General features: G+C 53.7%; 52 protein-coding genes and 1 pseudogene (1 of these 53 cut by a window edge). 21 read left to right on the top strand and 32 right to left on the bottom strand.

Features of this window, described 5'->3' with window-relative positions; translation table 11 throughout:
* The 4 genes from B4N58_RS04975 to B4N58_RS04965 all read right to left on the bottom strand — a co-directional run.
* Positions 1-12 carry part of the coding region annotated (locus B4N58_RS04975) for a hypothetical protein (protein ID WP_291746481.1) on the bottom strand (this coding region is incomplete at its 3' end). Its footprint begins 520 nt before the window's first position, so 12 of the 532 annotated nt are shown.
* A 12-nt stretch (positions 13-24) separates the two neighbouring features.
* A complete protein-coding gene (locus B4N58_RS15650; RefSeq protein ID WP_363308865.1) occupies positions 25-516 on the bottom strand; it encodes a DUF2971 domain-containing protein in 492 nt (163 codons plus the stop codon).
* A gap of 154 nt (positions 517-670) precedes the next feature.
* Positions 671-1,435 carry a TIR domain-containing protein gene (locus B4N58_RS04970; RefSeq protein ID WP_291746479.1) on the bottom strand — a complete coding sequence of 255 codons (765 nt, stop codon included), beginning with the start codon at positions 1,433-1,435 and terminating at the stop codon, positions 671-673.
* A 201-nt stretch (positions 1,436-1,636) separates the two neighbouring features.
* Positions 1,637-2,023: a hypothetical protein gene (locus tag B4N58_RS04965; protein ID WP_291746477.1), complete on the bottom strand. Its 387-nt coding sequence runs from the start codon at positions 2,021-2,023 to the stop codon at positions 1,637-1,639.
* A 196-nt stretch (positions 2,024-2,219) separates the two neighbouring features.
* On the opposite strand from B4N58_RS04965, the pseudogene B4N58_RS04960 reads away from it, so the two are divergent.
* Positions 2,220-3,234 (top strand): annotated as a pseudogene (locus tag B4N58_RS04960) (integron integrase).
* A 272-nt stretch (positions 3,235-3,506) separates the two neighbouring features.
* On the opposite strand, the gene B4N58_RS04955 reads toward B4N58_RS04960, so the two are convergent.
* Positions 3,507-4,421 carry a metal-dependent hydrolase gene (locus B4N58_RS04955; protein ID WP_291746474.1) on the bottom strand — a complete coding sequence of 305 codons (915 nt, stop codon included), beginning with the start codon at positions 4,419-4,421 and terminating at the stop codon, positions 3,507-3,509.
* A gap of 292 nt (positions 4,422-4,713) precedes the next feature.
* Here B4N58_RS04955 and B4N58_RS04950 point away from each other — a divergent pair, with 292 nt between their 5' ends.
* Complete coding sequence (locus tag B4N58_RS04950) at positions 4,714-5,574, top strand: pirin family protein (RefSeq protein WP_291746470.1); 861 nt, start codon at positions 4,714-4,716, stop codon at positions 5,572-5,574.
* A gap of 58 nt (positions 5,575-5,632) precedes the next feature.
* On the opposite strand, the gene B4N58_RS04945 is transcribed toward B4N58_RS04950, so the two are convergent.
* Positions 5,633-7,141: a hypothetical protein gene (locus B4N58_RS04945; protein ID WP_291746468.1), complete on the bottom strand. Its 1,509-nt coding sequence runs from the start codon at positions 7,139-7,141 to the stop codon at positions 5,633-5,635.
* 176 nt (positions 7,142-7,317) lie between these two features.
* Positions 7,318-9,009, bottom strand: coding sequence for an AMP-binding protein (locus B4N58_RS04940; RefSeq protein ID WP_291746465.1), 1,692 nt, complete (start codon positions 9,007-9,009; stop codon positions 7,318-7,320).
* A gap of 173 nt (positions 9,010-9,182) precedes the next feature.
* Here B4N58_RS04940 and B4N58_RS04935 point away from each other — a divergent pair, with 173 nt between their 5' ends.
* A complete protein-coding gene (locus tag B4N58_RS04935; RefSeq protein ID WP_291746463.1) occupies positions 9,183-9,446 on the top strand; it encodes a hypothetical protein in 264 nt (87 codons plus the stop codon).
* A gap of 20 nt (positions 9,447-9,466) precedes the next feature.
* On the opposite strand, the gene B4N58_RS04930 is transcribed toward B4N58_RS04935, so the two are convergent.
* The 7 genes from B4N58_RS04930 to B4N58_RS04900 all read right to left on the bottom strand — a co-directional run bounded on the left by B4N58_RS04930 (position 9,467) and on the right by B4N58_RS04900 (position 18,064).
* Positions 9,467-10,762: a thiolase family protein gene (locus B4N58_RS04930; RefSeq protein ID WP_291746460.1), complete on the bottom strand. Its 1,296-nt coding sequence runs from the start codon at positions 10,760-10,762 to the stop codon at positions 9,467-9,469.
* Positions 10,759-11,640 (bottom strand): MaoC family dehydratase, encoded by an 882-nt coding sequence (locus tag B4N58_RS04925; RefSeq protein ID WP_291746457.1) that lies wholly within the window; start codon positions 11,638-11,640, stop codon positions 10,759-10,761. Before B4N58_RS04925 ends, B4N58_RS04930 begins: the two co-directional genes overlap by 4 nt.
* A 21-nt stretch (positions 11,641-11,661) precedes the next feature.
* Positions 11,662-12,804 carry an acyl-CoA dehydrogenase family protein gene (locus B4N58_RS04920; RefSeq protein ID WP_008252120.1) on the bottom strand — a complete coding sequence of 381 codons (1,143 nt, stop codon included), beginning with the start codon at positions 12,802-12,804 and terminating at the stop codon, positions 11,662-11,664.
* Between the two features lie 9 nt (positions 12,805-12,813).
* Positions 12,814-13,785 carry an alpha/beta hydrolase fold domain-containing protein gene (locus B4N58_RS04915; RefSeq protein WP_291746454.1) on the bottom strand — a complete coding sequence of 324 codons (972 nt, stop codon included), beginning with the start codon at positions 13,783-13,785 and terminating at the stop codon, positions 12,814-12,816.
* An 87-nt stretch (positions 13,786-13,872) separates the two neighbouring features.
* Complete coding sequence (locus B4N58_RS04910; protein WP_291746451.1) at positions 13,873-14,901, bottom strand: AraC family transcriptional regulator; 1,029 nt, start codon at positions 14,899-14,901, stop codon at positions 13,873-13,875.
* Positions 14,898-16,937 carry an NADPH-dependent 2,4-dienoyl-CoA reductase gene (locus tag B4N58_RS04905; RefSeq protein ID WP_291746448.1) on the bottom strand — a complete coding sequence of 680 codons (2,040 nt, stop codon included), beginning with the start codon at positions 16,935-16,937 and terminating at the stop codon, positions 14,898-14,900. The genes B4N58_RS04910 and B4N58_RS04905 overlap by 4 nt, the downstream gene beginning before the upstream one ends.
* Positions 16,938-17,029: 92 nt before the next feature.
* Positions 17,030-18,064 (bottom strand): helix-turn-helix domain-containing protein, encoded by a 1,035-nt coding sequence (locus tag B4N58_RS04900; RefSeq protein ID WP_291746446.1) that lies wholly within the window; start codon positions 18,062-18,064, stop codon positions 17,030-17,032.
* A gap of 133 nt (positions 18,065-18,197) precedes the next feature.
* Between B4N58_RS04900 and B4N58_RS04895 the strand changes: the two genes are divergently transcribed.
* Positions 18,198-19,358: an alkane 1-monooxygenase gene (locus B4N58_RS04895; RefSeq protein ID WP_291746442.1), complete on the top strand. Its 1,161-nt coding sequence runs from the start codon at positions 18,198-18,200 to the stop codon at positions 19,356-19,358.
* Positions 19,359-19,392: 34 nt separating this feature from the next.
* On the opposite strand, the gene B4N58_RS04890 is transcribed toward B4N58_RS04895, so the two are convergent.
* The 5 genes from B4N58_RS04890 to B4N58_RS04870 all read right to left on the bottom strand — a co-directional run bounded on the left by B4N58_RS04890 (position 19,393) and on the right by B4N58_RS04870 (position 25,550).
* Complete coding sequence (locus tag B4N58_RS04890) at positions 19,393-19,830, bottom strand: acyl-CoA thioesterase (protein WP_291746440.1); 438 nt, start codon at positions 19,828-19,830, stop codon at positions 19,393-19,395.
* Positions 19,831-19,833: 3 nt separating this feature from the next.
* Positions 19,834-21,513: a GMC family oxidoreductase gene (locus B4N58_RS04885; protein ID WP_291746437.1), complete on the bottom strand. Its 1,680-nt coding sequence runs from the start codon at positions 21,511-21,513 to the stop codon at positions 19,834-19,836.
* Positions 21,514-21,631: 118 nt separating this feature from the next.
* A complete protein-coding gene (locus B4N58_RS04880; protein ID WP_291746434.1) occupies positions 21,632-22,720 on the bottom strand; it encodes an NAD(P)H-dependent flavin oxidoreductase in 1,089 nt (362 codons plus the stop codon).
* Between the two features lie 100 nt (positions 22,721-22,820).
* On the bottom strand, positions 22,821-24,308 hold the full coding sequence (locus B4N58_RS04875; RefSeq protein ID WP_291746432.1) for a hypothetical protein: 1,488 nt from the start codon (positions 24,306-24,308) through the stop codon (positions 22,821-22,823).
* Between the two features lie 15 nt (positions 24,309-24,323).
* Entirely contained in the window at positions 24,324-25,550 is a 1,227-nt protein-coding gene (locus tag B4N58_RS04870; RefSeq protein WP_291746429.1) for a hypothetical protein, read from the bottom strand.
* A gap of 271 nt (positions 25,551-25,821) precedes the next feature.
* Here B4N58_RS04870 and B4N58_RS04865 point away from each other — a divergent pair, with 271 nt between their 5' ends.
* Entirely contained in the window at positions 25,822-26,133 is a 312-nt protein-coding gene (locus tag B4N58_RS04865; RefSeq protein WP_008252136.1) for a pyrimidine/purine nucleoside phosphorylase, read from the top strand.
* Here B4N58_RS04865 and B4N58_RS04860 read toward each other — a convergent pair whose 3' ends face one another.
* The gene (locus tag B4N58_RS04860) at positions 26,134-27,189 is read right to left on the bottom strand and encodes a hypothetical protein (protein WP_291746425.1); all 1,056 of its coding nucleotides are present in this window, start codon (positions 27,187-27,189) and stop codon (positions 26,134-26,136) included. It lies immediately after the preceding gene.
* An 85-nt stretch (positions 27,190-27,274) separates the two neighbouring features.
* On the opposite strand from B4N58_RS04860, the gene B4N58_RS04855 reads away from it, so the two are divergent.
* From B4N58_RS04855 to B4N58_RS04845, 3 genes are read left to right on the top strand one after another with little or no spacing between them, the layout of a single operon-like run.
* Positions 27,275-27,907, top strand: coding sequence for a TetR/AcrR family transcriptional regulator (locus tag B4N58_RS04855; protein WP_008252141.1), 633 nt, complete (start codon positions 27,275-27,277; stop codon positions 27,905-27,907).
* A complete protein-coding gene (locus B4N58_RS04850; RefSeq protein ID WP_291746422.1) occupies positions 27,904-28,560 on the top strand; it encodes a DUF6989 domain-containing protein in 657 nt (218 codons plus the stop codon). Before B4N58_RS04855 ends, B4N58_RS04850 begins: the two co-directional genes overlap by 4 nt.
* Before the next feature lie 3 nt (positions 28,561-28,563).
* Positions 28,564-29,886, top strand: coding sequence for an NADH:flavin oxidoreductase/NADH oxidase family protein (locus B4N58_RS04845; RefSeq protein WP_291746420.1), 1,323 nt, complete (start codon positions 28,564-28,566; stop codon positions 29,884-29,886).
* Here B4N58_RS04845 and B4N58_RS04840 read toward each other — a convergent pair.
* The 5 genes from B4N58_RS04840 to B4N58_RS04820 form a co-directional block, all read right to left on the bottom strand.
* Entirely contained in the window at positions 29,883-31,139 is a 1,257-nt protein-coding gene (locus tag B4N58_RS04840; RefSeq protein ID WP_156799698.1) for a GDSL-type esterase/lipase family protein, read from the bottom strand. The genes B4N58_RS04845 and B4N58_RS04840 overlap by 4 nt on opposite strands.
* 130 nt (positions 31,140-31,269) lie before the next feature.
* Positions 31,270-32,049: a nitroreductase family protein gene (locus B4N58_RS04835; protein WP_291746415.1), complete on the bottom strand. Its 780-nt coding sequence runs from the start codon at positions 32,047-32,049 to the stop codon at positions 31,270-31,272.
* Positions 32,046-35,156 (bottom strand): efflux RND transporter permease subunit, encoded by a 3,111-nt coding sequence (locus B4N58_RS04830; RefSeq protein WP_291746412.1) that lies wholly within the window; start codon positions 35,154-35,156, stop codon positions 32,046-32,048. Before B4N58_RS04830 ends, B4N58_RS04835 begins: the two co-directional genes overlap by 4 nt.
* The gene (locus tag B4N58_RS04825) at positions 35,153-36,262 is read right to left on the bottom strand and encodes an efflux RND transporter periplasmic adaptor subunit (protein WP_291746409.1); all 1,110 of its coding nucleotides are present in this window, start codon (positions 36,260-36,262) and stop codon (positions 35,153-35,155) included. The genes B4N58_RS04830 and B4N58_RS04825 overlap by 4 nt, the downstream gene beginning before the upstream one ends.
* Positions 36,259-36,906, bottom strand: coding sequence for a CerR family C-terminal domain-containing protein (locus B4N58_RS04820; RefSeq protein ID WP_008252165.1), 648 nt, complete (start codon positions 36,904-36,906; stop codon positions 36,259-36,261). The genes B4N58_RS04825 and B4N58_RS04820 overlap by 4 nt, the downstream gene beginning before the upstream one ends.
* Before the next feature lie 173 nt (positions 36,907-37,079).
* On the opposite strand from B4N58_RS04820, the gene B4N58_RS04815 reads away from it, so the two are divergent.
* The 4 genes from B4N58_RS04815 to B4N58_RS04800 all read left to right on the top strand — a co-directional run bounded on the left by B4N58_RS04815 (position 37,080) and on the right by B4N58_RS04800 (position 41,072).
* A complete protein-coding gene (locus tag B4N58_RS04815; RefSeq protein WP_156799699.1) occupies positions 37,080-37,496 on the top strand; it encodes a hypothetical protein in 417 nt (138 codons plus the stop codon).
* A gap of 1 nt (position 37,497) precedes the next feature.
* Positions 37,498-38,667 (top strand): hydroxymethylglutaryl-CoA reductase, encoded by a 1,170-nt coding sequence (locus B4N58_RS04810; protein ID WP_291746404.1) that lies wholly within the window; start codon positions 37,498-37,500, stop codon positions 38,665-38,667.
* Between the two features lie 94 nt (positions 38,668-38,761).
* The gene (locus tag B4N58_RS04805) at positions 38,762-39,892 is read left to right on the top strand and encodes a ferredoxin reductase (protein ID WP_291746401.1); all 1,131 of its coding nucleotides are present in this window, start codon (positions 38,762-38,764) and stop codon (positions 39,890-39,892) included.
* Positions 39,893-39,917: 25 nt separating this feature from the next.
* Positions 39,918-41,072: a fatty acid desaturase family protein gene (locus tag B4N58_RS04800; protein WP_291746399.1), complete on the top strand. Its 1,155-nt coding sequence runs from the start codon at positions 39,918-39,920 to the stop codon at positions 41,070-41,072.
* Positions 41,073-41,074: 2 nt separating this feature from the next.
* Here B4N58_RS04800 and B4N58_RS04795 read toward each other — a convergent pair whose 3' ends face one another.
* Positions 41,075-41,677 carry a LysE family translocator gene (locus B4N58_RS04795; RefSeq protein WP_291746396.1) on the bottom strand — a complete coding sequence of 201 codons (603 nt, stop codon included), beginning with the start codon at positions 41,675-41,677 and terminating at the stop codon, positions 41,075-41,077.
* A 154-nt stretch (positions 41,678-41,831) separates the two neighbouring features.
* On the opposite strand from B4N58_RS04795, the gene B4N58_RS04790 reads away from it, so the two are divergent.
* Both B4N58_RS04790 and B4N58_RS04785 read left to right on the top strand, forming a co-directional pair.
* Entirely contained in the window at positions 41,832-42,989 is a 1,158-nt protein-coding gene (locus B4N58_RS04790; RefSeq protein WP_291746393.1) for a YbfB/YjiJ family MFS transporter, read from the top strand.
* 3 nt (positions 42,990-42,992) lie between these two features.
* Positions 42,993-44,435, top strand: a complete 1,443-nt coding sequence (locus tag B4N58_RS04785) for a PLP-dependent aminotransferase family protein (protein WP_291746390.1) — start codon at positions 42,993-42,995, stop codon at positions 44,433-44,435.
* Here the strand turns inward: B4N58_RS04785 and B4N58_RS04780 are convergent.
* A complete protein-coding gene (locus B4N58_RS04780; RefSeq protein ID WP_291746387.1) occupies positions 44,421-45,980 on the bottom strand; it encodes a carbon-nitrogen hydrolase family protein in 1,560 nt (519 codons plus the stop codon). The genes B4N58_RS04785 and B4N58_RS04780 overlap by 15 nt on opposite strands.
* Before the next feature lie 150 nt (positions 45,981-46,130).
* Between B4N58_RS04780 and B4N58_RS04775 the strand changes: the two genes are divergently transcribed.
* From B4N58_RS04775 to B4N58_RS04745, 7 genes are all read left to right on the top strand, one after another.
* Positions 46,131-47,609, top strand: coding sequence for a SulP family inorganic anion transporter (locus tag B4N58_RS04775; protein WP_291746385.1), 1,479 nt, complete (start codon positions 46,131-46,133; stop codon positions 47,607-47,609).
* A gap of 62 nt (positions 47,610-47,671) precedes the next feature.
* Complete coding sequence (locus B4N58_RS04770) at positions 47,672-48,118, top strand: Lrp/AsnC family transcriptional regulator (RefSeq protein ID WP_171099909.1); 447 nt, start codon at positions 47,672-47,674, stop codon at positions 48,116-48,118.
* A gap of 365 nt (positions 48,119-48,483) precedes the next feature.
* Positions 48,484-49,575, top strand: a complete 1,092-nt coding sequence (locus tag B4N58_RS04765) for a TRAP transporter substrate-binding protein (protein ID WP_291746383.1) — start codon at positions 48,484-48,486, stop codon at positions 49,573-49,575.
* Between the two features lie 15 nt (positions 49,576-49,590).
* Positions 49,591-50,094, top strand: a complete 504-nt coding sequence (locus B4N58_RS04760) for a TRAP transporter small permease subunit (RefSeq protein WP_008252177.1) — start codon at positions 49,591-49,593, stop codon at positions 50,092-50,094.
* Positions 50,094-51,416 (top strand): TRAP transporter large permease, encoded by a 1,323-nt coding sequence (locus tag B4N58_RS04755; protein ID WP_291746378.1) that lies wholly within the window; start codon positions 50,094-50,096, stop codon positions 51,414-51,416. The genes B4N58_RS04760 and B4N58_RS04755 overlap by 1 nt, the downstream gene beginning before the upstream one ends.
* 18 nt (positions 51,417-51,434) lie before the next feature.
* Positions 51,435-52,271 carry a sulfite exporter TauE/SafE family protein gene (locus B4N58_RS04750; protein ID WP_291746376.1) on the top strand — a complete coding sequence of 279 codons (837 nt, stop codon included), beginning with the start codon at positions 51,435-51,437 and terminating at the stop codon, positions 52,269-52,271.
* 25 nt (positions 52,272-52,296) lie between these two features.
* Entirely contained in the window at positions 52,297-53,889 is a 1,593-nt protein-coding gene (locus B4N58_RS04745) for a gamma-glutamyltransferase family protein (RefSeq protein ID WP_291746374.1), read from the top strand.
* Between the two features lie 7 nt (positions 53,890-53,896).
* Here the strand turns inward: B4N58_RS04745 and B4N58_RS04740 are convergent, their stop codons facing one another.
* The 5 genes from B4N58_RS04740 to B4N58_RS04720 form a co-directional block, all read right to left on the bottom strand.
* Complete coding sequence (locus B4N58_RS04740) at positions 53,897-54,814, bottom strand: hypothetical protein (protein ID WP_291746371.1); 918 nt, start codon at positions 54,812-54,814, stop codon at positions 53,897-53,899.
* A 3-nt stretch (positions 54,815-54,817) separates the two neighbouring features.
* On the bottom strand, positions 54,818-55,555 hold the full coding sequence (locus B4N58_RS04735) for a phosphonate ABC transporter ATP-binding protein (protein ID WP_291746369.1): 738 nt from the start codon (positions 55,553-55,555) through the stop codon (positions 54,818-54,820).
* A complete protein-coding gene (gene phnE, locus B4N58_RS04730; protein ID WP_291746366.1) occupies positions 55,552-56,433 on the bottom strand; it encodes a phosphonate ABC transporter, permease protein PhnE in 882 nt (293 codons plus the stop codon). The genes B4N58_RS04735 and phnE overlap by 4 nt, the downstream gene beginning before the upstream one ends.
* 18 nt (positions 56,434-56,451) lie before the next feature.
* Entirely contained in the window at positions 56,452-57,318 is an 867-nt protein-coding gene (locus tag B4N58_RS04725) for a phosphate/phosphite/phosphonate ABC transporter substrate-binding protein (RefSeq protein ID WP_291746364.1), read from the bottom strand.
* A gap of 137 nt (positions 57,319-57,455) precedes the next feature.
* A partial coding sequence (locus tag B4N58_RS04720) for a rhodanese-like domain-containing protein (RefSeq protein WP_291746361.1) occupies positions 57,456-57,671 on the bottom strand: 216 nt, incomplete at its 5' end.

The raw sequence follows: 57,671 nt of genomic DNA, 5'->3' as shown, positions 1-57,671 counted from the left end.
CGTGGACTTCACTCCTAAGATCCTCTAAAGGAGTGTTATTGGAGTGGTAGCACCTATAAGATGCTCAGAACTGAGCGTTGGCTCCGTGTCGCTGTACTGCACGTCAAAGCAATAGTGCAAGTTCGGTTCGAACTCAATGAGTTTCTCGATGTCGTAGCCAATGCAGAAGCCGCAATGAGAACCTCCGTAGTGAGCCCAAATGAGCTCATTCAGGGGGTTGTAGCTGAGCGAGAAGACTCCGCTCTTATCGACGAAGCTCAAGAGGTCGTTCGCGGCCTCTGAAACTGTATCAAACGAGCCTGCAAAACCAGGCGAAAATCCGGCCGCCACTTGCCGGATCAGTAAGAGCTGGCGATCTAGCGAAGACCGATCGAACCGACCCTCGAAGGGGTCGTTTAGGCTCCCTCGCGATGCTGCATAAAACGTAGCATCGCGCAATGCCCCGAGGTCTCTCTGGAGCGTTTGTGGATCGCCGCTTCGGTACTTAAATGCGAGGCGATTGGGTGAGGATTTCATGATGTATAACGCCCAAGGTAAGCGGCACCGGAGCACCGAATGTGCATAGGGGACCAACAAGGTCCATTAAAATGCCGAAGGCATGGCCCTTGTTGGCGTCCGCTTGACCGACCAGTTAGGTTTTGCACCGGCGGCATAAAAATACTAATTTGCTTTAACTGGCGGGGCCAGACTCGACAATTCTCTTCAGCTCTGAAAACTCTACGCCTTGCTTGGCGAGCCAAATGGACGCTTGTAGCCCAACGCGCGTACCCATCGCCATACCCTTGGGTTCGAAGTTGATTAGGCGAATAACTTCAGGGTCTTGTGTAAATTGACGGAAGGCATGATCAACCTCTGCGGGAACCAAGACTTCAACTTCTTTTCCTTGGAATATGTTTGAAAACTCTGGATTCCATTGCTGAATTTGGGCAAACCAGTGCCTGACGGCGCGTTCTCTTCGATTTGTCTCAGTAATTTCTCGGTACTTATTTATGTCGCTCGCATAATTCTTTTGAGGCTTCTGGCACCCGATAGCAGTACTTATTTGGCCATATAGATGCTCTAGATGCATTTCATCCAAGAGGTCTAGTGCCTGAAAATGAGAAAGCGGAACGGGTAACTGATCCTTCCGCAGGCCTGAGTGGCAAACGGAAATGGTCGGAATGCCTCTAATCCATCCGGCACCGAATTCGGTGTAGATCCAGGGTCGATTTAACGCGACCGGGGAAAGTAGACCAATAAAAATGACAGCATCACTGAGCTTATCCTTGATGACTTGCATCCACTCTTTCCCGCCTTGCAGGCTGTCAAGATTGGATGAAACAAAGAGCTGACAAAGCCCTAAGAAGCTGTTTTCTACATCATTCTTAAATAGATTTACGACTTCAGAGTCGACAGCTGCGTGACTCACAAAAATGATTGGCTTTTGCTGTTCCATTTTCCCTCCTTGGCTGAGTAGATTAGGCGGCTGCTAAGCGAAAACTAACGCCCAGGTTAATCGGCAAAAATGCGAAGCATTTTTGTCCGTGTTGAACCTATGGTTAGGCCGCTGCACGAAGGCACAACGTTGCCCACGCTACTCGACGAACCCAGGCCAGGTTTAGTGCAATGGAGCCGAATCATGTAGAGATCCCTCGGATTAAAGAACTTTTGCGAACGCCAAGCTTAACTGTTGAAGCATTTCAAACATCGGGGTTGCTAGTACGCGCCGTTTATGCAGATACTCCATTGCCTCCTGAAGTTCTACTTCAGTCGCAAAGCATGCAAACGGTTGACTTGCAAAGTGGTGCACAACCTCATTTCTGTGCATGACGATCTGAGTCCAAGTTGCGTCTAACAGGTCACGCTGCTCTGTATTGATGCGATCCTTGAGTCGCTGCATCAACGGCCCCATTGTTTCCTTTGAGTCAAGGAATACTCTCCAGTTGGCTGTGCCTTCATTCTCGGCGTGTGTCTCTGTACCGGGGACGACCATGTGTGGAAGCAGAAACTTTAGTCTGATCTCAATAGATTGATAGATGTACAAGCAACGTCCAAGTTCGGCGAATAGGCGGTCGGATTGTTCCGACGTTGGTTTCCATGTCTCGGTCATACTTTAATAGGCCTAACTAGTTTTATCGAACAATAACGGCGATATCCATTTATTCGAACATCACCCCTGAGGGCACCTCAGCAGAGTGAGCCCTTTGTACAGCTTAGCGACTGACAAATATACTGTACAAATGAACAGTATAACCAAAACCCAAAACTCGCCACGTTTACTTGACCAATTGCGCACTGCGATTCGGTACAAACACTATTCCTATGCAACCGAAAAAGCCTATGTGTACTGGGTTCGGTTTTACATTCGCTTCCACAACTTGCAACACCCAGCTCAAATGTCAGCACCGCATGTTGAGGCATTCTTGCAGTACCTAAGCATTAAAAGAAAAGTCTCAGCATCAACACACAAACAGGCATGGTCCGCATTACTTTTTCTGTATCGCGAAGTTCTAAAGCAAAACCTGCCATGGCTGGAGCAAGTGGGTCGTCCAACTACTTCCAAGCGTTTGCCTGTGGTCCTCACCCGTCAAGAAGCCGCCTCTGCCTTTAGTAATCTCGAAGGAGTCCATTTATTGGTCGCCAAGCTGCTGTATGCACTGTGGTATGCGAATTATGGAAGCGCTTCGCCTGCGTACAAAAGACATTGATTTTGAGCACAACTGCATCATCATCCGATGCGGTAAAGGAGACAAAGACAGAGTCGTTATGCTTCCGGCTTCACTTGCTGACTCTTTGAAAAATCAGCTGCAATATGCAAATGTTGTATGGAAGGGTGACAGAGCCAATTTGCTACCCGGTGTGGAGCTTCCTAATGCACTAGAGGTCAAATATCCCCGTGCTCCCGAGAGCTGGGCATGGTTCTGGGTATTCCCTCAAGAGAGAACTTCCAATTGTCCAGTGAGCGGCATTCACCGCAGGCATCATTTATATCCACAAACTTTCAGACGAGACTTCAAGCGCGCACTTGAAAGTGCTGCCATTCACAAACCGGCATCACCTCACACACTGCGGCATAGTTTCGCAACGCATCTTCTTCAATCCGGTGCTGATGTTCGAACTGTTCAAACATTGCTGGGTCATAACGACCTAAACACAACGATGATTTACACACATGTGGCAAATTGTGTCGGTGGAGTGGCCAGTCCTTTAGACTCACTTTCCTGCAGCACCATAGCTACCGCGGGCCAATACTAAAGCCCACTCTTATTGCGCGAAGTTTTATGAATTGTCTTGAAAAGTAAAATAATCCTGCATCAACATCAAGCATTTCTATTTCCCCACCCTGCTGCTTAATAAATAATCAATCTCTAGAACCAGTGCCCAGCCTTGTTATCAGCCACACAGCAAAAAATACCACCCCTCATTTGCAGGGCGGTGTCACTGAACTAAAAAACTCGCGGAAATAAAAAAACCAGACCACCCCGCTACGAATGGTCCGGTTTTCAACAAAAAGTATTTGCTGTTTTTTATGCGGCCACAGGTGCCTTGGTCACAGCTTTGCTCATACGTGCACGCACTGCTTTTTTCACTTCGGGGTTGGGGTTGCGCATGGCTTGGTTGACCTTCTCCACGAAAGCGTCGATCTCTTTCATGAAGTGGCTGTTGTCATGGTCCCAGGGGTGGAAGTCGGCGCGGAAGTAGTCGAAGAAATCGCTCATGGCGTTGCGGAAAATGCCTTCCTTGCCCAGCAACATTTTGGCAACGGCTTTGTAGCCTTGCAGGTGCTTGCCCTTGGTGTTGGGGTCGGCGAATACCAGGCGTGCGTGGAAGTACATAATGACGGGCCAGAAAATAACGGTGGCCAGTACCATGCCGAAGCGGCGAATGAAGCGGTTGTACACGTTGTCGGGAATCACGGTGTTCCACACGTCGTAGGCCACGGCTTTGTGCTCGGTTTCTTCGTATGCGTGCCACTGCCACATTTGCTTGAAACCTTCGTCTGATTTCTCGCCGGTTACTTTTGGATCTTTCAACACAGCGTCGGCCATGATGGCGGTGTAATGTTCCAGCGCAATGGTGCTAGCCAAGGATAATTTTTTGCCGAGTCCTTTTTGCAAACCACCCAACAGTTTCCACAGCATTTTGTCCAGCTTCAAAGCGGGCACACCACTGCGGTCCATCATCTCGTTGTATTCCTCGTGCTCGCGGCTGTGCAGCGCTTCCTGGCCGATGAATGCGGTGATGGCTTGTTTCAGTTCGGGGTCGGTCACCTGGTCTTTGTAGGCGCGCACGGAGTCCATGAACAAACGCTCGCCTGCGGGGAACGACACCGACAGTGCGTTGAAGAAATGGGTGACGTGCTCACCGGCTTCGTGCCAGTTGTTGATGCGGGACTCGTCGAGGTTGATCTTGACGTCACGGCGCACTGGAATGACTTTCATGGTGTACTCCTTTGGTTGCAACTATTTTTATGCTTTGGTACTAACGATTACATTGCTCAATGTATCAATCATTCTCGTCATTAACAACTGTAAACGTTAGAAAAACACTCTAAATTTCAAACGAGCGTTTGTTTTTAGAAACAGGGCAAACCCTTGATTCAATTGCATTAATTATTTTGCATTGCAATATGAAATTCGCTGGAATTTACGGAAGTGTTTGTTCCACAAAGGCTTCTTGACCTTGTGGTGTGCGGTAAAATCGAAGGATTGACCAGTTCATTGAGAGGTATTTATGAACGCTCCACAATCAATTTCTGTACAACAGCCGCGCACCGTGGAACACATTGTGGTGGGGCAAGCCACCAGCGATGGCGCAGGTGTAAAGCTAACCCGCGTAATTACGCAAAACCTGCAGCGCAGGCTAGACCCATTTCTAATGCTGGACAACTTCGGCAGCGACAACCCCAACGATTACATTGCAGGCTTTCCGAACCACCCGCACCGTGGGTTTGAAACCATCACGTACATGATTGCGGGGCGCATGTTGCACGAGGACAGCAAGGGCAACAAGGGCTTGCTGGAAAACGGTGGCGTACAGTGGATGACGGCCGGGCGCGGTGTGTTTCACAGTGAAATTCCGCAACAGGAAGAAGGCGTGATGGAAGGCTTTCAGCTGTGGTTGAACCTGCCCGCGAAAGACAAAATGTGCACGCCCTGGTATCGGGATTTCAAGAACAACGACCTGCCCCAGTTTAAAACCGCCGATGGTGTTGCGGTTACCGTGATTGCAGGCAACAGCTATGGCGTAGAAGGTGCGGTAAGCCGCGAAGGCACACAGCCTTTGTATCTGGACTTGCATTTGCCTGCGGGTTCGCGTTTTGTACAAGAACTGCCTGCGCAACACAATGCGGTGGTGTTTGTTTACCGAGGCGAAGTGAAAGTGGGCGGCCAAGTGGTGGGCGACAAACGCATGGCGATTTTGAAGAACGAAGGCGATGGCGTGGTGATAGAAGCCAGCGCCGATGCCAAGGCCCTGCTGATTGCGGGCAAGCCACTGAATGAGCCGATTGCGCAATACGGCCCGTTTGTGATGAACACCGAACAGGAAATTCGGCAGGCCCTGCAAGATTTTCGGGAAGGCACGCTGGCGTAAAAAAAGCCCGGAAGAATCCGGGCTTTTTTGTTTCAACTACTTTGGCACATCAAACGAATTATCTCGCTTCAACAGCCTCGGCAGGGGCAGCTTGCTCAAAGGCACCCACACGTTCGCTCAAAGACAGGATTCGATAGATCTCGTAGGTTTCCTGTTCATTGCTGGTGTCGCCCTCGGTCAAGATGCGCTTGGTGTCGTTCAAGGTTGCAGCGGCCACGGTGACGAAGTCGCCATCGGCCACAGCAGGATCGGGTGCTGAGACGTCACTCACCGAATCAAGCAACACATTGGTGAAGGTCAACCGGCCATTCGCCAATGTGTAGTCAGCTACGATTACACCGTTGGCCTCTTCACCGTTGTCCACCGCGGGCAGATCGGTGAACACCAACATCACGCGTGAATTGGACAGGAAGTAGTAAAACACCGAGGCGACATCTTCACCGAAATCAACGCTGCCGTTCTGAGCTGGCGCGGCGATGGTGGTGGGTCCACCGGTTGACAATTCGGGTGGAAGTACCTCGTACCAAGATCCAATCAAGCTGTCTTTCACGTTGTTGAAGCGCTCGAAGGTAGCAACAATTGTGGTGCCCTGCTCGACCAAGGTCAGCACCAGTTGATTGCCGTCGAGGGCAACTTTTGAAGAAAACAGGAATGGATCGCTTTCACTCGAAGAGTTGTTGGTACCGGGTGGGCTTGTGAAATCGGGAACCAAAGCGCGCGGCAAGCTGGTGAACTGAAATTCAGCAGTGTCGCTGTTGTAGTTGGTCGTACCCACACCAACAAACGAGAAATCTGGTTCAGTGTCACTCAATTCAAATTCAGAGAATACGAAAGAGTTGACCACACCATCGCTCGCTGCATTTGTGTTGCCCACATCAAAGCTCAACAACACTTGGTAATCTGCGCTGCTTGCGATAGTTTCTTCACCATCCATCGCGCTGACCAGACGCCAATTGCCTTGCAGCTCGTTTCTGTAGAAGCGAAGCATGGCTTCCTCAGAATCAACAATCATCGGCTCGCTACCCTCTGGGTATGCGCCGTCGATCGCTGTCTGGAACGCCATCTGGAAGTCCATTGGTTCCATTTCCAGACTGGTCAATAGATCCGCAGCGTTGGCGAACTCGATGTTGTCAGGAATGGTCACTGAGCCATTCTCAGGCAGGCCATCACTGTCTATGGTTTGGAAAAACGTGGTGAGGTTGGCCAAAATATTGGCTTGCGTTGTTGCATCGCCATCAGCCAGCTCTTCAGCAATTGTTTGGGGTGTAATGCGTGCACCACCGGGTACTGCAATTTCCAGCCCTGCAATATTGAAGGTAACTGTGTCACCTGCCTGGAAGTTAAACATGCCACCGTTCATGGTGGTGCCTGTCAACCCGCTTGGTGTTGCGGTGTAGGGAACGCCATCAATAGGAGAGTTGGTAAGCTGGCCTGAAGTGGTGGTACCGCCACCGCCGCCTGCTCCACCTCCACCTGCTGCTGGCGCAGTGCCATCACCGCCACCGCCGCAGCCCGCTAAAATAGCCAAGCTTAAAATGCTGGCGCCAAAAAAACGATTAAAACCCATAAAACACCCCTTTTGAGTAGGCTAATTGTTTCAACTTATTAATCAGATAGTTAACACACCGTTAATTAGTGCGAACGGGTATTAACCACTGAAGAATATAGAAGCCAATTACTGCCTACCACCCACTCAAATTGGGGCCTGTAAAAATACTGACTTACTGCTTATTTACTGCTTATTTACTGCTCAATCACCACTGGCTTTTTAAGCGCAACCCAGCCTTCGGCCTTGGGCAAATAATGCTGTTCAATCACGTTGCGCTTGATCTTCATGGTGGGGGTCAGAAAGCCGTTTTCCATGCTCCACAGATCTTTTACCACCACAATGCAGCTCAACTTTTCATGGGCTTCAAGCTGACCATTCACATGGTTTAGCAGCTCGGTCATTTCGCTTTCAACCCGAGCCGCTTCGTTGGGGTTTTGCTCCACTTGTTTGTGTTCCTCAAGGGGCAACATGACCAGCGCAAACGGCTGTGAAAACGAGGGGCCTGTTACACACACAGCCTCGATCAATTCATGGCCGTTCAAGCGGTTTTCAATCGGCACAGGCGCAATGTATTTGCCCTTGCTGGTTTTGAACAATTCTTTCACGCGGCCGGTAATTTTCAAGCGGCCTTGCTCGTCGATCACGCCCATATCGCCGGTTTTCAAAAAGCCGTCGGCGGTGTAAGACTCTGCAGTCAGTTCGGGGTTTTTGTAATAGCCCATCATGTTGCAGGGGCTTTTAACCAGCACCTCACCTACTTCGGAAATTTTGCATTCCACGCCGGGGTAGGTGTTGCCCACATAGCCCACGCGCACTTTGCCGGGCAGGCTGCAATGGGAATACGCGAAGTTCTCGCTCATGGCGTAGCCTTCGAGCAAATCAAGCCCCAGGTTGCGGTACCAAGACATCAGGGCCGGGGCCAAGGGTGCAGAACCGCTCAGCGCCATGCGCACTTCTGACAGGCCCAGTTTTTTCAGCAAAAACTTTTTGAACAAACCGGAAAGAATGGGGATGCGGAAAATAATGTGCTGCACACCCAGCGGAATTTTTCCGCAAATGCCGTTGTAAAACTTGGTCCACAAACGCGGTACCGAGAAAAACAGGGTTGGCCGTGCGCGTTGCAAGTCTTGAATAAAACTGTCGAGCCCGAACGAGAAGTACACATGAAAGCCATAGAACAGCGAGCCGGTTTCGAGAATGGCGCGTTCTGCGGCGTGGGCCAGCGGCAGGTAGGAAATCATGCGGTCGGTGTTGCTGAAGCTCATCACCTGCGAGGTGCCGCGCAGTGCGCTGATCATGGCGTTGAACGAGATCATCACGCCCTTGGGCTTGCCGGTACTGCCCGAGGTGTACAGCATGGTGGCCATTTCATCTTTGCTGCGCTTGACCGGCTTTTGCGTGGGCGCAGTGGCGGCCACAATATCGTCCCATTTTTTGGCGTGCTTTAATTCAGGCGCCAAGGGCAAAGTGATGGTAGGCATGCTGGTGGGAATACCCTTCTCGACCACGCGCCACAGCTCGTCCATCTTGCCGATGAAAATCATTTTTGAGTCGCTGTTGTCGAGCACGTATTCAGCAGTTTCAGCGTTCAGTGTGGGGTACAAGGGAATGGACACATGCCCTGCCCGCCAAATGGCCAGGTCGGCCATGATCCAGTGTGCGCTGTTCTTGCCCAAAATACCGATATGGGTTTTTTCGGGCAGGTTGAGCGACTGCAAATAAGCCGCCATGCGGTTGACTTGATCAGCCACTTGAGCCCAGGTGTAGTCCACTGTTTTCTCGGCCGAGAAAGGCTGTGTGAAATAAACCTTGTTGGGTTGTGTGGCTGCCCAATGGTCCAGGCAATCCAGCAGGGTTTCAAATTTTTCGTACTGCGCTGCGCTCATTTGTTTGTCTCCCGAGTTTTTTCTGTTCTTTTAAGTTGATACAAGAATATCAGCACGCTGGCTGCTTCATGGAAATTTCACATTCATTTTGTCAACCTGCCAAGGTCACCAAGAGTTAAACGATGACATTGCTTCAAAAAAGTCCTACAGCCTATTTTCATCAGGAGTACTCAATGAAAACGCTTATTTCCATCATCGCTTTGGGCACCACGCTTGCGTTTTCCCAATTGGCCCAGGCTGGCGATGATTACCGCCGCAGTCATGGCCCCACCATCGACATCAACATCCTGATTCCGTCAGCCTATGCCGCCCTTGGTTTCGACGGTTACGACGATCGCCGGGTTTGGGGCGACGACGACGATTGGGACGACCGCGATGATGACGATGACGACGACGATTGGGATGACCGCGACGATGACGACGACGACGATGATTGATTTACGTCATCGTTAATACGCTAGTTCAAAGCCCCCTTGTTTTCCAGCAGTATGGCGGCGCCCAAGCCGCCACCTGCACAGCTGGACACCACGGCGTAACGCTTGTTCTCCACCCGCAACCTGCGGGCTGCGGTGGTGAGTAAGCGAATGCCTGTGGCCGCAAACGGATTGCCCAGGGAAAGCGAACCACCCCAAGTGTTCAGTTTGTTCATGGGCAATTCGCCGGGAACCGCACCGCCATAGTACTCACCCGCAAATTCGCTACGCTGCATGCAAGCGATGTTCACCAACACTTGGGCTGCAAAAGCCTCGTGCAGTTCCCACACGTCGATGTCGGCCATGCTCAACTTGTTTCTGGCCAACAAGGCAGGAATGGACACGGCTGGCCCCAACAACATTTCTTCTTCCAGGTTTTTCACAGCGGCCAGTTGATAATCCACCACCTCGGCCAGGGGCTGTAAACCCATGTCGTTTGCGGCTTCCAGGCTGGTGACCAGCAAGGCGGCTGAACCATCGGTAAAACGCGATGAACCTGCGGCGGTGATGACACCGTCCTTTCGGAAAATGGTGCGCATGGTGCTTAGCTTTTGGATATTACTGTCCTTGCGGGGTGTGTTGTCCAATGTAATGGGGTGTTTGAAACCGGGCACCTGAACCGGAATAATGGTGCCCTCGAAGTGGCCTTGGTTCAGTGCCTCAATGGCCAACTGGTGGCTGCGCACGGTGAAAGCATCGCAGTCTTCACGGCTTACCTTGAACTTTTGCACCATTTGTTCGGCGCACACGCCCATGGTTTTGCGAGTGGTGAAGTCGGTGCCGGTGGGCATCTCGGGTTTCAAGTCGGCTGGGCGAAGGCTGGCCAAGTTTTTCAGTATGTTTTTTGCAGAAGAATCTTGCCGCACCTTCATGGCTGCGCGCCGAATTTTTTGGGAGTAACGAATGGGAATATCGGAAAAGCTTTCCACACCCGCTGCAATGCCCACGTCGATTCGGCCCAAGGCGATCATGTCGCACAAATTGGCAAAGCCCACGCTGGCCGACAAACCGGCCATGGAGGTGGTGTAAGCGGGAATGGTGGCGGGCAAGCCAGCACTCAACATGCTTTCACGCGCCACGTTCGAGGTTTCAATTTCATGCAACACGGTGCCCATGGTCACCATGTTCACGCGGTTTGCATCAACACCAGTCTTGTTGACCAAACCGGCAATGGCTTTGCCACCCAATTCATAGGTCATAAGCTGCGAATATGCACCACCTGAATCCAGAAAAGGTGTGCGCACGCCATCGACAATTACGGCTTTTCGAATCGACTTCATTTGAAGCGCCCCACCATGTGCAAGGTGCCATCAGCGGAGGCCAAACGCAGCTGTGTGTAACCTTCAGAATCCTTCTTGGTGCTGGTTTGTACCTGCATGCCGGCATGGGGCAAAGGCAGTGGTTTGATCCAGCGCACATCAAGATCGGCTACCGTGTGGCCTGCGTTGTGCAGCACTTCCCAAGTACGGGCCAATTGCCCGAAGCCATGCAAAATACAGCTTTTAAAACGCGTGCGTTTGCCCAGAGCCTTAATGGTGTGAATGGGATTGAAGTCGCCCGTCAGCATGGCAAACGCCAGGCCATCTTCTTCCTCGGCATTCCAGTGCCCTGCGGTGGTGAATTCAAATTCATCGCGCTTGGCGGGTTTGCTTTTGCCTGCTGGTTTACCACGGGGTACGGTGGAGTAACTGTCGATGACCACCGCCAATTCACCCTCGGGGTTGCTGGCCTGTACGCGCGTGTGAATGCGCACCTTGTCGCCATCATCAGTCACGTCCATCAAACTGCCGCGCAGGGCGATTGACTCGCCACGATTCAGTGGCTTGTGAATTTGCATGCGCAAACCCTGATTCAACAGCGACAACAAATTGTAAGGCGCAAGGCTACCCAGCTTGGCCAGCATGGGCATGGCCCAGTGGCTGCAAAAATGTGCAGGCATTTCTGTGCGGTAGCGATTAGCGGGTGCACCGGTCCAGGCCACGTATTGGTCCAGCAATTCATCGTTCAGCGCGGGCACATGCATGCTGTGGTGCACAGGCAGTTGCGGCAAGGTACCGGGCCGGGTGATCGGCGTTGCATTGCGAATAGCCGCCCAGCCCATGGACCGAATGTTGGGCCAGTGCAAGGCCAGGTATTTCAATGGATAGTCTGCCAACATGGTGTGTAGTCCTTTTCTTTTTTACAGGCCCAACTGCTTGCCAATAATTTCATTCATGATTTCATAGGTGCCACCGCCGATCGATGCAATTCGATTGTCGCGGTACAAACGCTCCACCAAACTTTCTCGCATGAAGCCCATGCCCCCAAAAATTTGCACGGCTTCATAGGTGATGAAATCAGATGTTTTGGTGGCGAAGTTTTTGGCCATCGACACTTCTTTCAGCGCAGGTTTACCCGCCTGCATGCGGGCTGCAACCCGGTAAGTGAATTCCCGACTGGCTTCCAGCTGTGTGGCCATGTCGGCCAGCTTGTGGCGAATCACCTGGTGTTTGCTCAAAGGCTTGCCGAAAGTGCTGCGGTTTTTGGCGTAATTCAAGGCCTCGTTGAATGCCAATTCAGACAAGGTGTTGGCGTAGCAAGCCAGGCCCAAACGCTCGGCCTCGAAATTGGTCATGATCATCATGAAGCCGCCGTTTTCAATGCCGATCAAATTCGATTTTGGCACCACCACGTTGTCGAAGAAAAGTTCGGCGGTGTCGCTGCACCACCAACCCATTTTTTTCAAAGGCTGGCCTGTGGTAAAGCCGGGCATGCCCTTTTCCATCAGCAACATGCTGATGCCGCCATAGCCATCGCCACCAGTGCGCACGGCCACGGTGTAATAGTCGGCGCGAATACCCGATGTGATGTAGGTTTTGGAACCCGACACTTTGTAGTGGTCGCCACAATCCACGGCACGGGTTTTCAGGTTGGCGACATCGGACCCACCACCAGGCTCGGTCACGGCCAGCGCAATGATTTTTTCACCACGCAGCACGGGCGGCACAATGCGTTCTTTCATCTCGGGGCTGGCCCACTTTGCAATGGGTGGCAGTGCAATGCCATGCGACATCAGGCTTGAGAAAAAACCACCGGAACCCGCGCGCAACAATTCTTCAGTGGCCACCAGGCTCATGAAGTAGTCGCCTTCGGAATTGCCACCGAATTCCTCTGGATAGCCAATGCCCAGAATACCGGCATCGCCAGCCAGATTAAATATTTCCCGGGGGAAAGTGCTCGCCTCTTCCCATTCATTGATGTTGGGTTGAATGTGTCGCTCAACGAAGCGGCGAATGTTGCGGCGTGCTTCGTCGTGGGTTTCATTGAAGTAGGAAGTGAACATGCGAAGACCTTACAGTGGTGACGACAGTTGTCGAATTCGATTCTGGAAACAAGGGGGGCGGCGAACCTCGCCATGGCCAAGCCACGCGGCGGCGGCTGCGAAAGCGGCACGACCTTCGGGCATGGTGGGAGAAAACAAAATGAAATCGTGAAACACGCCCGACCACACATCCACATAGCACTCGGTGCCCAGCGCCTGGGCCTGCTTCATCAAGCGCAGGCTGTCGACCATGAACACTTCATTGGCGGAGCACTGCACATACACTGGCGGCAAACGGGACAAATCGCCCAACAGTGGCGAGATCAAAGGGTTTGCCGGATCGTGAACATTGGCATAGGGGGTGGCAAACATGCGCTTGAGCCAATCACGGGCTTTGGCTTCGTTGTGACCCAGGAATGCGTCCACCACTTCGGGGCGCAAATCGCTTTCGCCCAAAGAAGGATCAAGCCAGGGCGAGCTAAGGTAAACACGGGAAGGCAAGCGAAGTTCACTGGCATTCATGGCGTGGCATAGCGCAAGGCTTAAATTGCCGCCTGCGGAATCGCCTGCCAGCAGCAATTCATTCTGGCCGTGTTCCTGCAGCAGGGCTTTCCACACTTCAACAACATCGTTCAAACCCGCCGGGAAAGGGGCTTTGCCCATGAGGGTGTAATCGGGTACCCAGGCGCGGGCAATGCCCGATTTTTTGCACAGGCGTGCAACAAAGGCCCGGTAATTGGCAGCGCTGCCAAACGCAAAACCACCGCCATGCAAAAACAGCAGGGTTCGACTGGTGTTGGCGTGTGCGCTGTGGTTCTCGATAATTTCCACCGGTACGCCATTGACTGTGCGGTGCTGCACGGTGCAACCCGCTGGCATTCGGGACAGTTTTTGCAACAGGTTGGTAACGCGCTCGCCAACCCGCCATACCTTTTCAGGATTGCGGGCTGCCAGCAAACGCCCTTGGCACAGGCGTAAAAACAGGGTGACGGATTTGGACATGGAGCTCATGCAAACATCTTGTTGCATGCATGCTGTTTGGCCTAGGGCAAAGCCGGACACAATGGGGGTAAATAGCGACAGGCTGTCTTAATTTACCCTGCTTTGTTCAATAAATGCTTGCGGCGACATGCCAAACCAGCGTTTGAAGGCGCGCCTGAAGTTGGAAACTTCTTGATAACCCAGGCTAAGTGCCACCGATTCCACCGTGTTGTTGCTGACCAGCAAGCTGAGTTTGGCCTGCCTCGCCAGTTCGGAATCGCGCAGTGTTTGGTAACTGGTTTGTTCATCGCGCAGGTAGCGCATCAAGGTGCGCGATGACAAATGAAAATGGCTTGCCACTTGCTCGCAAGTCCATATTTGACCGGGGTTGCTGCGCAACAGCTCGGTAACCCTGGCTGCCCAGTTGCTGGGGCGGCGCTGTTCAAGCAACAACTGCTCGCAACGGGCCAAGGCCATGGCGTGGGTTTCCGGATCCGCCATGGGATTGGACATCAAGGCCAAACCATGGGGAATCACAATTTTTGTTTTCGGTTTGCCGAACAGGCAAGGTGCATGCAAAAATTCGGGGTACTGGTTGGCATACGGCGGGGCAGAATACGCCAGCTCCACTCGCAATGCGGGTTTGGAATTGCCAATGATCATACCCAGGTGGTTGACCATGGTAGCCAGCACTGCTTCGCAGAAAAATCGCCCTACTTCATCCAGCTCAATACCCATGTTGATGATCACCGCAAAGTGATCGCTGGCAATGTGCCCTTCCATGCGGGCAAAGCCACCGCGTATGTCGTGAAACTTTTCAGTCGCTTTCCAGGCATGGCCCAAGGTGGGCGATGAAGCAATCAAGGTGCCCAGTGGGCCGTGCGCGGCCAGGTGCAAATTGGCACCCCAGCGCAAGCCCAGTGCCGGGTTGCCGCTTAGCTGCAAGGCATTGCGCACAATCACGGCCTGGGTTTCTGAATCAATGTACCTGTTCAGCTCGAACAGATCGGCCGGTGCAAGGCGCGTGCCTTTCAACAGCAGAAGCTGGCCTTTGTGGTCCAGCCCCTGCTCACGCGCCAGTGTGCGCGTGTAGGCCGTTGGAAAAACAACCTTGTTGTTGGCGTGTTGACTGGTCACACTGTTGCGGCAAGTCGAGCGCCTTGGTTAATGGCTTCTTTGGCATCAAGTTCAGCGGCCTTGAATGCACCGCCAATGATGTGCAGTGGCTTGCCCAAAGCGCGCACTGATTCTTCCAGTTCGCGGTTGGGGTGCTGGCCTGCACACACAATGACGTTGTCCACTTCCAGCAAGTGCTCGGCACCATCGGGGGTACGAATGCGCAAGCCGGCGTCTTCAACACCGATGTATTCCACGCCCGACAACAAACGCACGCCTTTGGCTTCCAGCGCGGCGCGGTGGATCCAGCCCGTGGTTTTTCCGGGGCCGGCAATTTTCTTGGGCTTGCGTTGCAAAATCGTGATTTGTCGGGATGCTTTTTCCGGGTTGGCCTTCACGCCGGCAATGCCGCCACGCGCATTCTGTTCGCGGTCAATGCCCCAAAATTCGCAGAAGTCTTCAATGCTGGTGGAGGGGGATTGCGCCACGCCATGCTCATTTGCGTGATGAGTCAAAAACTCGGCGGTATCCACACCAATACCACCACCGCCTACAATGGCCACACGCTGCCCAACCGGCTTGCCGTGCTTGAGCACATCGAGATAACCCATCACCTTGGGGTGATCAACACCGGGCAGGCTGGGCACGTTGGGAATAATGCCGGTGGCCAGCACCACTTCATCAAAGTCTTTCAGATCATCGGCGTTAACGCGTTTACCCAATTGGAAATTGACACCTTCTTTCTTCAACATGGTGCTGAAGTAACGAATGGTTTCGTGGAATTCTTCCTTGCCGGGCACTTGCTTGGCAATGTTGAACTGCCCGCCAATTTCCTTGGCCTCATCGAACAGTGTCACCGCGTGGCCGCGCTGTGCAGCCGTCAAGGAGAACGACATGCCTGCGGGGCCTGCACCTACTACCGCCACTTTTTTCTTCGCGCTTGTTTTCACAAAAACAAGCTCGGTTTCGTGGCAAGCCTGCGGGTTCACCAAACAGCTGCAACGCTTGCCGCCAAAGGTGTGGTCAAGACAAGCCTGATTGCAACCAATGCAGGTGTTGATTTCATCCACACGGCCTTCTTTGGTTTTCAACACCCAGTCGGGATCAGCCAGAAACGGGCGGGCCATGGCGATCATGTCGGCATCGCCATTTTGCAACACGCGTTCGGCATCGCCGGGCATGTTCAAACGGTTCGACGCAGCCACAGGAATGGACACCACTTCCTTGATTTTGCGGGTCGCCCAGGTGAATGCACCGCGCGGCACTTGCGTGGCGATGGTTGGAATTTTTGCTTCGTGCCAGCCAATACCGGTGTTCAGAATGGTAACGCCGGCTTTTTCAAGTTCACGGGCCAGCAGCAAGGTTTCTTCCAGGCTTTGACCATCGGGTACCAAATCAAGCATGGACATGCGGTACACGATGATGAATTCTGCACCCACTTTGGCGCGAATGCGGCGCACCACTTCCAGCGGAAAGCGCATGCGTTTTTCGAAAGTGCCGCCCCATTCATCGGTGCGCTCGTTGCCGCGCTCGGTCAAAAACTGGTTCAGCAAATAACCTTCCGAACCCATGACTTCGACACCGTCGTAGCCTGCCATTTTGGCGTACGCAGCCGCGCTGGCAAAACCATCAATTTCCTGTTCAATTTCTTCTGCAGTTAGCGCGCGTGGGGTGAATGGGAAAATGGGCGACTGCTTGGCCGACGCTGAAACCATGTTCACGTTGTAAGCCTGGCGGCCTGCGTGCAACAACTGAATGGCAATTTTTCCGCCTGCGGCGTGTACAGCATCGGTCACCGTGCGGTGGCGAATGGCGTCTTGCTCGCTGGTCATGCGGCCAGCACCGGGCCACAACACGGCGGTTTCTGACGTGGCAAAACCACCGGTGATCATCAAACCCACATCGCCTTGTGCGCGGCGTGCGAAAAACGCAGCCAGCTTGGCCGGGTCTTCCTCTTCAAGCCCTGTGTGCATGGAACCCATGATGACGCGATTCTTCAAGGTGGTGAAACCCAGGTTCAATGGCTCAAGAAGCTTGGTGTGCGACGCTGCTGGCATTTCGATTCCTCAGTGGTTGACTCAATAAAACATTACAAAATTATCTGAATACTACTTTAATCTGAAACTATTTCCAGTACAGAAGTACGCATTTACGATGCATGTAAGTGGCGATAATCCTTCGGGGTTTGGCCACACCAGCGTTTGAATGTTCGGCTGAAATTCGATGCATCTTCGTAACCCAGCGCATAAGCAATGGCTTCAACGGTGGAATCGGTGTGGGCCAGCATCCAGCAGGCGCGTTCTTGCCGCACTTCATCCAGCAATTGTTGAAAACTGGTGCCCTCGGCCTGCAGGTGGCGCATGAAAGTGCGTTCAGTCAGGTTTTCCTTGGCGGCCATGCTTTGCAAGGTGGGCATGTGGCCTTCGCTTTGCTGCAACTGCATGCGCACGCGCTGGGCCAGTGTGCCGCCCGCTTGCAGGCGTTGCAGCTGCAAATCACAATCGCGAAGCAAACGTTGCAAGGCTTCATCATCAGCCGCCAGGCTGGGGCTGTTCACCAAGGTGCTGCCCAACACCACACGCAACTGCGAAAAACCGAAACTGTTGTGTTGTGCAATGCGCTGATATTCATGCGCCCATGCCGGTGCGTCGAAAGGCCATTCAATTTTCAGCTGTTGCGGCAGTTCTTGCCCGGTCATCGCGGTGAGCAATTGCACCAAACCACCCAACAACTGGCAGTGCAGGTATTCACGCACGGGGCCCAAATCGACCCATTCCTCCAGTACGGCGGCAAACTCGGGATCATGCTCAAACCTCAGGTTGGCCAGGTTTTGGCGCAAGCCCGCATAGCGTTGCAGCAGCAACATGGCACTGGGCAAATTTTTACTGGCGATCATGGCTGCACCCAAGGTGCCGTGAGCCGAGGCAGGTGTGCGCAAGCCCACTTCCAGGCCCAACCAGGGGCAGTCGCTGAGTTGTACGCCACGCTCAATCAACTGGCGCATTTGATCGAAACTCAGGAACTGGTTGCTTTCATGAAGTTGCTGCCAGCTCAGTGGCAAGCCTTCCAGAATTTCGCCCGGCGCAAATCCACGGCGCTGCAATTCGGCACACAGCAAACGTGCGTACACCGGGTGCAAAGCAGGCTTCAAGGCCGCGACTGAATCGTGCAAGGGTTGGGGCAAGTGGTTTGTCTCTGTGTATTTGTTGTTGTTTTGGTTTTGTCACTTTATGACGATCTTATGCCACCCTGTGCGGTGTTGTCCATCGCCTTGCACGCCTAAGATGAAATCATCCTGAACAACCCGGTGCACAACAATGACTTCCAATACCCTGCCCGCTACACATTACAAAGACCCCAAAAAATACATGTGGCTGTTGTCGGTGATCGCGCCTTTTGCAGCACCACTTGGCCCGATCATGTATTTGTACACTGGCCACACACAATGGCTGTGGATCTTTCTGGCCTTCTTTTACATCGGCCTGCCTGTGCTTGATTTTGTGTTTGGCGAAGACAAGCAAAACCCGCCCGAACAAGCGGTGCCCCAACTGGAAAACACCGCCTACTACCGTGTGATCACCTACCTGTTGGTGCCGATTATCACGTTCGGATTTTTGTTCAACGTTATCTTCCTGGCTACGCACGACTTGCATTGGCTGCACTGGCTGGCTGTGGCCATTACTACCGGCTCACTGCTGGGTTTTGGTTTGAACCTGGGCCATGAAATGGGCCACAAAAAACGCAAGCTCGACAAGGCATTGGCGCTGTTCACCCTCTCGCTGGGTGGTTATGGTCACTTCTCGATTGAACACAACCGCGGCCACCATCGCGATGTGGCCACACCCGAAGATCCGGCCACTTCACGCATGGGTGAACACATTTATGAATTCATGCTGCGTGAAATTCCGGGTGCCTTCAAACGCGCCTGGAGGCTCGAAAGTGAACGCCTGGAACGCGCAGGAAAAAGCCGCTGGAGTGTGGGCAATGAAATGCTGCAAGCCGGTGCAATGACCCTGGTGCTGTACACGGCGCTGCTTGCCCTGTTTGGCTGGCCCATGGTGCCCGTGTTGGCTGTAGTGGCTTTCTGGGGTGCATTCCAGCTAACCAGCGCCAACTACATTGAACACTACGGTTTGATGCGCCAGAAGTTGCCCAATGGCGAATACGAGCGTTGTGCCCCACACCATTCCTGGAACAGCAACCATTTGGTGTCCAACCTGGTGGTGTTTCAGTTGCAGCGCCATTCAGACCACCACGCAAACCCGGCACGCAGCTACCAGTCGCTTCGTGATTTTCCGGAACTGCCAAGCTTGCCATCGGGCTATTTCGGCATGTTCTTGATCGCGTATGTGCCACCGCTGTGGTTTGCAATCATGAACCCCCGGTTGCTGGACGTGGCGGGCAAGAATGCGCAGAAAATCAACATTCACCCAAGCAAACGCGCACGTGTGATTCAGCGTTATTCGCTGGCCGCTTGAGAATTTTTCTTCTGCGGGAATACGCAGATCAAGTTTAGCCAGCCTGGTTGATCTGCTTGCCCACAGCGCCCTCTTGCAGGGCGCTTTTTAATTCTGCTGGAATACTTTGCTTGGTGAATTCTTTGGCACACACCAACACGTAAGTGGCCTGTGATGTGGCCACCAAGGTGTTGGTGTCGGCATTTACAAATTCAAAATTCAAAGTGAAACTGGTGTTGCCGAAGTGGCTCGGGTAGACACTGGTTTTCAAGACATCATCAAACCGCGCCGGTTTTTTCCATTCGGTCAGCAGGCGCACCACCTGGGTTTCATAGCCCATATCCACCAGTGCGTTGTAACCGCCCATGGCGGCGCGCATGAATTCTGTGAGCGCCAAATCAATGTAATCGCCGTAACGGGCATTGAACACGACACCTTGCGGGTCGCATTCGCCATAGCGCACCCGAAACAAAAACTCAAAGGGTTGTGCCATCAATTACACCGGTTGGGGAACGAGGGCTTGGGTCAGGTGTTCCTGACGGGCCCGTGCGTTGTGTTCGGCCTGTTCAAGTGCAGGCACGCGCGACACGCCACGAATCAAATCTACCGCTTTTTCAGCCATCATCATGACCGGGCCGTTGGTGTTGCCGCCAATCAAGCTGGGCATTGCAGACGCGTCCACAATACGCAGGCCTTCAAGCCCGTGCACACGCAGTTGCGGATCGACCACAGCCATGGAATCGGTGCCCATTTTGCACGTGCCTGTGGGGTGATAAACCGTGTCAACCCTGTTGCGCAACACTTCACGAATTTCGTCATCGGTGCGCACATGCTCGGTGAATTTGTCTTTCAAAATCCACTTGGCCAATGCAGGCGCATGCATAATCTTTCGGGTCAATTTGAAGCCCTCCACCAGCTCATCCAGATCACGAGGATCTTTCAAAAAGCCAATGTCGATCAGTGGTGGCGTGTCCATGGTGTTGCCTTGCAGGGTAAGGCTGCCACGGCTGCGCGGGCGCAACAAACACACGTGGCAGGAAAAGCCATGCCCCATGTGCATTTTGCGAGCGTGGTCGTCGACCATGGCCACCACAAAGTGCAGTTGCACGTTCGGGTCCTTCAACTCGGGACTTGTTTTCAGGAACGCGCCGCCTTCGGCGAAGTTGCTGGTGAGCGCACCACGGCGATGCTTGCGATAGCGGAAAATTTCACGCAGCAAACGAATACCACCGCGAATGGACAAACCCAGTGTGTCCAGACTTTTGGTGGAATAACCAAAAATAAAGTCGGGGTGATCCTGCAGGTTTTTACCCACGCCGGGCAAGTGATGAACCACATCGATATCATGACGCGCCAACTCTGAAGAGTCGCCCACACCGGAAACCATCAACAATTGCGGCGTTTGAATGGCGCCCGCAGTCAATATGATTTCTTTGCGAGCCTTCAATACAGTGAGCTGGCCGTTGATGGACACCTCCACACCCACGGCACGCTTGCCTTCAAACAGCACGCGTTGAACCATGGCCTTGGTGTGAACCGTGAGGTTTTTTCGGTGCATGTGCGGGAACAGGTAGGCACGCGCTGCGCTCCAGCGTTCACCATTTTTTTGGGTCACCTGGTAAATGCCAACGCCTTCCTGGTCGGCACCATTGAAATCATCAGTGATCTTGAAACCAGCTTGCTTGCCAGCTTCCAGATAAATTTGCTGAAAGGGATTGTCGGAACGCAAATCGGCCACATTCAGCGGGCCGCTGTTGCCGTGGTAGGCGTCGCGAATTCGCTCGTTGCATTCACTGAGTTTGAAATAAGGCAGCACGTCTTTGTAAGACCAGCCGCTGCACCCCTCTTCATTGGCCCAACGGTCGTAGTCCGATGCCGTGCCACGAATGTAAACCATGGCATTGATGGCCGAGGAACCACCCAAGGCCTTGCCACGCGGCTGGTAACCCTTGCGACCGTTCAAGCCGGGTTGCGGTGTAGTTTCGAATGCCCAGTTGTTGATTTTGGTGGGCAACATGGCCACCGCACCGCTGGGAATATTGATCAGATTACCGGTGCCATCGCCCCCGGCTTCGAGAAGGCATACATCGAGTGCTGAGTCTTCACTGAGGCGGCCTGCCATGGCACAACCGCCGGAACCACCACCCACCACAATGTAGTCGTGCTCTGTCTTCATCTGCTCCTCCTGATTTTCAAACCCGCTTGGATCGGATTTTGTGATTTTCTCACTTGATCATAGAGGAAGCCGGGCAAAAAGAAACACCCCAAAGCGCACAAAAAATTGATAATTCCGGTCAAGCGATGCGGGTGATCTTCTCGGGTGCAGCGGGCGCACTGCTCTGTGCATTTCCAGCCAACTGATTCACTTGCCCCAAAGCTTCCTGTACTTCTCGCATTACACGTTGGGTCAGTTCTTCCACGGTGGGTACGTCTTGCACCAGGCCTTGAACCTGACCAATCAGCTGAACACCTTGTGTGTGGTTGCCCTCAATGGTGGCTTTTTTGATTTGAAGCACTGCGGCTCCGTAAAAAGTGACTGTGAGCGTTTGCTCCAGACCCATTTTGAATACGTCTTTGATGATTCCCGAAAGGGGCTTGTTCATTTCACGCGCAGCCAGGTAGGCGCGCCACATGGCACGAACCGGATTGAATGGCTTCGACATGATTTTTTTGGAGTTGGGTGTGGTCATGACACGGCAAGGAATGCTGTCGAAATTCTTGCTGTAAATAGTGTCTTCCACTTCTTTTTTTACAATCAATTCTTTGGTGTTGGCATGCACCGGGCTTTCTTTCGATGCGGCCCAGCGTGTGCCCATGGCCACGCCGTCTGCGCCCAAAGCCAAGGCCGCGACCACACCGCCGCCCGTGCCAAAACCACCGGCTGCAATAATTGGAAGCCTGGTAACCTGCCGAATTGCAGGCACCAGCACCAGTGATGTAACTGCGCCGCCGTGCGCTGCGGCCTCATGGCCTGTGACCAACAAGGCATCCGCGCCCGACTGCTCGGCCTTCAAGGCATGCTTGGCATTCACCACAGTCACAATGACTTTGCCGCCATAGTCGTGCACACGCTTGCAAACATCTGCGGGGCTACCGAGGCTGAAGTTGATCACGGGTACTTTTTCATTCAGGGCCACTTCAAGATTTTCACGGGCACCCGGCATGATCAATGCGCAACCAATGCCGAAAGGCTTATTGGTCAGGCTTCGAACCTTGCGAATTTCAGAGAGGGTTTGTTCAGGCGTCAAATGCCCAATGGCCAGAATGCCCAGACCACCTGCGTTGGCTGTGGCAGCCACCAGATCGGCATTGGCCACGTAGGTCATGCCGGGGCATACCAGCGGGTATTGAATGTTGAACATCTCGGTGATGCGGGTTTTCATGGGCTGTCCGTAGATCGAGTGGGCCGGATCGGGCAATCCAATGAATATTACATCAACCGAGATATTCTGATAAGCACTGTAAGTATGCGCTGAGCAGCTTTTATCCCAGTGTCTTGGTCAGGTCACCCAACAATGGCAAGCCTCCGAGCAAGCCACCCTCGGCACCGCTGGTCGAACTGATGGAGGAAGTCAAACCACCCAACACGTCGCCAAGCACTGGAATACCCGCCAAGGCATCACCACCGGAAAGCAAACCGCCGCCGCCTAGCCCACCGGTCAAGCTGTCCAGCGCACCGCCCAGGAATGGAATGTTGCCTAATGCAGAACTGACATCGCCACCCAAAGAACCGGCAAGATCGCCAATCAAGTCGGTGACTGGCGCTGCGGGTGTGCTTGCGCCCACCGACGATACCGCGTCGCCCACCCCGCCCAACAAACCGCCCACGGTGTTCAGCAAAGTGTTGCCGCCCTCGCCAATCAAAGCCAAAGGCGTGTCAGCAAGACCGCTTTCCAGCCCGCCACCCAAACCGCTCAGAATTCCACCCAAGCCACCGTCGTTGTTACCCGTGGCCACTGAATCCACAACGCCACCCAAGGTACCGGCAATGTCGCCCAGCACGGGCACCGGTGCCAGCAATTGCCCCACGCTGTCGGTGACATTCACCACGGTGCCTACCACGCCACCCACACCACCATCGGTGTTCGGGCCTGTGGTTCCCAACAGGCTCGCCACCAAATCCGACACGGGTGCCAGCGGTGTGCCTTCACCAAAACCACTTACCTGGTTTGCTGCCACGCCGAGCAAATCGGTCAATGTACCCAGCCCCATGTCCAACACATTGGCCACAGGTGCCAAAGGGGTACCCTCCAGTCCGCTGGTCAGGCCATCGGTCAAGCCCGTCAAAATGCCATTCAAGCCACCGTTGTTGTCGCCCACCAATGTGGATTCGATCACGTTGCCCACGGCGTCGACCACATCGCCCACCACGGGCACGGGCTCGGTCAATTCGCCAAGGTTGTTGGTAAGGTCACTGACTGTTTCAGCCAGGCCGCCCGCATTTTCTGCAGGCAATGCGCCGGGATTTCCACCACCGCTGCTACCGCCGCCATTGTTGTCGTCTGAACCTGCGAACACCGCCGCTGCGCCCACGGCGCCTGCCAATGGCAAAGCTCCCAAGCCTGCACCGGCGCCCAGCAAGCCTGCACCAAACAGGCCACTCATTTCACCCGTGGCTTCCTGACCATCCAGTACGGCTGCCTGGTTTTCTCCGTCAAATTCAGACACCAGCGTGACATTGCCCAAGCCATCACCTGCGTTGGAGGTAATGACCACCTGACCATTGGGGCCAGCATCTGGATCGAAACCCAGCGTGGCCACACCACCATTTGAAATTTCAAGGAAAGCAGGGATTTGTTGCTGTGTGCCCGGAATACTAAGCACTGCAATTGAGTTGCTGGTGGAGCGCAACACATCACCTGCCTGCAACACCATGTCTTCGCGTAGCGGAGTTTCAATGCCGTTTCGCTTCACAAACACATCGCCATCAATATTGGTCACAGAGGCTACTACTGGGCTGTCAAAGTTCATGATGTTTTCCTTGAATCAAGCAAAGTCAGCGTTTTGAACCACGATGGATTCAGCAAATGCTGCGGAGGAGTTAATGGGAGAGGAGGACTGAGAGAAATCGGTGAAGTCTGTCGGGGAAATTGCGGCAGTGGCAGCATCAAACTGACTGTTCATGCCGAATAACGAAAGATCAATTTGCGTGATTTGCGACACAATGCTGTTGAACAAATCGGCGGGAATGACCGTGGAGGCCAGTGACAGATCCGTGCTGTTCATACCAGGCAAAGTGTCCATGCTTTCCAGCGAACCGGAAAACTGTTCCAGGCCGGGAAGTGCATCCGCCGCCTCGCCCAAACTTGCGGTGAGATCGTTCAACAAGCCTGACACCGGGTCGGTACCAGCATCACCGGCCAACAAGGTGGTGGTGGTTCCACCCACCACGCCGCCCAACAAATCGCCTAGGCCGCCGAGTACGGGTATATCGGCCAAACCATCTTTGATTGCATCGCCGAGAAAGGCCAAACCATCGGCCAGCCCACCGGGCAAGGGGATCAAATCGCCCTGACCGCTGCCGAGCAGATCAGTCAAACCATCAATCAAAATTCCCAAACCGGGAATGTCGCCCAAACTGCTGTCCAGGGTGTCCGCAACATCGGCAAGCAAGCCGGCAAGCCCGGTCAGCTCGGTGGTACTCACTGGCGGATCAACCGGGTCAGTAGGATCGGTGGGATCCGTAGGGTCGGTCGGATCCGTAGGGTCGGTCGGCATTGCCGGGCTGCCAGTATCCACAACTTCATCGTCGTCGCCGTCCAGCACAGCAGCACCCAGCACACCGGCACCAATAACGCCCGCTGCTGTACTGGCTGATGCACCGCCAGCCAACAAGCCAGCACCGACAAGGCCAGAGAATTCTCCGTCCTGCGAGGCCAGAACAGCGGTATTGACCGCGTCACTCACTTCGTAAAGTTCCACGCCTTCGCTCAGCGCCGTGACTTCAGTGCGGGCGGGCGCATCAGGCACATCGGCCTCAAGCATATCCAGCCTGGCCGATGCATTCGGCGCCAGTTCAAGCAAGGCATCACCGTGGCTTGCGTGCAATGCAGGCATTTCTACCTGCACGACCTGACGGCTATTGTTCACAATCGTGTCGTCCCAAAACACGGGGTCGCCGGGCTCCAGTGTCAAGGTTTGACCCATCCGCTGCACGGTTACACCGACAGCCTGCGTTTTCAAAATGCCCACCGAGGCCATTTCGTTCGACATGTGAATTCCTTGCTGATTGTTCGGATTGATGTGGGTTAACTATTTTTGGTTAACCATTTCTAGGTAGCGAATATACCCAATATGTAAGGTTTTTACTGACAAGATGTAGGGGTTTTTTGTAAAAATTGTACGAAAGCAACAAAAAAACCAATTTAGGGGGCTCAAAATTGGGGGGAGTCAAGACCGAAAAACCGGGACGACCAATGCCGCAATACCTGCAAATTAAGGCATCATTCAGCATCCAAATTTTTTGCAATCAAGGGGAAATCAAATGGCTCAATTCGAGAACGTGACCGTGGTGAAAGCCGCGAACATTTACTTCGACGGCAAGGTCACAAGCCGCACGGTGTTGTTTGCCGATGGCACCAAAAAAACCCTGGGCGTGATGTTGCCCGGCGATTATGAATTCGGTACCGCAGAAAAAGAAATCATGGAAATTCTGGCGGGTGATATGGACGTGTGCTTGCCTGGCGAGAGCTGGAAGACGATCACCGGTGGCCAGTCTTTTGAAGTACCGGCCAACGCAAAATTTCAGTTGAAGGTGAAAACACCTGTGGATTACTGCTGCAGCTACATCAAGTAATTACGCGGGCACTACAAACCGTCCAAACTCAAGATTGCCCGATCGCATGGTTGGGGCGGTACCGGGAAACAGCCAGTAAGGCTGCGCCTCGGAGGACGGCACCACGTTGGGAAAACGTTCATCGGCCGGGTTTGGCCCGGCCATGCTTTTTTCCTGCACCATGGAAATGTATTGGTCCACCACATATTCCTGCGTGTTGCCATTGATGATCACCTCGGCCCCGGTTCTTTTGGCGAAGTCTGCAAGCCCGCTGATCTTCGAATGCCTGGGTTCATAAGCATCCAGGCTAACCCCGTTTTCGCTGGTGACCAACAAACCCTGTTCGGTGTGCGCCACAATGGAATGATTGCCCTCGGTGTGCCCTTTGGTGCGCACCAGTGCAACGGCACCGTCACCCAGCCAAACGCTGTCATCGAGCAACTCAATTCGTTCGGGCGCAATACCCTGTGTACCTTGCGGGCAATACCACTGGTTTTGCCAAGGGATCAACGCCTGTGCGCTCTCCCATTCTTCACGCATCACCAGCAACTTTGCATTCGGAAACAGCGGCGCTTGGCCGTTGGCACCAAGCCAGCGGCTTACATTTTGCGTATGCAGGTGATCGTAGGTGATGTAGTCCACATCCTCTGGCCGTAAACCGATGCTGGCCAGGCACTGCAACACGGTGGATGTTTTCTTCAACACGAGTGCTTCCATCACGCCTACCAAAGGGCCAGCCTTGGCATCCAGATGCGCAAAAAATGGTGTGGCGCGCTGATTCTCCCAATCAGAGGGACTAACCAGCAAAGTTTTGACACCTTCGCTGCTGGAAAACTGAATGACAAACAAACGGTTGCACAAATGCACAAAGGGTGTGGGCAATCCAAATGCATTGAGATAGGCAAACTTGCTGGGGTATGGCACACGCACCAACTCGAAAGTTTTGTAGAAAAGCACCTGCGGTTTGGCCAACATATCGCGCCGAAAGTCTTTGGCAGCCTCGCGCGCGTTGTCCACGCGCTGCATGGGACGCAGTGCATCGCGAGTGCCGTCAAAATGACTGATGCGTGTGAACATGGTGTAAGCCCTCAAACTGTGGTTGCGCTTTGTGAAACAAGCTCACTATAATTTGGACAAGAAATCTTGTCAAAAGTGAACCTGAATGACCAAAACACCCACAAGGGCCTACGGGGGCGTTGCCGCAGAGCAACGTGCAGAAGAACGAAAAGCGCGGCTACTGGCTGCTGCACTGGAATTGTTTGCGCGACAAGGTTACGCGCGAACCACCATTGAGGCCTTGTGTTCTGAAGCCAAGGTAACGGCACGCCACTTTTATCAACTGTTCGACAGTCGGGAAGCAATTTTGCGCGCGCTGTACGACAACATCATTGCAGATCTTCGCGCGGGTGTGTTGAAAGCGATGTCTGCACCCAACCTCAGTTTGTCTGAGCAAATTCCGCTGGCGGTAAGTGCCATGGTGCACCATTACCTGGAAGACACACGCCATGCACGGGTGGGCGTTCTGGAGGTGGTCGGTGTAAGCCCGCAAATGGAGGCCCGCAGGCGCGAGGCCATCCATGACATGGCGGGTTTGATCGAGGCCTACCTGGGCAGCCTGGTGGAGCGCGGCGACTTGCCCAAACGCAATTACCACTTGGTGAGTGTGGCTTTGGTGGGCGGCATTAATGAATTGTTGGCGGAGTGGCTGACGCTGGAAAACCCGCCAGACATTCCCGAACTCAGCGAAGAAATCATCAACATTTTGAACGCCCTGATTCGAGGAGCCGCCCGATGAACAGAGTGGATTCAAAAGGCGTGCGCGATGCCTTGGTGTTTCATGCTGCATTTTTTGCCATCGCCATTCCGGTTGCATTGAATACGCAAGGCAATGCCCTGGGGCTTGCGCTGGTGGTTTTTGCGCTGGCTTACAACATTGCGCTACCGGTGGTTGGGGCCTTACGGGGCCATGGCGAATGGGTGCGTTTGTGGAAATTTTTATTGCCGCTTTCAATTGCCCTGCCCTGCGCGGACTGGATGCTGGTTGAGCGCATGGGCACACTCACCTTCCCAGACCACGGTATTGTGCGCTTGGGGGGTGCGGTGCCGGTGTACTTTATGGGCTTGTGGATCATGTTGCTGTGGCAGGTGTGCTGGCTTGCACTGGCCACAAAAAAGCCATACCCGGTGGTTGCTGCATTGTCGCTGGGTGGGTTTTTAGTTTGGGAATGGGCAGCACGCCCAATGAACCTGTGGCATGCGCAAGACGTTTTACAAATACAAGGCTTTGCCATTTACCCCTTGATTCCGGAAATGCTGCTGGCAATTGGTGCGCTGTGGCTGTGGAACGTACTGGGTAACAAATCCACTTTTCAACAAATTACTGGTGCACTGGCCATGGCTGTTTTTTACGCAGGTGCGCTGTCACTTTCACTGCTATGGATTGGCTGACACATGACTACAATTGAATTAAAGCAACCCTTCACCCTGCCCTGCGGCGTGGTGGTTCCCAACCGGCTTTGCAAAGCAGCCATGACCGAAGGTGTGGCCAACGCAAGGCTTCAAGCCACTGAACGCCATGCCACACTGTACAAGCGTTGGGCCGAGGGCGGTGCGGGCATTTTGATCACCGGCAATGTGTTGATCGACCGGAATATTCTGGAAAGACCCGGCAATGTATCCATAGACCCAGCACCCGAGCATGGCGAGCCCGAAGGCATGGAGGCCCTGCGTGCATGGGCCAAAGCAGGCACCAGCAACGGCAACCACCTGTGGATGCAAATTTCACATGCAGGCCGACAGTCGCCCCGCTATGTCACCACCAAACCAGTAGGACCTTCTGCAGTTCAACTGGAATTGCTGGGCAACTATGCCCCACCCCGCGCCCTGCGCGAGGATGAAATTCTGGACCTGATTCAGCGCTTTGCGCGTGTGGCCCGAATTGCAAAAGAGGCTGGATTTACGGGCGTGCAGGTGCATGGAGCACATGGTTATCTGCTGTCGTCTTTCCTGTCGCCAGTGACCAATCAGCGCACTGACCAATGGGGTGGCAGCCTGGAAAACCGCGCCCGCTTTTTGCTGGAAGCCGTGCGCGCCGTGCGCAAGGCTGTGGGCCCTGCTTTCCCGGTTGCAGTGAAACTTAATTCAGATGATTTCCGCAAAGGCGGGTTTTCCAACGAAGAATGTTTGCAGGTGGTGAAGTGGTTGAACGATGAAAAGGTCGACCTGCTTGAAATTTCTGGCGGCACCTACGAACAGCCGCGTTTGCTGGGCCACACAGGTGCAGCTGACTCTGTAAAAGACGATCAACCGGCTGTGCGTGAAAGCACGAAAAAGCGCGAAGCCTATTTCCTGAATTATGCAAAGGCAATCCGCGAAGTGGCCACCATGCCACTGATGGTCACCGGTGGTTTTCGCAGCCGTGAGGCCATGGAAGAAGCATTGAACGATGGCGTGTGCGACGTGATTGGTTTGGGCCGCCCACTGTGCACCCACCCCGACACACCGAAGCAGTTGATGAATGGAAAAATTGACCGTGCAGCCAGCTTTGAGAATATGTTGAAGTTGGCAGACAAGGGAATTTTTTCACCGGTCAGCCCAGTGCTGCCACTGAAATTAATCAACGTGCTGGGTGCACAAGCCTGGTATTACCAACAAATTTTCCGTTTGGCAGATGGGCTGGAAGCCAAACCTTCCATGAGCTTGATCGGCGCCTTCTTCAAATATTTGTTCAATGAATGGACAACGGCATTTCGGGTAAAACGCGCCACACGCTAGGGTTTGGCCTTGCCCACCCAGTCACTCAACGGCGTAGCAGCCGCCCACAAGGCATGGCCTGCGTCGTTGGAGTGAATGAAATCGCCACTGTTGTACTGGGGCAAAAATGTAAGGCCACCCGGTGCTTCCACTTCACCGTTGTAATCTGCCACACCATCACACTCACCGCTGTTTAAAATCCAATCGTTCAGCTTGGCGCGTTCACCATTCAAATTGGCCTGCAAGGATTGTGCTCCGGGAATCCAGGTGGGGCAATACACATTAATACCTCTCGCATGGGCTTGGGCAATCACTTCCTGGTAATTGACGATGATTTCATCGGCACTTCGACTGGACAAGTCATTGGTTACCCACACCACCACCGAGCTGACGCCGACTGTATCAAATACATCCCGTTCAAGCCTGCTTGCACTGGCGTTTTGCAAGGTGTCGCCGCCGATACCACGGTTCACAATCGTATTGCGCTGGCCCTGCGGAATTTCATTCAACATGCGAACTGACAACAAATCGCTAATGCGCTTGAAACCATTCTGGCTGGTATTAAATCCATGAAAACTGGAACTACCTAAAAACACCATGGCTCCCTTTGCATCCGTGGTCAGTACTTCAATATCCCGAAGTGCGTACACCGTGCAACCATTGCACATGATCGGTAAACCTGGCGGAGTTGAAAAACGACTTTCATCAATCAATCCATAACCCGCGCCAGAGTCCTCGAGTGTTTGATTGCCAGAGCCATTGGGCAGTTTGTAAGATTCAATCCAGGTGGCACCGAACTCACCAGGATTGTCCGCACCTTTCACATACAAACTTACTGCCAGATCGTCTTGATTGTTCACCTTGAACTGAATGGGATCGCTGTAGAACGATTCGGTTTGGGGAGGAATGGTGGCGCTGCTTTGACCGCAATTGAAGGTCACTGCCTTGCTGGTATTCAACTTCAGATTTGCGCCCGTTGCCCCTTCGCGCACACCAACGGCTGCGGCACCAATTTGCATAGGCTGGTCGCTCAGGTTGATAAAACGAACACGCACCGCGTTGCCACTCGCTGTCACCCGGGCGATATTTCGAACCGTTGTTTCCACTGGTGCAGTACCTGTAACGTGGGTTACACCCCAAGCTGACATCCACCGCGCACCATTTGCCGCATTTGAATTGCTGTTACAAGACAAGCCAGAGGACTGCGTGTTGGTGCCCGAAGTACCCGCAGAGACACCACTGGATTCCGAGGAACAAGCGGCCACTAGAAGCATTGCAAGTGGCCAAAAAAGTTGTTGTAGTTTGCGGTAATTCAAAAATATCCCCTGAAGTGGTCGTACTGATACTTCAGAGGATGCCTTGGCGGATGCAAACCGGGATTAAGGGCTTACCGCAGCAGAACAATTACACTTCATGTACAAACAATTCCCGCTCAAAGCGAATTTGAGGCCAGAACACGCCATCATCGGCGCGCTCGCCAGCCCCGATCACCATGATCGGGAAAGCATCGTCGGTCAGCTTTAATAATTTACGCACGCGGGCTTCGTCGTAACCTTCCATCATGCAGGTGTCGAAGCCGTGCGCACGCAATGCCAGCACCAGGTTTTCACAGGCCAATGCTGCACTTTTCGCTGCCCACAACTCCACTTCGCTCCGCGTGTAGGGGCCGCGTGGCAAGGGTGCGATCAAGCCGCCCACATTCGATGCAGCCTTCTTCACCATTGCGAAACTGTTCAATGGGCCGGGTGAATAGTTGTAAGGAATCAGTTGGTAGTAGCGACGCACCAGCGTGGGCACTTCCGGCATGGGCCAGTCTTTGATCATCTTTTTGGAAAACTCGCTGACCCGGTCAACACGCGCCACGCACACAATCAGTTCCTGTGCCGTTTTTGCAGCCAGTTGGCCCAAACAGGCCGTGACCAATTTGGCTTTTTTGGCTGGGGTTTTCACCACATAGAATTCCCAGGGCTGCAAACCCGACGAACAGGGTGCGAGCAAAGCCATGTCCAGGCACTCGTCCAGCACTTCTTTGGGAATGGGTTTGTCGGTGAACTTGCGCACAGATCTTCTGCTTTCAACCACCTTCTTGAAGTTGGCTGCGCTGATGCCCTTGGGCGCTGGTTCGTAATAGCGCTGCTTGCCATCCACTTCGATGGTTTTGAATTTTCTTGTGGCTGCTTTCATGTGTTGCGTGCTCCAGACTGCTTAAAGATTGAACCCAGTTTTTGATAAATATTTTTCATGCCGTGCTCAAAGTCGTCCATCAAGGTGTAGACCACCGGAATGACCAAGAGGCTGAGGAAAGTAGAGGTCATCAAACCACCAATCACGGCAATGGCCATGGGGCTGCGGAAACTGGTGTCTGCATCACCTGTGCCAATTGCGATTGGCAACATGCCTGCAGCCATGGCAATGGTGGTCATGATGATAGGGCGTGCCCGTTTGTGGCAGGCATCCACCACTGCATCCAGCCGGTTCATGCCCTTTTCGTTGCGTGCAACAATGGCGTATTCCACCAGCAAAATAGAGTTCTTGGTGGCAATGCCCATCAACATGATCAAGCCGATCAGCGAGGGCATGGAAAAACTTTTCCCTGCGATCAACAGGCCCACAAACGCGCCACCCAAACTCAGTGGCAATGCAGCCAGAATTGTGACGGGTTGCAGGAAGTCTTTGAACAACAACACCAGCACCACAAAAATACACAACACACCAGTGAGCATGGCCAAACCAAAACTGGCAAACAGCTCTTCCATCACTTCGGCATCGCCAATGTTTCGCTGCGCCACACCGGGTGGCAGACTTTTGATGCTGGGCAATTGTTGAACAGCTGCGGCCACATCACCCAAAGGTTGCCCTTGCAATTCAATTTCAAAGTTCACATTGCGTGCACGGTCGTAGCGATCAATTACCGAAGGGCCCGCGTTGATACCCAACGTTGCCACCTGGTTCAGAGGCACACTGGGTACCCCTGGTTTCGCTGAGGGAACTGCGAGGCGTTCAAGCACGCTGAGGTCTTTTCGGGCTTCGTCGTCGAGGCGAACCACAATCGGCACTTGCCGTTGCGACAGGTTCAGTTTGGGCAAGGCTGCATCGTAATCACCCACTGTAGCCACACGCAGGGTTTCGCCCATGGCTGCTGTGCTCACGCCCAGGTCGGCTGCTTTGGCAAAATCGGGCTTGATCCAGATTTCCGGGCGAACCAAAGCTGCACTGGAGGCAATGGAGCCCAAACCGGGAATGGTGCGCAAATCGCGCTCCACTTCACTGGCTGCTTTGGACAGGGCTTCCCCGTCTTCACCAGACAGCACCAACACATACTTTTCACCCGAAGCACCCAAGCCCACCTTATAACGCACACCCGGCAGGTTGCTGAGCGCCTCGCGCATTTGCGTTTCTGTCACCTGCTTGCGCACGGCACGTTCGCCGCGCGGATCCAGCAACACAGTGAGCGTGGCTTTACGCACCTCAGCCTGCCCGCTCATCATGAACGGGTCGGTGCCGGCTGCACCGCCGCCAATGGTGGTATACACACTTCGTACGTACTCCACTTCACTGATCAGTTCACGGGCTTTTTCGGCCGCCTTGCGAGTTTGCTCGTAGGTGCTGCCCGGCTGCAATTCAATGTAAACCTGCGTTTGCGACAAATCATCGGGCGGGATAAAACCGGTGGGCAACAAAGGAATCAGCAGGATGGAACCAATAAAAAAAGCACCAGCCGCGATACAGGTAATCAGCCTGTGCGCCAAAGCCCAGCGCACCCAGTCCAGGTAACGGGCCATCATTTTGCCAGGCTCATTTTTCTCACTTTCATGGCCGGCCGATTTCAACATGTAAGCGGCCATCATGGGCGTTAACATGCGGGCCACGACCAGTGAAGCGAACACGGCCAGCGCGGCGGTCCAGCCAAACTGCTTGAAGAATTTACCAGCAATGCCGCTCATGAAGGCCGTGGGCAAAAACACGGCAATCAGGGTGAACGTGGTTGCGATTACAGCAAGGCCAATTTCATCGGCGGCCTCGCGAGCGGCATCCAGTGGGCTTTTGCCCATGCGAAGGTGGCGCACAATATTTTCCACTTCCACAATGGCGTCATCGACCAAAATACCCACCACCAGCGACATGGCCAGCAAGGAAACCACGTTCAAGCTGAACCCCAGGTAGTACATGCCGGCAAACGCCGGAATGACTGACAAAGGCAAGGCCACAGCCGACACAAAGGTAGCGCGCCAGTCGCGCAGAAAAAACCACACCACCACCACGGCGAGAAATGCGCCCTCATAGAGCATTTTCATGGAGCTGTCGAAATCATCTTCCACAGGCTCTACAAAGTTGAAAGCCTCGACAATCGTAAGGTCGGGCCGCTGCGCTTGCAGTTCAGCCAAGGCCGTGGCCACACCCTGGCCCACCTCAACTTCACTGGCACCTTTGCTGCGGGTAATTTCGAAACCCACCACATCTTGGCCATTGAGCAAGGCAGCCGATCGCCGATCGGCGATGGTGTCTTTAATCGTCGCGATTTCTGGCAACTTCACACGGCGACCATTGCTCAGCACAATTGAAATTTCTTTCAATTGGTTGGCATTTTCTACGGTGGCAATGGTGCGCAGCGGTTGCTCACCCACACCAAGATCGGCCCGGCCACCCGCAGTTTCCAATTGGGTATTGCGCAGTTGACGGGATACATCGAGTGCGCTCACGCCCAGTGCCTGCATTTTTAACGGGTCAAGCTCGACAACAACTTCTCGCGTAACACCGCCCACCCTGTTTACTGCGCCCACACCTTTCACATTCAACAGTGTTTTGGTGATGGTGTCGTCCACGTACCAAGACAAACCTTCCTCATCAAACGCAGTGGATGCGATGGTGTAAGCCAACACAGGAGCGCCACTTAACTCCAGTTTGTTGACCACCGGGTCGCGCAAGTCAGTAGGCAGGTCTGCACGCACACGCGACACGGCAGACCGTACATCGTCCACGGCCTCTTGTGTGTCTTTCTCAAGATTGAACTCGACCGTGATGCTGACAATGCCGTCTTGAATCTTGGTGTAAATGTGTTTGAGTTGTTGCAGCGTGGCCAGCGAGTTCTCGATTTTGCGAGCCACATCGTTTTCAAGCTGTGAAGGCGATGCACCGGGCAGGCTCGCAGTGACCAGCACCGTGGGCAGTTCAATGTCAGGGAACTGCTGAATCTTCATGCTTGAAAAGCTGTACAGACCCATCACGGTGAGCAGGAAGAACAGCATCACCGCTGGAATGGGGTTCTTGATTGACCAGGTCGAGACGTTCACTGAACCACCTTCACCAAGTCGCCGTGGGCCAGGAAGGCCACACCGCTTTTCACCACTTTGTCACCGGGGCTTAAACCCTCCAGTACCTCGATAAACTCACCCTGCGCTTTGTTAACCCGCAACTTGATGCGCTGCACCTTGCTGCTGGCTTGGTCCAGCGTAAACGCATAGGTGAAACCATCCCGTTCAATCACTGCGGTTTGTGGAATTACAGTGGCAGTTTGCGCACCCAAATCAAATTCGCCACGCAGGTACATGCCAGGCTTCAAACCCTTGGCGTAGGCACCGGGAATATCGACATAGACCATGCCGGTTCGGGATTGCACATTGATGACCGGGCTGAGTGTTCGAACCTTGCCGCTCAAAGCTTGATCATTGTTGAATACGGTCACCGCCATGCCCTCTGAAATTCGGGCCAGCTCTGCATCAGTGACCTCCGCCTGCCACTCCAGCCGCTGCTGGCGCACCAATCGGAATAATTCTTGCCCTGGGGCGGGCACTGACCCCAAGGTGGCAGTGCGTGCGCTGATTACTCCGTCGTCCAGCGCGGTCACCGTGGTGTTGCGCAAGCGAATTTCCTGCTGGGTTTGCAAGGCCCGGGCCGACAGCAAACGGGCCTGTGCAGACTTTTCCGCGGCAATCACCTGGTTGCGTTCTTGCGCACTAACCGCGCCCGCATCGGTGATGTTGCGAATCATGTCAGCATTCAGCTTCGCCTGCTCAAACAAAGCCTGTGCTTCGGCCACGCCCGCTTTGGCTTGTGCCAAATCGGCGTTCACGGTTTGTTGATCAAACAGGGCAAGCGTTTGCCCTTTTTTCACAACATCACCGACCTCGGCGCGCAAAGAATCAATTCGCACACCGTTGAGTTGTGCCCCAATCACGGCCTCTTGCCAGGCAGCCACACTGCCATTCACCGACAGGGTTAGAGGAATGGTTTTTTCCTCGACTGCGGCCAGTTCAACCGAAAGGCTGGCCTTGCCGGGCGCTTGATTTTCGGTTGTCGCATTGGGCGCTTGCTCAGCACCCGGAGAACAAGCGCTTAGCAGCCATGTTGCCGCGAACAGGGCAACTGGATACTTCGTGAACACCATTGAAATTTTCATTTGCTGCAATCCTGTTTGCGTCGTTTACTTTCACCGTCGAGCATGGCACGGGCATAGCCGGCCAGGCGTTCAGACAATGTATCGATGGCCTTGGCACTGCCCATTAATTTGGGGCACACCACATCCACCACGTCTTGGGCCACATAAAAGTTGACCGCCATACCCATCATGGCGAAGGCCAGGCGCTGAATATCCAGGTCGGGTTTCGTCAAACCAAAATAAGCGGTCAACATATTCACCAAGGCCATGTGCTGCGGCTTGATTTCCGCATCAATTTCATGCTCCCAGGCACCAGTGGGTTCAATCATTTCGCGGAAATGCAATTTCATCACGAGGCGAAAGGTTTCCCCGTGCTTCAAGGGCTCCAGAAAATCCCGAAACAATTGCTTCAACGCCTTGTCCACATCGGTGCTGTTCAAATCAGGAATGCCCTGCTCGAACGGCGTGCCACACAAAGGTTCGGTGTAAGCGGCCCGGTAAAGGCCAGCCTTGTCACCAAAGTAATAGCGAATGGATGAAATGTTGGCACCCGCCTTGTCAGCGATTTCGCGCGTGGACGCGCCTTCATAGCCCTTTTCAGCGAAGGTAATGAGTGCAGCCTGCACCAGCTTTTGCCGTGCAGATTGCTGCTTGTCTTGAAGCATGGGAAAGTCCGAAATTAATTCAATCGATTGATTTAAAAATATATCAAACGAATGATTAAACAGCAATCGCGAAAGGCTCTTTTGTCCGGATTGAAACGAATCGACACCACTGAATTCCTGAAACTTGCTACTCTTTGTTGGCAAATTCAAAAAACAACAATCAGGAGACAAACATGGGTGTGGCACAAAAAGGCAGCAACGCGTTAAGAAAACTGAAATCGGTCGCTCAAAAACGGGCATCCAGCCTTCCGGCCAGCAATTTGATCAATGCCGTGGTGGATCAGGTGAACCAGTTTGAAACCGGGATCAAGCAAACCGTGGACGGCGTTCAGGACAAAGTGAAAGGTTTGCAGGCCAACCTTTTGAAAATGTACCAGGCCAACAAAGAACTGGAACAGGAAAACCGGGAGCTCGCCAAAACCATGGTGGGCCTTGAAAAAGAAAATGCCCACCTGACCATGAAACTGGATCGCACCCAGATGGAACTCGATGTCTTGAAGGCCAAGCTGGAGAACATTGGCAAACTGGTCAGCGGCTACGAAGAATCGATTGCAGCCGTAACCCGTAGCACCAAGACCAAGCGCAAATAACATGACACGCACGCCCATTCCCCGCTTCGAAGACAACTATTCCGAGGAAGCCGCCAAAGCACGTCGCGAATTTTTGACGCAGCACACCGGTGCCAGCCTTCAACACACTGGCACCTACTCCCTGCCCCCAGAAAGTTTGAAAAGCAACACCGAGAACTTCATTGGCGTGGTGCAAATGCCGGTGGGTGTGGCTGGGCCTGTGTTGATTCATGGTGAACATGCGCAGGGCTGGTTCTATGTGCCACTGGCCACCACCGAAGGCACACTGGTGGCCAGCTACAGCCGGGGCATGCGCATGGTGAGCGAATCCGGCGGTGTGAAGGTGACTGTGGCTGAAGAATTCATGCAGCGCGCCCCGCTGTTTGAATTCGACGATGCCCGAGCCGCCAAACGGTTTTTGAACTGGTTGAATGAGAACCTTCAAACAGTGAAAGCCGAGGCTGAGAAAACCACCGGCTTTGGCAAGCTTGAGCACATTCAAACCTGGCAGGTTGCGCGCATGGTGTACACGCGCTTTAACTACACCACGGGCGACGCGGCCGGGCAAAACATGTGTGGCAAGGCCACCCATGCCGCTTGCCAGTGGGTGCTGAAAAACAGCCCGGAAGCAATTACTTACTTTGCCCTGAGCGGTGCCATTGAAACCGACAAAAAGCATTCGCACATGAACTTGCTGCACAGCCGGGGCAAGCGGGTGATTGCGGAAGCCACCATTCAGCGTGAAGTGCTGCAAAGGCTGGCACGCACCACACCTGAAACAATTTTCAAGCAGCGCCAGCGCAGTGCCATCGGCGCGCAACTGGCGGGCAGCGCCTACAGTGGGCCCCACTCGGCCAACGGCATTGCCGCGTTGTTCATTGCCACCGGGCAAGACGAGGCCAATGTAGTTGAAAGCCACACCGGCATGGTGTTCATGGACATTACGGCCAATGGGGATTTGTATTTTTCTGTCACATTGCCTTCCGTGATTTGTGCCACCAAGGGCGGCGGAACTGGCCTGGCCACTCAAGCAGAATGCCTGAGAATGCTCGGCTGCGAAGGCAGCGGCAAGGCACGCAAACTGGCGGAGATTGTGGGTGCCACGGTGTTGGCGGGTGATTTGTCTTTGTTGTCGGCCATTCTGGCCGATGAGTGGGTTTCTTCCCACGACGCTTACGGCAGAAACCGCTAGGTCAGTAAATCACTGACCGCTGGTGCAGTGCGGAATGACTTGTAATGTGTTTCAGTGCACACTCGTTTTACAACACAAAAAACGAGGAGACAGAATGCAGGCTCAAGCAGGACCCACGCTGGTCAAAAGACTTACTGGCCTCGTGACGAAAGTCTCCGACGCCTTTGCATTCCCACTTCGAACTTCCCACTACATTGAACTGGTCAACCCACTGTGGAGTACCCACGCCCTGCAGGCGCGGGTTGAAGCCGTGTGGGACGAAACCTCCGATTCACGCACCATTACATTGCGGCCCGGGCTGAACTGGCGAAGCCACCGCCCAGGTCAACATTTGCGCATTGGTGTGCCCATTGGCGGGCAACATTTCACACGCACCTATTCCATCAGTTCTGCCCCGGAGCGAAACGACGGTTGCTTCACCATCACCGTGAAAGCAATCGACAATGGCCGCATGTCGCACCACCTGGTTCGCAAGTTGAAAGTGGGCGATTACGTGCCGATTGGTGTGCCCCAAGGCGACTTTTACCTGCCCGATGCACAGCCAGTACTGCCACTGTTTATTACTGCGGGTAGCGGAATTACGCCCATCATGAGCATGTTGCGCAGCCTGGTGCTTCAGGAACGCATGCCCAACACCGTGCACATTCACTACGCACCACACACTTACGACGTCATTTTTGGGCGTGAACTGAAAGAAATTTCAGACCAACAAAAGCTGTACACACTGAACCTGGTGCACACCCGTGAGCCAGGCCAGAAGCCGGAAGAAATCACCGGCAAACGCCCCCACTTTTCCAAAGAGCAACTGGAACAGCTTTGCCCCGACTGGCGCAAACGCGATGTGTACGCCTGTGGTCCGCAGGCCATGCTGGATTCTATCGAGAAGCTTTACGAAGCCGAAGGACTCAGTCGCCAGGTGCACACCGAGCGATTCCGAGCACAACTGGCGGGGGTACCCACCGAAGTTAAAACCGGCGTGGTGAAATTTTTGAACAGCAATGTGAGTGCCAATTCTGACGGTGAAACGAATTTGCTTCGCCTTGCCGAAGATTCTGGCTTGAACCCGGAACACGGTTGCCGGATGGGTATTTGCCATGGTTGCGATGTGAAACTGGCCAGCGGCTGTGTACGCGATTTGCGCACGAATGCGCTGATCAATGAAACAGGACAAGTGATTCAGATTTGCGTGTGCGCAGCAGTGGGCGACGCAGAAATCGAAGTGTAAGCAACACAGGAAGCAGGAGACAAACATGGGCATGCCAAAACATTTGAGCGCCAGCGACATCGAAGAATTCGGTCGCGAAATGGACGCCATACGCAATGAAATTGCAGACTCGCTGGGCAGCAAAGACCGCGCCTACATTCTCTCGGTCATCAAATGGCAGCGAACCCTGATGCTGGCCGGGCGTATTGTGGTGTTTCTCAGCTTTTTCCTGTTGCCAATGAGCGACTGGACCTTCACAGGCTGGCCGCAATTCTGGGCAGTGCTGTTGCTGGGTGCGGTCATGCTGGGCGTGTCGAAAAGCATTGAGAACATGGAGTTGGGCCACAACATCATGCATGCGCAGTTCGACTGGATGCGCGACCCCAACATTCAATCCAACACCTGGGAATGGGACAACGTCTGCCCTTCCGACCAGTGGAAACACAGCCACAACGTGGTGCACCACACCTGGACCAATGTGCATGGCAAAGACCCAGACATTGGTTATGGTGTGCTGCGCGTCACAGACGACCAGCGCTGGCATGCCAAATACCTGTTCAACCCGGTGATCAACTTTGTGCTGATGATGATGTTTCAGTGGGGTGTGGCCCTGCACGATCTGGAAGCTGACAAATTGCTGGCTGGCAAGAAAAGCTTTAAAGAAATCATTCCCATGCTGAAACGGATTGGCTGGAAGGTACGCCACCAGCTGTTGAAAGACTATGTGTGTTGGCCTGTATTGGGCGCAGCAGTCACAGTGCCAGTCACTGTGTTTTTCGGATTTGATGTGGTGAATATTGCGTTGGCTGGTTTCGGCTTCACGATTGTGGCCAACCTGATCGCCAACGGCATTCGCAACATTTGGTCGAATGTGATCATTTTCTGCGGCCACTTCCCGGCCGGTGTACACCACTTCACCAAAGAAGAAGTGGAAGGCGAAACCCGCGCAGCCTGGTATGTGCGCCAACTGCTGGGCAGCTGCAATATTACCGGTGGCAAGTTGTTCCATATTTTGTCGGGCAACCTGAGCCACCAGATTGAGCACCACCTGTTTCCGGACATTCCTGCCAACCGCTATGCGGAGATGTCACCCCGGGTACAGGCTTTGGCTGCGCGCTATGGCCTGCCCTACAACAAGGGCAGCTTCACGCGCCAGTTTGGCACCACCACCTGGAATATCTGGCGTTTGTCTTTGCCCTGAAACTAAACCGCCTGAACGGTGCTGTATGCGAAAAACAGCACCAGACTGGCGGCCATGGTTCCGTTGAACCACTTCAAACGCAGCGGGCTGTTAATCAAGGCCCGCAAGCGTGCACCCAACACAAGCCACAATCCCACGCACAACAAACCCACACTGGCCATGATCACGGCCACCATCAATACATCCAGTACAGGCGTATTCGAGCTGGCCGGGAAAAGCGCGACAGCCGCTGTGGCCATGAACCACGCTTTGGGATTCACCCACTGAAACAACACCGCATTGAAAAAGCTCAGTGGTTTGGCGCCTGGCTTCAGCGCATCGGCAGACGGTGAAAAGCTGGCAATGCGCCAGGCCAAATACACCATCATCAACAGGCTGAACACCAACAGGGCCGTGTGAAACCAAGGCAAGCTTTCAAACACCGCATTCAAACCCAGACCCATGGCCAGCAGCATCAAGGGAAAGCCCACAATAATGCCGAAGAAATGCGGCAGGCTTTTTCGCACGCCAAAATTCATGCTGCTTGTCATGATCATCAGGTTATTGGGCCCGGGCGTAATAATGCTTAAAAATGCGAACAGAGCAATGGCTTGAAAGTGCTGCATGGCGAACTCCTTTTGTGGAGTAACAATGGAACACTCACTGTAAGAACTTTTGCAATTTCAGTACAGATTCAGGATAATGAAATAATGTGCAGTACAGATAAATCTTACGAAAATCTGTACTGCTTTTGAAATTCGACTTCTGTGCGGGTACCCCATGAAACTGGAACGTTGGCAAGTCATTGCAGCTGGCATTTGTTCGCTGATCCTGACCGTGGGTTTGGCCCGATTTTCTTACACGCCTTTGCTGCCCATCATGCGCGACCAGGCTGGCTTAAGCGCCTTTGATGGTGGCTGGCTGGCCACCGTCAATTACATTGGCTACATCAGCGGCGCCTTGTTGGCCTCGACACTCAGCAACCTGGATTACAAATACCTGCTTTACCGTTTCGGCCTGATTGTGGCCGTAATCAGCACCATTGGCATGGGCCTGACCACCGATGTCAACCTGTGGGTATTTCTGCGCTTTATTTCGGGTGTGTCCAGTACCGCAGGCATGTTGATCGCATCGGGCCTGATCATGAACTGGCTGGCCCGCCAAAACCTGAAAACCGAACTAGGTCTGCACTTTGCCGGGGCGGGCATGGGTTTGGTGTTGTCTGGCCTTGCTGTCATGGCCATGGTGGACCATTTGGCCTGGGACCAACAATGGTGGGTGTTGGGTGTGGTGGGCATTGTTTTCTTCGTGCCCGCCTGGATATGGATGCCCAAACCCGCCAAGGCAGGCAGCGCAGAAGCACAGGTGGCCGATGTGGCACCACCCAGCGCAAAATGGATACGCTTAATGCTTGGCGCTTACTTCTGTGCCGGCTTTGGCTACGTGATCAGCGCCACCTTCATTGTGGCCATTGCTGAAACCCTGCCTGAACTTCAAGGCAAGGGCCCCTGGGTGTGGGTGGTGGTCGGGCTGGCGGCGATGCCCTCCACTTTCATTTGGGATCGCGTGGCCCGAATTACCGGTGTATTCGAGGCACTGGTGCTGGCGTATGTTCTGCAAATCATCTCCATTCTGATGGCTGGTTTCATCGATGGCTATTGGGCCAACATGGTTAGCGCGGTGCTGTTTGGCGGCACGTTTGCAGGCATTGTGAACCTGACACTGAGCATTGCAGGCCGGCAATTCCCCGCCAACCCCAGCAAGGCAATGGCCCGCATGACACTCAGCTACGGTGTGTCGCAAATTGCAGCACCCGCCCTGGCCGGTGTGATTGCAGAACGCACGGGCACCTACCGTGGCTCGCTGTACCTGGCCGCGGCATTGATGGTGGCGGGTGTGTTCATGGTGTGGCAACTGAAAAAGCAAACCGAGGTTTAAGCGGTGGACACGACCTCTTGCAAATACGAAACACTGGCTTTAAACCTGCAGGCCTTGATTGAAAACAATCATTTTGCAGCGGGGTACAAACTGCCCTCGATTCGAAAGCTCTCGGAACAATGGCACTACTCCATCGACACGGTACAAAAAGCACTGAACCTGCTTGAAGACCGGGGCTACGTACAACCTGTTGCGAAATCCGGCTACTACGTGCAAGCCCGCAATGTGCCCGTTGGGGCCGTGTGCACGCAGGCCCCCGATTCAATTGTGCTGGAACCGCCGGTTAACCTGGAGGTAGCGGACCAAATTGCCATGCTGCTTCGAAGTTCGACCCGCGAGGGTGTGGCACCACTGGGTGTTGCTTTTCCAGCCCATGAATTGTTGCCGATCGCCACCCTGCGCCGAAGCTATGCCACTGTGAACCGTACCCGCCCTGACCTGCTCACCCTGGGCAGCCACGTGGAACCCAACCAGCCGGAATTGGTGCAACAACTGCAACAACGGTTTGAGTTGATGGGCATGAAATTGAAACGCGATGAACTGGTGATTACCGATGGCTGCACTGAGGCCCTTAGCCTGGCCCTGCAAAGCGTGGCCAAGCACAACGACATTGTGGCGGTAGAGTCGCCCGGGTATTACCTGCTGTTGCAAATGATCGAATCGCTGGGCCTGCGCGCCCTTGAAATTCCAAGCAGCCCCGAGCATGGCATGTCGCTGGAAGCGCTTGAAATTGCCGTGAAGCAAACCCGAATCGCGGCTTGTATTGTGTGCCCCACCGCCAGCAACCCCATGGGTTCTGTGATGCCCGACATCAACCGAAAAAAGTTGCTGGAGCTGGCCGAGAAATACGACTTTCCAATTGTGGAAGACAATGTGTACGCCGACCTGTACTTCGAACGGTTCCGACCACGGCCACTGAAGGCGGGCAAGCAAAGCGACCGGGTACTGATGTGTGGCTCGTTTTCGAAATCACTGAGCCCATCGCTTCGAATTGGCTATGTGGCAGGCGGCAAGTACGCCGCACAGGTATTGTCCAAGAAGCGGATTCTCAGCGGTTCAACCAACCCGATTACCCAGGTGGCTGTGGCGCATTACCTTGAAAAAGGATCGTTCGAGCGGCACTTGCGCACCTTGCGCCAGCAGTTTGAAACACAGGTGCGTGCCATGGGCAATTTGGTGCTGAAACATTTCCCGCAGGGCACCCGGATTTCTGAACCCAAAGGTGGATTTGTGCTGTGGGTTGAACTGCCGGGCGACATCGATACTGCCGCCCTGTTCAAAAAGGCCATTGCCCGCAAAGTCGCCTACATGCCGGGCAGCGTATTCTCTGCCAGCGGCCTGTACAAAAACTGCATCCGCCTGAATTGTGGCCACCCGGTGACAGACGACACCGCAGTGGCCATTGCAAAGTTGGGTGCCTTGTTTGAAGGCTCACTCGTCGCCTAGCCACACCACCTTGTACAAGTCGCGGCGGCGATCGAGGTAATTGCGAACAGAGCCCTCATTCTTCAAAATTTGAAGCTTGTCCAGGTCCACATCCACAATCAGGGTCATCTCGGTGTTGGGCGTGGTTTCCGCCATGATTGCATCGTGCGGAAATGCGAAATCAGACGGTGAAAACACGGCGGTTTGCCCGTATTGAATGTCGACATTGTCCACCTTGGGCAAATTACCAAAACTGCCTGAAATGGCCACATAGCACTCATTTTCAATGGCGCGGGCCTGCGCACAACGGCGCACACGCAGATAACCGTTCTTGGTGTCGGTCCAGAAAGGTACCAACAATATTTGCATGTCCTTGTCGGCCAGCACCCGCGACAGCTCTGGAAACTCGGAGTCGTAACAAATCAGGATGCCGATTTTTCCGAAGTCGGTGTCAAACACACTCAACTTGCTGCCCCCCTCCATCATCCATTCACGCTTTTCATGCGGTGTGGGGTGAATTTTGTACTGCGCTTCAACCGTGCCATCGCGGCGGCACAAATAGGCCACGTTGTACAAGGCACCATCTTCCATCACCGGCATGGAACCCGCCACCACATTGATGTTGTAGCTCACCGCCATGCGACTCATCTCGTCGCGAATTTGATCGGTGTAAGTGGCCAGGTGGCGAATCGCCTCCAAGGAATTGCCGTTGCCCGCCAGGCCCATCAAAGGCGCGTTGAAAAATTCGGGAAACAAGGCCACATCACAGCGGTAATCTGAAAGCGCATTGATGAAGTACTCGGCCTGTTTTACCACGTCTTCCACGCTGTGGAATTCACGCATTTGCCACTGCACGCAACCCAGGCGTGCGGTGGTTTTGGGCGCGCCAAACAGCATGGGTTTTTCAGGTTCGTAGTAAATATTGAACCACTCCAGCAAGGTGGCATAGCCTTGCGACTCTTTGTCCTCTGGCAGGTAGCCCTTCAGCACCTGCTTCACCTCAAAGTCGTTGCTCAACTGAAAAGTCAAAATCGGGTCGTAAATGTCTTTGCGTTTCACTGCCGCAATGTACTGCTGCGGCGACATCTCTTTCATGTGCTCTTTGTAACCAGGAATTCGGCCGCCCGCCATAATCGCGCGCAGGTTCAGGTTTTGGCATAGTTCTTTGCGGGCTTCATACAAACGGCGACCCAAACGCATATTGCGGTATTCGGGATCGGCAAACACATCAATGCCGTACAACACGTCGCCCTTGGGGTCGTGTGTGGTGGCGTAAATGTTGCCGGTAATTTCCATGTAGGTGTGTTTGTCACCAAACTTGTCGTAATCCACCACCACTGCAAAGGCTGCAGCGATCACCTTGCCATCGTCTTCGATGCAAATCTGGCCTTCGGGGAATGTTTTAAGGATTGAACGAAATTTGGCCTCGGGCAACGCACCGCCCGCGCTGTGGTAAACCACTTCCATAATGCGCTTGATATCAGGGTAATCAGACACCTGCAAATTGCGCAGCGTTAGCTTGTGTTCGGTGTGTTCATATTCGGTGTTTTCGATTTCTGTCGACATGTTTTCAACTCCATTTGTTTACTCTATGAACCCTTCTATTAGAACACATTCGTTAATTTGATGAATTTTTGGTCAATAAGCCAAGGGCTTCTTGGTTTGACAATTCTAGAGTGCTGCGGTTATCCTTCGCGCCTCCTTGGCAGACTTCACATGATTAAAAATTTCCGCGCGGACTGGTTATCCAACGTCCGACACGACCTTCTTGCCGGCCTGGTTGTTGCGCTGGCGCTAATTCCCGAGGCGATCGCCTTCTCCATCATTGCCGGTGTCGATCCGAAGGTGGGTCTGTACGCCTCGTTCTGTATTGCAACCGTGATTGCGTTCACTGGCGGGCGGCCAGGCATGATTTCCGCTGCCACCGGGGCCATGGCTTTGGTCATGGTCACCTTGGTGAAAGACTACGGCCTTCAATACCTGCTGGTGGCTACGCTATTAACCGGAGTGCTTCAAATTTTGGCCGGGGTGTTGCAACTGGGCAAGTTGATGCGCTTTGTATCCCGATCTGTCATCACAGGTTTCGTGAATGCACTGGCCATTCTGATCTTCATGGCGCAACTGCCTGAACTGATCAACGTGACATGGCATGTGTACGCCATGGTGGCGGCGGGCCTGGGCATTATTTACCTGCTGCCCTACCTGACCAAAGCAGTACCATCCCCGTTGGTGGCTATTGTGGTGCTGACCGCGTTCAGCATCGCGGTGGGGCTTGATATTCGCACGGTGGGCGACATGGGCGAATTACCAGACTCCTTGCCGGTGTTCCTGCTGCCCGATGTACCCTGGACGCTTGAAACCTTAAAAATCGTATTTCCGTTTTCACTGACCCTGGCCGTGGTGGGCTTGCTGGAATCGATGATGACCGCGCAAATTGTGGACGACCTGACCGACACACCCAGCGACAAAAACCGCGAGTGTGTAGGCCAAGGTGTATCAAATATTGCAGCGGGTTTTCTGGGTGGCATGGCCGGTTGCGCCATGATCGGGCAGTCTGTGATCAATGTGAAATCAGGCGGCCGTGGGCGCTTGTCCACTTTATGTGCCGGCGTTTTCCTGTTGATCATGGTGGTATTCATAGGCGACTACGTGGCGCTGATACCGATGGCTGCTTTGGTGGCCGTCATGATTATGGTGTCAATCGGTACATTCAACTGGGCATCAATTCGCAACCTGCGAGAGCACCCAAAAAGCTCCAGCATCGTGATGCTGGCCACAGTAGCCGTTACCGTGGGTACGCATGATTTGGCGCAGGGTGTGTTGGTGGGGGTGCTGTTGTCGGGCTTCTTTTTTGCCAACAAGGTGGGTCGTATTTTGCGTGTGCAATCAAGTACGCAAGATGAAGGACGCAATCGCACTTACGTCATTTCCGGCCAGGTGTTTTTTGCCTCAGCTGAAACATTCGTCAACTCATTCGATTTCAAGGAAGAGATTGACGAAGTCACCATCGACATCAGCCTCGCTCATTTTTGGGACATCACGGCTGTTGGTGCCTTGGACAAAGTGATGCTCAAGTTCAAACGCAATCAGACCAAGGTCAATTTGTTGGGTATGAACGAAGCGACAAAAACCATGGTGGATAAATTTGGACTGCATGACAAGATGGGCCCCGGTTCGGAGCTTCCTGCGCATTAAAGCCCAGAAATAGCAGGTACAGCTCTTGCATTCCTCATGGCAAACCCACACCGGAATTTGCCATGAACGAACTGGATGCCGCCCTGCTCAGCCTGCTGATTAAAGATTCACGTTTGTCTTTTGCTGACATTGCCCGACAACTGGGGTGTTCCAGAGCCCACGCCCGCGCACGTGTGCAAGCCTTGCTGGAAGAAGGCACGGTAGAACAATTCACCGCCGTGGTGAACCCGGAAAAGCTGGGCAAAGTCACCAGCACCTTTGTTGACCTGAAGGTTAAAAGCCACGTGATTGAAGCGGTTGCAACCGAATTGGCTGCACAACCCGAGGTGGCCAGCCTGTACATCATGTCTGATCTACAAAGCCTGCACATTCACACCCTGACCGACACGCAAGAGAGTTTTTTGGCCTTCGCACAGAAATACCTGTTTGGTCAGCCCGACATTATTTCAGTGGAATGCAAGAACCTGTTGAAGCGTGTAAAACACCGCCGAGGTGGCGCGCGTTTGTAAAATCAAAGGCTCCCTGTTGTGGTGCAGTGCCACATTTTGGGTGCATGAATACATTCGACACCAAACTGCCTTATTTCAAATCCATCTGGTTCCGATTGATTTTTTCAATGCATCAATCGCATACGATTTGGTAACAAAAGTAAACAAAAGGTATACAAATGGCAGACTGGTGCAATCATCCAATGCCTCATTCTGGGGTTTAAGCAATCGACCAAGGGTAAACCCTTGATCAACAAATTCCTATATATTTCAATCACTTAAAACATTTCCGAGCTGGCACACCTTTCGCTAAAGAAGGGTTATGACCGGTCGCCATTTGTGCGGTCGGCGAACCCTTTGTTTTCCAAGCAGCAGGAGTGTGTTCCATGACCTCAATAGATCGTCGCAAGTTTATTTCAGGTGCTGCCACCGCAGCCGCAGGTGGCGCAGCCTTGGCTGTACCTGGTATTGCAAATGCACAAAATGGCAAGGTCACCATGAAAATGACCAACGCCTACCCACCTGGCTCGCCTTTTTATGTGGCAGGCCCTGGCAGCCCCACCGACTTCTGCAAGAAAGTGGAAACCATGTCGAGTGGACGCCTGAAAATTCAACACTTTGCAGCCGGCGAACTGATCCCCGCGCTGGAAGGTTTCGATGCAGTGTCTGCCGGCACCGTTGAAATGAACGCTGCGAATGCCTACTTCTGGTCAGGCAAAGCACCTGCTGCACAATATTTCACCACCGTGCCTTTCGGCATGAACACACAGGGCATGATGGCCTGGCTGTACCACGGCGACGGCATGAAGTTGTGGCAAGAGGTGTATGCGCCTTTCGGCCTGACCGCCATGCCCATGGGCAACACCGGTGTGCAAATGACAGGCTGGTTTCGCAAACCTGTTGAAACAGTGGCCGACTTGAATGGCTTGAAAATGCGTATTCCTGGCCTGGCCGGCAAGGTGTACAGCCAACTGGGTGTGAATGTGCGCTTGTTGCCCGGTGGCGAAATTTTCCCGGCACTGGAGCGTGGCGTGATCGATGCCGCTGAATTCGTGGGCCCCTTCCAGGACCGCCGCTTGGGCCTGCACAAGGCAGCCAAGTACTACTACACCACCGGCTGGCACGAACCCACCAACGTGACTGAATTGCTGATCAACAAAAAAGCTTGGGACAAGTTGCCCAAAGATTTGCAAATGATGGTGCAAATGGCAGCGCAAGCCAGCGTCATGGAAAGCCTGGCCTGGTCAGAATCGGTGAATGCCGAGGCGCTGGAAGACCTGGTGAAAAACCAGGGCGTGAAAGCACAAGCACTGCCCAAACCAATTGTGGACAAGCTGAAGGAAGCCACCATGGATACGCTGGAAAGCGTGGCCGCCTCCGACCCCTTGGCCAAAAAAGTGCACACCTCATTCATGGCATTCAAGAAGAAGCATGAATCCTGGGCAGCACTGAGCGAGAAAACCTTCCTTAACCTTTGATAAGCGGTTGTTGTCATGAAGCAAGCCATCCCCAAACTCGAGGCGTTTGTCGAGTTCACTGGGGGGCTTGCACGCTTTTGCGTGCTTGCCCTCGTCGTTTTGGTGGCCACCAACGTCATTCTTCGCTACCTGTTTTCAATTGGCCCTGTGTCGATGCAAGAACTGGAGTGGCATTTAATTTCCCCCATTGCCCTGTTCGGTTTGGCCTACGCCATGAAACACAAGGCCGATGTGCGGGTTGATTTTGTGTATGAACGCTTTGGTCCACTTGGCAAAGGCTGGATTGATTTGTTCAGCGCAGTGCTTACTTTTTTGGTGGCACTGGTGATCGTGTATTTGTCGGTGCCCTATGTCATGCAATCTTTCGACATGATGGAAGGTTCGCCCGATCCCGGTGGCCTGCCCTATCGATACCTGCTGAAAATCTTTCTGCCATTGGGCTTTGGCCTTTTGATGATTCAAGGCATCGCCAACCTGTTGCATGCTGCTGTGCAAATTAAAGAAGCGAAGGTGGCCTGATGGACAATGAATGGATTGTTCTGGGCATGATTGCAGGCTTTTTGGGCCTGATGATCATTGGTATTCCAGTGGCCATTGCCCTGACGGTTTCCGGCTTTGTGGCCGGCTACATCGGCTTTGGCCCCATGCTATTTAACCTGATGCCCGCGCGCTTGTATGGTGTGGTCAGCAATTACACCCTGTTGGCCATTCCACTGTTTGTGTTCATGGGCGTGATGCTGGAGAAAAGCCGCGTGGCTGAAGACATGCTCGACACCATCGGCACTGCAATGGGCGGGCTGAAAGGCGGCATGGGCTTGGCCATTGTGCTGGTGGGCGTGTTGATGGGTGCTTCCACAGGCATTGTGGGCGCAACCGTGGTTACTGTGGGATTGCTAACCCTACCCACCTTGATGCGCCGTGGTTACGCACCCAGTGTGGCCTGCGGCACCATTTGTGCATCGGGCACCCTGGGGCAAATTATCCCACCCAGCCTGGTGCTCATTTTGCTTTCCGACATCATGGGTGAATCGGTGGGCACCTTGTTTGCCGCTGCGCTCATTCCCGGTTTGGTGCTGGCTGGCATTTACTGCGCCTACCTTATTTTGCTGGGCATGTTTATGCCGAAGCTTGTGCCCGCAGTCCCGCTGGAAGAACGCCAGAAAATCAACAAAGCCGAGTTGCGCAAAAAGCTGATTCGCGATGTGTTGCCCCCCGTACTGCTGGTGTTTGCCGTGCTGGGGTCTATCGTGGGTGGTGTTGCTGCGCCAACAGAAGCTGCATCCATGGGTGCTTTGGGTGCCCTTTTAATTGCAGTGGGCTTTGGCCGCATGAACATGCAATTGCTGAAAGACACCATGCACGGCACCTTGACCATTTCTGCGATGGTGTACTTCATCCTGCTGTGCGCGCAGCCCTTTGCACTGGCCTTTCGCGGCTTGGGTGGAGAAGACATGGTGCACGGCTTGTTCGACATGATTCCCGGCGGTGAAGTGGGCGCTTTGCTGTTCCTGATGGCCCTGCTCTTTGTGCTCGGATTCTTCCTGGAATGGATTGAAATTTCCTACATTGCCTTGCCCATGTTTTTGCCGGTGTTCATTGGTTACGGCACCGACATGGTTTGGCTGGCCATCCTGATCGCGATGAACTTGCAGATGTCGTTCCTGACACCACCTTTTGGTTGGGCACTGTTCTTCCTGAAAGGTGTTACGCCACCGGGCATTACCACGCGCGATATTTATGTGGGTGTGCTGCCGTTCGTGTTGTTGCAGGCATTCGCTGTAGCGGTCATCTTCGTGTTCCCATCCGTTGCAACCTGGCTTCCCAAAGCCATAGGCTGGTAAACAAGGCAAGGAGCTTTCATGGAATTGTTAAGTGGATACTCCCTGCCTTGGCTGGCAGGGTTGGTGGTGGCGCTCGCCATTACTGGAACCGTTGCAGGCCTGCTGGCGGGCTTGCTGGGGGTGGGTGGCGGCATTGTGATTGTGCCGGTGTTGTACCACCTGTTTACGCTGCTGGGTGTGGATGAAAGTGTGAAAATGCATGTGGCCGTGGGTACTTCACTGGCCACCATCATTCCCACCTCGTTCATTTCGGCGAAAAGCCACAAAGCGAAAGGCAATCTGGATGAACCGCTGTTCAAAAGCCTGGTGTTGCCTTTGTTCATCGGTGTGGTCATTGGCAGTTTTGCAAGTGGCTATGTGTCGGGCGATGTGTTGTCGATTGTATTTGCCAGCATCGCTTTGCTGGTGGCCGCCAATATGGCATTTCGAAGCAAAGCAAAACCGGTGGCAGAAAGTTTGCCGCGCAGTCCTTTCAAACAAATCATGGGCACATTCATTGGCGGGTTTTCAACGCTGATGGGCATTGGTGGTGGCACCTTGAGCGTACCGATTCTGAATGCCTTCAATGTGCCGATGCACAGGGCGGTTGGCACTGCGGCGGCCATTGGTATGGTCATTAGCATTCCCGGCGCAATCGGGTTTTTACTCAATGGCTGGAACGTTGAAAATACGCCACCATTGACCATTGGTTACATCAACTTGATTGGCTTTGCACTGATCGTGCCCATGACCATGTGGATGGCCCCTGTGGGCGCACGCATGGCCAACGCCACAACCGCAGCGCGCTTAAAGCTGGCGTTTGCATTTTTCCTGTTCATTACTGCCGTACGCATGTTTTACGGCGTGTTGGGCTAAGCAATAAAAGGGAGTTAAAAGAACAATGATTCACACCAAACGCGCACTGGGCGGCGTATTTGTAGCGCCCCACCATTTGGCTGCACAGGCCGGCCGTGATGTATTGAAAGAAGGTGGCAATGCCGCGGAAGCCATGATCGCCGCTGCCGCTGCCATCGCAGTGGTGTACCCGCACATGAACTCGATTGGTGGCGACGGTTTCTGGCTGCTCAGCGAACCCGGCAAAGCGCCAGTGGGTATAGATGCCTGCGGAAAAGCTGCCGCAAAAGCAACACGTGCTTTTTACACCGAGCAAGGGTTCGATGCCATTCCCAACCGCGGACCCTTGGCTGCACTCACCGCAGCAGGCACCGTGGGTGGCTGGATCAAGGCCCATGAAGTGGCCACGCAATGGGGTGGCAAGTTGCCATTGAACCGCTTGCTGAGCGATGCGGTGATGCATGCACGCAATGGTGTGGCAGTTAGCAGCAGCCAGGAACGTTTAACCCGCGTGAAATTCGGTGAACTTTCAACTGCTCCTGGCTTTGCAGAGCATTTGCTGATGGATGGCCAAGTGCCTGCTGAAGGCAGTGTGTTGAAGCAAGGCGCTTTGGGCGACACCCTGGCGCGCATGGGCCAGGTAGGGCTTGACGATTTTTACCGGGGTGAACTGGCCCAAGCCATGGCAGACGATTTGGCCCGCGTGGGCAGCCCAATCAGCCTAGCTGACTTGAACAATCACCATGCGCAATTCGTAACGCCACTTCAGACCGAACTGAACAACAGCACGATCTACAACATGACACCGCCCACGCAGGGCATGGCCTCGCTGATGATTCTGGGCATGTTCGACACACTGGGCGTGCAAGAAGCCGATGGATTTGATTACCTGCACGGCATGGTCGAAAGCACCAAGCAAGCCTTTCTGGTGCGCGACCGGTATTGCACCGACCCTGCGTACATGACCGTGAACCCCAGCGATTTTCTGACCCGGGAAGCGCTGGCTGAGCGTGCGAAAAAAATTGACATGAAACAGGCGCTTGCCTGGCCGCAAGACCCCTGGCAAGGCGACACCATCTGGATGGGTTGCATTGACAGCGAAGGCCGCACAGCCAGCTTTATTCAAAGCGTGTTCTGGGAATTTGGATCAGGCGTGGTGTGCGCTTCAACCGGGGTGATGTGGCAAAACCGGGGCATCAGTTTTTCACTGAAAGAAGACGCGCTGCACCGGCTTGAGCCGGGCCGCAAACCCTTCCACACCCTGAACCCGGCCATGGCGCGGTTTAAAGACGGACGCAGCATGGTGTACGGCACCATGGGCGGTGAAGGCCAGCCACAAACACAAGCGGCAGTATTCAGCAGGTATGCGCTTTTCAATCAGCCATTGCAAACAGCCGTGACTGCACCGCGTTGGCTGCTGGGCCGCACATGGGGCGAACAAAGCACAAGCTTGAAACTGGAAAGCCGATTTGATGAACAACTGGTTGCCCAACTGCGCGATGCAGGCCATGTACTGGAGGTGTTGCCAGAGGCCTTCAGCGACACCATGGGACATGCCGGCGCGGTGGTACGCCACCCCAACGGCATGATGGAAGGGGCGGCCGACCCACGTTCGGATGGATCAGTGGCGTGTGTTTGATCTAGTTTTAAACGCCTTCGCTGATGCGTTTAAAATACGAGGTGTGCGCAGCAGTGCCTTCTGGCCATTGGCTTAGAAAGTGCTGCTGCCACGCGGCTTGATCGAATCGAACGCGGACCTGTTCAACCCACACAGCATTCAGTTGTGTGGACTGAAACACCAAAGCAGTGTTGTTCAAGCGGGTTGCTGAAATTCGAGTGAACAAACCGTTCAGGCTTCCGGGTTCACTGGCCATGCCTGCCGCACCATTGTTGCTGATCAAACCTGTTTGCCCGTTCGGCAGTGGCTCATGGTGAAACGCCGCACTGCACGTGTGGCTGCTGGCAAAAACATTCACTTGTGCTTTTTCAAACAGCGCTGCACGCCAGGGGGCTTCGTCAGCCCGATGCAAATGAGCAGGGTCGAAACGCCAACCCGCCAATGAGTCGCCATCACCATGCACCACAGCCACATTCAACGCGCCCACGCTGTAACGCGCAAAGAAAGGTTTCTGCAACAAGGCACCCAGTAACTCAGGCTGTTGTTGCGCGCACCGCTTCAATTCGGTGTGAATGAAGTTAGATCGATCCACCACACCCTGGTCTACATTTTCGGGATATGCACAACCGCAATCGGCCACATCCAAAGGCTCGCCCAACTCGGCTTCCACATTGCCCAAAATACAATCGTGGTTCAATACACGCTGGTTGATGTGCTCAAAATCTTCAGGCGATTTGTTGAACCAGTTGAAGTCGCCGTTGAAACAAATACGAACTTTACCCGCCTCACGTGCAGCGAGATTCTCGATGGCTTCCAACGCAAAAACGTTGCCATACAAACCGCCCACCACGTACAACACATCGCAAGGTGTTGCGGGCACCTCAGCAATTTTGGCTGCGCCATACTGGTATCGAATGGGGCAACTGCGCCCTGCCTTATCAGTCATGTTTCACTCGTACAAATGATCAAGTTGCGCTTGCGTCAATTCATGGCTGTCGCAATCCAGCACCACCTCGCCGGCTTTCAGGCCAATCACGCGGTGGCTGAGCATGGGCACAAGGCTCACATTGTGAACCACGGTAATCAGCGTAGAGTTTTCAGTGGCTTTTACCAGCAATTCACACACCTCATCGGCCGCAGTGGGATCAAGCGCGGCTGTGGGTTCATCGGCCAACACCAGTTCAGGCTGTTGCATCAACATGCGGGCTATTGCCACTTTTTGACGCTCGCCACCCGACAGTTTGTCGGCACGTTTTTCTGCCAAATGGGCCATGCCCACGGCTTTCAATGCGGCTTGTGCACGCTGTGTTTCTTCGGTTGTGAAAATTCGCGCCCAACTGCGCAAACGCGGCATGCGGGCCAAACCACCCACCAGTACATTTTCCATGGCGCTTAGCCGTGCAACCAAATGCAGGCCCTGCAACACCTGGCCAACCTGTGCACGCACAGGGCGTAAATCGCGCTCACGGCGAAGCGGAAACACAGTGTGCTGGTTCACCACAATGTGGCCGGCCGTGGGTTTTACAAACCCGTTCAAGCAACGCAACAGCGTGGACTTTCCCGCGCCGTTTCGCCCAAGAATAGCCACTTTTTCGCCGCGTGCAATTTGAAGTGATTCCACTTTCAAAATGCGTCGCCCGGCAATGACCATTTCCAGATTTTGAATGTCGATGATGTTACTGCTCATAACAAGGCCGTCCGGATTCGGCGGCTAATTGCATCAAATGCAGTCACCATCAACACCACCACGATCAAGATGCTCGACAAACGGCCCCATTGAAACAGCGCAACTGCCTCTGAAATCAGCAAGCCCAAACCACCGGCGCCAATAATGCCGAGAATGGTTGAATCGCGAATATTGTATTCCCACAGGTACAAGTGGCTGCTCACCCACTGCGGCAACACATTGGGCCACACCGACCAGAAGAAGGTTTGTGAAGGGCTTGCGCCCACGCCCTTCACAGCCTCAATCGAGGCCATGTCGAGCGTTTCTATCGATTCTGCAAACAGCTTGCCGTAAGTACCCAGACTGTGAAAAGCAATGGCCAGAATACCCGCTGTGGGGCCAAGGCCCACAATGCCGACCAACACCAGACCAAACACCAAGGTGTGAATGGATCGGGAAGTATCCAGCACCAGTCGCGAAAGCGCAGTCAGCAGGCGTGGTGCCTTGATGTTTTTTGCACTGAGCACACCAAATGGCAAAGCCAGAATGGCGCCCAGCAAAGAGCCCAAAGTTGCAATTTTGAATGTAGTCCAAGTGGCAAAACCCAATTGCACCAACCACTGTTGTTCAACCTCTTGCCGGTTCTCGGTGCGCAGCACAGTGCCGTCGTCGCTTTTGTACTGGTAAGCAGGGTCGCCCAGCCACACATCCAGAAAACTGGGGCGTGCAAACTCGGTGGCTGTTTTAATGAAATTGGCCACCGGGTTGCGGCCCATGGACAAATCGCCCGCCATGGCCAGGCTGTACACACAGCCAAAGACAATGAGCGCATACAAAAAGACCAGCCCGAAAAAACCGAGCCGGCCTTTCAAGCGCAACTTGAACTGCATCCAATTCATGGTGGTTAAGCAGCCCTCTTACTTGGGCTGCAAACGGCCAGTGGCCAGGCCTGCATCACGAATTGGCTTGTAATAGCTGTTGTCTTTTTTTGCAAAACCGGTGTAACGCGGTGGCAGCAAGTTGGGCTGGTTTTTCAGTTCAGCACCAATGCCCAATAAAGCCTCTTGCAGCTTGGCCACAAACACTTTGTCTTCAAACAACTTGCTGCTGACTGCAAATGCATCGTTGGGCAGGGGGTCGGAAGTCCAGATGATTTTCGAATCTTCCGCCTTGATCAAACCATCGGCGATCATGGCATCGCGGTTGCGGTTGTAATCTGCACCTGCATCAATTGCGCCCTGGGTGACCTGGGTTTGAATGGCTTGGTGGCTAGTGTTGATCACCTTGGAAAAATACGTGTCGGGGTTGATGCCCTGCTTCTGGAAATAGTGGAAAGGAATCAGGTAACCCGACGTGGAGCCCTTGTCGCCAAACGCAAAGGTTTTGCCTTTCAAGTCGGCCATGCTTTTGATGCCGCTTTTCGGGTTGGTCACCATGATGCCAAAATACTCTGGCTTGCCTTCGTACTCGATGGTGGCCACTGCCTGTGCTTTGGCTTCATTGTTGGCCAACACATAGCCCCATGGACCCATCAGCGCAATGTCGGTTTCACCATTGGCCAGCGACTTCGCCAAGCCTTCCCAGCTGCTCACGGTGCGCAGCTTCACGGGTTTGCCAAGTTTCTTCTCCAGGTATTGCGCCAAAGGTGTGTACGTGGCGTCGTTTTTGTCTTTGTCGGGCTGGTACAAGCCCACACCAAATTGAATCACCTCTTGGGCAAGCGCAGGCGTTGAAACAAGGGCAAAGCTGAAAGCGCCGATCAGGGCTTTGGTCAACAAACGCATGGTCAGGTTCCGTAATGAAATTGGATAATTGGAATAAAACGAAATTCTCAACGTTTATTACGCTAAACAAGCCACAAAGGTTACAGGAATTTGAATTGAATTCGAGGGGGATTGTTGCGCCAGTTGCGCACTGGCGCTTAATTCAGTCGCTTGCTGGCCAGCCAGGCCTCATAACCACCTTCCATGGCCTTGGCCTGCCTGTAACCCTGCTTGCGCAAAAGGCCGGCCACATGGGCTGCACTGACATCATCGGGGCAGGCACACATGGTGACAATGACATCGGTTTTTGGCCAGGCGCGGGCTGCAGCCAGGGCACTTTCCGCATTCGCGGGCAACCAACCCGCCAATGGCTC

Origin of the sequence: Limnobacter sp. UBA3528, from assembly GCF_002377005.1 — a bacterium.
Taxonomy (GTDB): domain Bacteria; phylum Pseudomonadota; class Gammaproteobacteria; order Burkholderiales; family Burkholderiaceae_B; genus Limnobacter.
The sequence above is the reverse complement of the archived record's forward strand: the minus strand, read 5'-3'. Positions and strand labels throughout refer to the sequence as shown.

What these genes read in the sequence shown, in the direction of transcription:
- B4N58_RS04970 (WP_291746479.1), bottom strand. Translation starts at nt 1,435, where the DNA reads ATGGAACAGCAAAAGCCAATCATTTTTGTGAGTCACGCAGCTGTCGAC.
- B4N58_RS04835 (WP_291746415.1), bottom strand. Translation starts at nt 32,049, where the DNA reads ATGAAAGCAGCCACAAGAAAATTCAAAACCATCGAAGTGGATGGCAAG.
- B4N58_RS04725 (WP_291746364.1), bottom strand. Translation starts at nt 57,318, where the DNA reads ATGCGTTTGTTGACCAAAGCCCTGATCGGCGCTTTCAGCTTTGCCCTT.
- B4N58_RS04915 (WP_291746454.1), bottom strand. Translation starts at nt 13,785, where the DNA reads ATGTCCAAATCCGTCACCCTGTTTTTACGCCTGTGCCAAGGGCGTTTG.
- B4N58_RS04845 (WP_291746420.1), top strand. Translation starts at nt 28,564, where the DNA reads ATGACTACAATTGAATTAAAGCAACCCTTCACCCTGCCCTGCGGCGTG.
- B4N58_RS04805 (WP_291746401.1), top strand. Translation starts at nt 38,762, where the DNA reads ATGCAGGCTCAAGCAGGACCCACGCTGGTCAAAAGACTTACTGGCCTC.
- B4N58_RS04850 (WP_291746422.1), top strand. Translation starts at nt 27,904, where the DNA reads ATGAACAGAGTGGATTCAAAAGGCGTGCGCGATGCCTTGGTGTTTCAT.
- B4N58_RS04770 (WP_171099909.1), top strand. Translation starts at nt 47,672, where the DNA reads ATGAACGAACTGGATGCCGCCCTGCTCAGCCTGCTGATTAAAGATTCA.
- B4N58_RS04855 (WP_008252141.1), top strand. Translation starts at nt 27,275, where the DNA reads ATGACCAAAACACCCACAAGGGCCTACGGGGGCGTTGCCGCAGAGCAA.
- B4N58_RS04880 (WP_291746434.1), bottom strand. Translation starts at nt 22,720, where the DNA reads ATGAAAACCCGCATCACCGAGATGTTCAACATTCAATACCCGCTGGTA.
- B4N58_RS04935 (WP_291746463.1), top strand. Translation starts at nt 9,183, where the DNA reads ATGAAAACGCTTATTTCCATCATCGCTTTGGGCACCACGCTTGCGTTT.
- B4N58_RS04890 (WP_291746440.1), bottom strand. Translation starts at nt 19,830, where the DNA reads ATGGCACAACCCTTTGAGTTTTTGTTTCGGGTGCGCTATGGCGAATGC.
- B4N58_RS04815 (WP_156799699.1), top strand. Translation starts at nt 37,080, where the DNA reads ATGGGTGTGGCACAAAAAGGCAGCAACGCGTTAAGAAAACTGAAATCG.
- B4N58_RS04940 (WP_291746465.1), bottom strand. Translation starts at nt 9,009, where the DNA reads ATGAGCGCAGCGCAGTACGAAAAATTTGAAACCCTGCTGGATTGCCTG.
- B4N58_RS04885 (WP_291746437.1), bottom strand. Translation starts at nt 21,513, where the DNA reads ATGAAGACAGAGCACGACTACATTGTGGTGGGTGGTGGTTCCGGCGGT.
- B4N58_RS04955 (WP_291746474.1), bottom strand. Translation starts at nt 4,421, where the DNA reads ATGAAAGTCATTCCAGTGCGCCGTGACGTCAAGATCAACCTCGACGAG.
- B4N58_RS04950 (WP_291746470.1), top strand. Translation starts at nt 4,714, where the DNA reads ATGAACGCTCCACAATCAATTTCTGTACAACAGCCGCGCACCGTGGAA.
- B4N58_RS04945 (WP_291746468.1), bottom strand. Translation starts at nt 7,141, where the DNA reads ATGGGTTTTAATCGTTTTTTTGGCGCCAGCATTTTAAGCTTGGCTATT.
- B4N58_RS04870 (WP_291746429.1), bottom strand. Translation starts at nt 25,550, where the DNA reads ATGTCGAACGAAATGGCCTCGGTGGGCATTTTGAAAACGCAGGCTGTC.
- B4N58_RS04755 (WP_291746378.1), top strand. Translation starts at nt 50,094, where the DNA reads ATGGACAATGAATGGATTGTTCTGGGCATGATTGCAGGCTTTTTGGGC.
- B4N58_RS04790 (WP_291746393.1), top strand. Translation starts at nt 41,832, where the DNA reads ATGAAACTGGAACGTTGGCAAGTCATTGCAGCTGGCATTTGTTCGCTG.
- B4N58_RS04905 (WP_291746448.1), bottom strand. Translation starts at nt 16,937, where the DNA reads ATGCCAGCAGCGTCGCACACCAAGCTTCTTGAGCCATTGAACCTGGGT.
- B4N58_RS04865 (WP_008252136.1), top strand. Translation starts at nt 25,822, where the DNA reads ATGGCTCAATTCGAGAACGTGACCGTGGTGAAAGCCGCGAACATTTAC.
- B4N58_RS15650 (WP_363308865.1), bottom strand. Translation starts at nt 516, where the DNA reads ATGAAATCCTCACCCAATCGCCTCGCATTTAAGTACCGAAGCGGCGAT.
- B4N58_RS04780 (WP_291746387.1), bottom strand. Translation starts at nt 45,980, where the DNA reads ATGTCGACAGAAATCGAAAACACCGAATATGAACACACCGAACACAAG.
- B4N58_RS04810 (WP_291746404.1), top strand. Translation starts at nt 37,498, where the DNA reads ATGACACGCACGCCCATTCCCCGCTTCGAAGACAACTATTCCGAGGAA.
- B4N58_RS04745 (WP_291746374.1), top strand. Translation starts at nt 52,297, where the DNA reads ATGATTCACACCAAACGCGCACTGGGCGGCGTATTTGTAGCGCCCCAC.
- B4N58_RS04925 (WP_291746457.1), bottom strand. Translation starts at nt 11,640, where the DNA reads ATGTTGGCAGACTATCCATTGAAATACCTGGCCTTGCACTGGCCCAAC.
- B4N58_RS04775 (WP_291746385.1), top strand. Translation starts at nt 46,131, where the DNA reads ATGATTAAAAATTTCCGCGCGGACTGGTTATCCAACGTCCGACACGAC.
- B4N58_RS04735 (WP_291746369.1), bottom strand. Translation starts at nt 55,555, where the DNA reads ATGAGCAGTAACATCATCGACATTCAAAATCTGGAAATGGTCATTGCC.
- B4N58_RS04750 (WP_291746376.1), top strand. Translation starts at nt 51,435, where the DNA reads ATGGAATTGTTAAGTGGATACTCCCTGCCTTGGCTGGCAGGGTTGGTG.
- B4N58_RS04795 (WP_291746396.1), bottom strand. Translation starts at nt 41,677, where the DNA reads ATGCAGCACTTTCAAGCCATTGCTCTGTTCGCATTTTTAAGCATTATT.
- B4N58_RS04760 (WP_008252177.1), top strand. Translation starts at nt 49,591, where the DNA reads ATGAAGCAAGCCATCCCCAAACTCGAGGCGTTTGTCGAGTTCACTGGG.
- B4N58_RS04765 (WP_291746383.1), top strand. Translation starts at nt 48,484, where the DNA reads ATGACCTCAATAGATCGTCGCAAGTTTATTTCAGGTGCTGCCACCGCA.
- B4N58_RS04875 (WP_291746432.1), bottom strand. Translation starts at nt 24,308, where the DNA reads ATGAACTTTGACAGCCCAGTAGTAGCCTCTGTGACCAATATTGATGGC.
- B4N58_RS04825 (WP_291746409.1), bottom strand. Translation starts at nt 36,262, where the DNA reads ATGAAAATTTCAATGGTGTTCACGAAGTATCCAGTTGCCCTGTTCGCG.
- B4N58_RS04840 (WP_156799698.1), bottom strand. Translation starts at nt 31,139, where the DNA reads ATGCTTCTAGTGGCCGCTTGTTCCTCGGAATCCAGTGGTGTCTCTGCG.
- B4N58_RS04860 (WP_291746425.1), bottom strand. Translation starts at nt 27,189, where the DNA reads ATGTTCACACGCATCAGTCATTTTGACGGCACTCGCGATGCACTGCGT.
- B4N58_RS04800 (WP_291746399.1), top strand. Translation starts at nt 39,918, where the DNA reads ATGGGCATGCCAAAACATTTGAGCGCCAGCGACATCGAAGAATTCGGT.
- B4N58_RS04920 (WP_008252120.1), bottom strand. Translation starts at nt 12,804, where the DNA reads ATGTTCACTTCCTACTTCAATGAAACCCACGACGAAGCACGCCGCAAC.
- B4N58_RS04820 (WP_008252165.1), bottom strand. Translation starts at nt 36,906, where the DNA reads ATGCTTCAAGACAAGCAGCAATCTGCACGGCAAAAGCTGGTGCAGGCT.
- phnE (WP_291746366.1), bottom strand. Translation starts at nt 56,433, where the DNA reads ATGAATTGGATGCAGTTCAAGTTGCGCTTGAAAGGCCGGCTCGGTTTT.
- B4N58_RS04930 (WP_291746460.1), bottom strand. Translation starts at nt 10,762, where the DNA reads ATGAAGTCGATTCGAAAAGCCGTAATTGTCGATGGCGTGCGCACACCT.
- B4N58_RS04740 (WP_291746371.1), bottom strand. Translation starts at nt 54,814, where the DNA reads ATGACTGATAAGGCAGGGCGCAGTTGCCCCATTCGATACCAGTATGGC.
- B4N58_RS04895 (WP_291746442.1), top strand. Translation starts at nt 18,198, where the DNA reads ATGACTTCCAATACCCTGCCCGCTACACATTACAAAGACCCCAAAAAA.